55 protein-coding genes are annotated in these 45,322 nt (G+C 60.2%); 42 read left to right on the top strand and 13 right to left on the bottom strand.

What is annotated here, in order from left to right; translation table 11 throughout:
* The 7 genes from D1646_RS01895 to D1646_RS23610 form a co-directional block, all read left to right on the top strand.
* The coding region (locus D1646_RS01895; protein WP_160634805.1) for an S-layer homology domain-containing protein at positions 1-2,093 on the top strand (2,093 nt) is incomplete at its 5' end.
* A gap of 219 nt (positions 2,094-2,312) precedes the next feature.
* Entirely contained in the window at positions 2,313-2,690 is a 378-nt protein-coding gene (locus D1646_RS01890) for a GntR family transcriptional regulator (protein ID WP_160634804.1), read from the top strand.
* Positions 2,687-3,568 (top strand): ABC transporter ATP-binding protein, encoded by an 882-nt coding sequence (locus D1646_RS01885; RefSeq protein WP_160634803.1) that lies wholly within the window; start codon positions 2,687-2,689, stop codon positions 3,566-3,568. Before D1646_RS01890 ends, D1646_RS01885 begins: the two co-directional genes overlap by 4 nt.
* A gap of 13 nt (positions 3,569-3,581) precedes the next feature.
* Positions 3,582-4,271 carry a hypothetical protein gene (locus D1646_RS01880; protein ID WP_160634802.1) on the top strand — a complete coding sequence of 230 codons (690 nt, stop codon included), beginning with the start codon at positions 3,582-3,584 and terminating at the stop codon, positions 4,269-4,271.
* A 5-nt stretch (positions 4,272-4,276) separates the two neighbouring features.
* Positions 4,277-5,059 (top strand): hypothetical protein, encoded by a 783-nt coding sequence (locus D1646_RS01875; RefSeq protein WP_160634801.1) that lies wholly within the window; start codon positions 4,277-4,279, stop codon positions 5,057-5,059.
* 85 nt (positions 5,060-5,144) lie between these two features.
* Positions 5,145-7,103: a YgiQ family radical SAM protein gene (locus D1646_RS01870; RefSeq protein ID WP_160634800.1), complete on the top strand. Its 1,959-nt coding sequence runs from the start codon at positions 5,145-5,147 to the stop codon at positions 7,101-7,103.
* 139 nt (positions 7,104-7,242) lie between these two features.
* Positions 7,243-7,365: a hypothetical protein gene (locus D1646_RS23610; protein ID WP_279279905.1), complete on the top strand. Its 123-nt coding sequence runs from the start codon at positions 7,243-7,245 to the stop codon at positions 7,363-7,365.
* A 334-nt stretch (positions 7,366-7,699) separates the two neighbouring features.
* Here the strand turns inward: D1646_RS23610 and D1646_RS01865 are convergent, their stop codons facing one another.
* Positions 7,700-8,299, bottom strand: a complete 600-nt coding sequence (locus D1646_RS01865; RefSeq protein WP_160634799.1) for a helix-turn-helix transcriptional regulator — start codon at positions 8,297-8,299, stop codon at positions 7,700-7,702.
* Positions 8,300-8,418: 119 nt separating this feature from the next.
* Here D1646_RS01865 and D1646_RS01860 point away from each other — a divergent pair, with 119 nt between their 5' ends.
* The 10 genes from D1646_RS01860 to D1646_RS01815 all read left to right on the top strand — a co-directional run bounded on the left by D1646_RS01860 (position 8,419) and on the right by D1646_RS01815 (position 15,556).
* Entirely contained in the window at positions 8,419-8,661 is a 243-nt protein-coding gene (locus tag D1646_RS01860; protein ID WP_160634798.1) for a helix-turn-helix transcriptional regulator, read from the top strand.
* Positions 8,662-8,734: 73 nt separating this feature from the next.
* Entirely contained in the window at positions 8,735-10,543 is a 1,809-nt protein-coding gene (locus tag D1646_RS01855; protein ID WP_160634797.1) for a Mu transposase C-terminal domain-containing protein, read from the top strand.
* Between the two features lie 13 nt (positions 10,544-10,556).
* Positions 10,557-11,396: an AAA family ATPase gene (locus tag D1646_RS01850; protein WP_160634796.1), complete on the top strand. Its 840-nt coding sequence runs from the start codon at positions 10,557-10,559 to the stop codon at positions 11,394-11,396.
* A 239-nt stretch (positions 11,397-11,635) separates the two neighbouring features.
* Positions 11,636-11,932 carry a DUF6809 family protein gene (locus D1646_RS01845; RefSeq protein ID WP_160634795.1) on the top strand — a complete coding sequence of 99 codons (297 nt, stop codon included), beginning with the start codon at positions 11,636-11,638 and terminating at the stop codon, positions 11,930-11,932.
* 14 nt (positions 11,933-11,946) lie between these two features.
* Complete coding sequence (locus D1646_RS01840; protein WP_160634794.1) at positions 11,947-12,252, top strand: hypothetical protein; 306 nt, start codon at positions 11,947-11,949, stop codon at positions 12,250-12,252.
* Positions 12,253-12,513: 261 nt separating this feature from the next.
* Complete coding sequence (locus D1646_RS01835) at positions 12,514-12,807, top strand: Mor transcription activator family protein (RefSeq protein ID WP_325212698.1); 294 nt, start codon at positions 12,514-12,516, stop codon at positions 12,805-12,807.
* Between the two features lie 17 nt (positions 12,808-12,824).
* Entirely contained in the window at positions 12,825-13,742 is a 918-nt protein-coding gene (locus D1646_RS01830) for a Mu-like prophage major head subunit gpT family protein (protein ID WP_160634793.1), read from the top strand.
* An 11-nt stretch (positions 13,743-13,753) separates the two neighbouring features.
* Positions 13,754-14,689, top strand: a complete 936-nt coding sequence (locus tag D1646_RS01825; RefSeq protein WP_160634792.1) for a phage protease — start codon at positions 13,754-13,756, stop codon at positions 14,687-14,689.
* Complete coding sequence (locus D1646_RS01820) at positions 14,679-14,990, top strand: hypothetical protein (protein WP_160634791.1); 312 nt, start codon at positions 14,679-14,681, stop codon at positions 14,988-14,990. The genes D1646_RS01825 and D1646_RS01820 overlap by 11 nt, the downstream gene beginning before the upstream one ends.
* The gene (locus D1646_RS01815) at positions 14,990-15,556 is read left to right on the top strand and encodes a phage protein Gp27 family protein (RefSeq protein ID WP_160634790.1); all 567 of its coding nucleotides are present in this window, start codon (positions 14,990-14,992) and stop codon (positions 15,554-15,556) included. The genes D1646_RS01820 and D1646_RS01815 overlap by 1 nt, the downstream gene beginning before the upstream one ends.
* Before the next feature lie 224 nt (positions 15,557-15,780).
* On the opposite strand, the gene D1646_RS01810 is transcribed toward D1646_RS01815, so the two are convergent.
* Positions 15,781-16,242: a hypothetical protein gene (locus D1646_RS01810; RefSeq protein WP_160634789.1), complete on the bottom strand. Its 462-nt coding sequence runs from the start codon at positions 16,240-16,242 to the stop codon at positions 15,781-15,783.
* A 309-nt stretch (positions 16,243-16,551) separates the two neighbouring features.
* Between D1646_RS01810 and rimP the strand changes: the two genes are divergently transcribed.
* From rimP to infB, 5 genes are all read left to right on the top strand, one after another.
* Complete coding sequence (rimP, locus tag D1646_RS01805; RefSeq protein WP_160634788.1) at positions 16,552-17,007, top strand: ribosome maturation factor RimP; 456 nt, start codon at positions 16,552-16,554, stop codon at positions 17,005-17,007.
* A gap of 61 nt (positions 17,008-17,068) precedes the next feature.
* On the top strand, positions 17,069-18,364 hold the full coding sequence (gene nusA / locus D1646_RS01800) for a transcription termination factor NusA (RefSeq protein WP_347565109.1): 1,296 nt from the start codon (positions 17,069-17,071) through the stop codon (positions 18,362-18,364).
* 67 nt (positions 18,365-18,431) lie between these two features.
* Positions 18,432-18,710 carry a YlxR family protein gene (locus tag D1646_RS01795; RefSeq protein WP_160634787.1) on the top strand — a complete coding sequence of 93 codons (279 nt, stop codon included), beginning with the start codon at positions 18,432-18,434 and terminating at the stop codon, positions 18,708-18,710.
* Positions 18,700-19,281: a ribosomal L7Ae/L30e/S12e/Gadd45 family protein gene (locus D1646_RS01790; protein WP_160634786.1), complete on the top strand. Its 582-nt coding sequence runs from the start codon at positions 18,700-18,702 to the stop codon at positions 19,279-19,281. Before D1646_RS01795 ends, D1646_RS01790 begins: the two co-directional genes overlap by 11 nt.
* Positions 19,282-19,301: 20 nt before the next feature.
* Positions 19,302-21,668 (top strand): translation initiation factor IF-2, encoded by a 2,367-nt coding sequence (gene infB / locus D1646_RS01785; RefSeq protein ID WP_160634785.1) that lies wholly within the window; start codon positions 19,302-19,304, stop codon positions 21,666-21,668.
* Between the two features lie 187 nt (positions 21,669-21,855).
* Here the strand turns inward: infB and D1646_RS01780 are convergent, their stop codons facing one another.
* Complete coding sequence (locus tag D1646_RS01780) at positions 21,856-22,119, bottom strand: hypothetical protein (RefSeq protein WP_160634784.1); 264 nt, start codon at positions 22,117-22,119, stop codon at positions 21,856-21,858.
* 92 nt (positions 22,120-22,211) lie between these two features.
* Between D1646_RS01780 and D1646_RS01775 the strand changes: the two genes are divergently transcribed.
* The 11 genes from D1646_RS01775 to D1646_RS01725 are packed head-to-tail and all read left to right on the top strand — an operon-like array spanning position 22,212 to position 28,935.
* Positions 22,212-22,427, top strand: coding sequence for a helix-turn-helix transcriptional regulator (locus D1646_RS01775; RefSeq protein WP_160634783.1), 216 nt, complete (start codon positions 22,212-22,214; stop codon positions 22,425-22,427).
* A gap of 19 nt (positions 22,428-22,446) precedes the next feature.
* Complete coding sequence (locus D1646_RS01770) at positions 22,447-22,719, top strand: hypothetical protein (protein WP_160634782.1); 273 nt, start codon at positions 22,447-22,449, stop codon at positions 22,717-22,719.
* A complete protein-coding gene (locus D1646_RS01765; RefSeq protein WP_160634781.1) occupies positions 22,703-22,981 on the top strand; it encodes a DUF4160 domain-containing protein in 279 nt (92 codons plus the stop codon). The genes D1646_RS01770 and D1646_RS01765 overlap by 17 nt, the downstream gene beginning before the upstream one ends.
* A gap of 42 nt (positions 22,982-23,023) precedes the next feature.
* Positions 23,024-23,674, top strand: coding sequence for a hypothetical protein (locus tag D1646_RS01760; RefSeq protein WP_160634780.1), 651 nt, complete (start codon positions 23,024-23,026; stop codon positions 23,672-23,674).
* Between the two features lies 1 nt (position 23,675).
* Positions 23,676-24,083 (top strand): hypothetical protein, encoded by a 408-nt coding sequence (locus tag D1646_RS01755; protein WP_160634779.1) that lies wholly within the window; start codon positions 23,676-23,678, stop codon positions 24,081-24,083.
* A 13-nt stretch (positions 24,084-24,096) separates the two neighbouring features.
* On the top strand, positions 24,097-24,483 hold the full coding sequence (gene rbfA, locus D1646_RS01750; protein WP_160634778.1) for a 30S ribosome-binding factor RbfA: 387 nt from the start codon (positions 24,097-24,099) through the stop codon (positions 24,481-24,483).
* 12 nt (positions 24,484-24,495) lie between these two features.
* Positions 24,496-25,455, top strand: a complete 960-nt coding sequence (locus D1646_RS01745; protein ID WP_160634777.1) for a DHH family phosphoesterase — start codon at positions 24,496-24,498, stop codon at positions 25,453-25,455.
* The gene (gene truB / locus D1646_RS01740; RefSeq protein ID WP_160634776.1) at positions 25,448-26,320 is read left to right on the top strand and encodes a tRNA pseudouridine(55) synthase TruB; all 873 of its coding nucleotides are present in this window, start codon (positions 25,448-25,450) and stop codon (positions 26,318-26,320) included. Before D1646_RS01745 ends, truB begins: the two co-directional genes overlap by 8 nt.
* A 1-nt stretch (position 26,321) precedes the next feature.
* Positions 26,322-27,296: a metal ABC transporter substrate-binding protein gene (locus D1646_RS01735; RefSeq protein WP_160634775.1), complete on the top strand. Its 975-nt coding sequence runs from the start codon at positions 26,322-26,324 to the stop codon at positions 27,294-27,296.
* Complete coding sequence (locus D1646_RS01730; protein WP_160634774.1) at positions 27,293-28,096, top strand: metal ABC transporter ATP-binding protein; 804 nt, start codon at positions 27,293-27,295, stop codon at positions 28,094-28,096. Before D1646_RS01735 ends, D1646_RS01730 begins: the two co-directional genes overlap by 4 nt.
* The gene (locus tag D1646_RS01725) at positions 28,093-28,935 is read left to right on the top strand and encodes a metal ABC transporter permease (protein WP_160634773.1); all 843 of its coding nucleotides are present in this window, start codon (positions 28,093-28,095) and stop codon (positions 28,933-28,935) included. The genes D1646_RS01730 and D1646_RS01725 overlap by 4 nt, the downstream gene beginning before the upstream one ends.
* A 188-nt stretch (positions 28,936-29,123) precedes the next feature.
* Here D1646_RS01725 and D1646_RS01720 read toward each other — a convergent pair whose 3' ends face one another.
* The gene (locus D1646_RS01720) at positions 29,124-29,537 is read right to left on the bottom strand and encodes a hypothetical protein (RefSeq protein ID WP_160634772.1); all 414 of its coding nucleotides are present in this window, start codon (positions 29,535-29,537) and stop codon (positions 29,124-29,126) included.
* A gap of 208 nt (positions 29,538-29,745) precedes the next feature.
* Here D1646_RS01720 and D1646_RS01715 point away from each other — a divergent pair, with 208 nt between their 5' ends.
* From D1646_RS01715 to D1646_RS01705, 3 genes are read left to right on the top strand one after another with little or no spacing between them, the layout of a single operon-like run.
* Positions 29,746-30,195 (top strand): DUF1934 domain-containing protein, encoded by a 450-nt coding sequence (locus D1646_RS01715; RefSeq protein ID WP_160634771.1) that lies wholly within the window; start codon positions 29,746-29,748, stop codon positions 30,193-30,195.
* A gap of 56 nt (positions 30,196-30,251) precedes the next feature.
* Positions 30,252-32,051 carry an arginine--tRNA ligase gene (gene argS, locus D1646_RS01710; RefSeq protein WP_160634770.1) on the top strand — a complete coding sequence of 600 codons (1,800 nt, stop codon included), beginning with the start codon at positions 30,252-30,254 and terminating at the stop codon, positions 32,049-32,051.
* The gene (locus D1646_RS01705) at positions 32,052-32,681 is read left to right on the top strand and encodes a CoA pyrophosphatase (protein ID WP_160634769.1); all 630 of its coding nucleotides are present in this window, start codon (positions 32,052-32,054) and stop codon (positions 32,679-32,681) included. It begins immediately after the preceding gene.
* A 15-nt stretch (positions 32,682-32,696) separates the two neighbouring features.
* Here the strand turns inward: D1646_RS01705 and D1646_RS23605 are convergent, their stop codons facing one another.
* From D1646_RS23605 to D1646_RS01680, 6 genes are all read right to left on the bottom strand, one after another.
* Positions 32,697-32,831: a hypothetical protein gene (locus tag D1646_RS23605; protein ID WP_279279904.1), complete on the bottom strand. Its 135-nt coding sequence runs from the start codon at positions 32,829-32,831 to the stop codon at positions 32,697-32,699.
* A 108-nt stretch (positions 32,832-32,939) separates the two neighbouring features.
* Positions 32,940-33,158 (bottom strand): hypothetical protein, encoded by a 219-nt coding sequence (locus D1646_RS01700; protein WP_160634768.1) that lies wholly within the window; start codon positions 33,156-33,158, stop codon positions 32,940-32,942.
* A 1-nt stretch (position 33,159) separates the two neighbouring features.
* Positions 33,160-33,810 (bottom strand): ABC-2 transporter permease, encoded by a 651-nt coding sequence (locus D1646_RS01695; protein ID WP_160634767.1) that lies wholly within the window; start codon positions 33,808-33,810, stop codon positions 33,160-33,162.
* Between the two features lie 73 nt (positions 33,811-33,883).
* On the bottom strand, positions 33,884-34,534 hold the full coding sequence (locus D1646_RS01690; RefSeq protein ID WP_160634766.1) for an ABC-2 transporter permease: 651 nt from the start codon (positions 34,532-34,534) through the stop codon (positions 33,884-33,886).
* Entirely contained in the window at positions 34,531-35,391 is an 861-nt protein-coding gene (locus D1646_RS01685) for an ABC transporter ATP-binding protein (protein ID WP_160634765.1), read from the bottom strand. Before D1646_RS01685 ends, D1646_RS01690 begins: the two co-directional genes overlap by 4 nt.
* Positions 35,388-35,768, bottom strand: a complete 381-nt coding sequence (locus D1646_RS01680; protein ID WP_160634764.1) for a GntR family transcriptional regulator — start codon at positions 35,766-35,768, stop codon at positions 35,388-35,390. Before D1646_RS01680 ends, D1646_RS01685 begins: the two co-directional genes overlap by 4 nt.
* A gap of 364 nt (positions 35,769-36,132) precedes the next feature.
* Between D1646_RS01680 and D1646_RS01675 the strand changes: the two genes are divergently transcribed.
* On the top strand, positions 36,133-37,539 hold the full coding sequence (locus D1646_RS01675) for an MATE family efflux transporter (RefSeq protein WP_160634763.1): 1,407 nt from the start codon (positions 36,133-36,135) through the stop codon (positions 37,537-37,539).
* A gap of 60 nt (positions 37,540-37,599) precedes the next feature.
* Here the strand turns inward: D1646_RS01675 and D1646_RS01670 are convergent, their stop codons facing one another.
* From D1646_RS01670 to D1646_RS01660, 3 genes are read right to left on the bottom strand one after another with little or no spacing between them, the layout of a single operon-like run.
* The gene (locus tag D1646_RS01670; protein WP_160634762.1) at positions 37,600-39,468 is read right to left on the bottom strand and encodes an FtsX-like permease family protein; all 1,869 of its coding nucleotides are present in this window, start codon (positions 39,466-39,468) and stop codon (positions 37,600-37,602) included.
* The gene (locus D1646_RS01665) at positions 39,458-40,225 is read right to left on the bottom strand and encodes an ABC transporter ATP-binding protein (RefSeq protein WP_160634761.1); all 768 of its coding nucleotides are present in this window, start codon (positions 40,223-40,225) and stop codon (positions 39,458-39,460) included. Before D1646_RS01665 ends, D1646_RS01670 begins: the two co-directional genes overlap by 11 nt.
* A gap of 24 nt (positions 40,226-40,249) precedes the next feature.
* Complete coding sequence (locus tag D1646_RS01660) at positions 40,250-40,405, bottom strand: hypothetical protein (protein ID WP_160634760.1); 156 nt, start codon at positions 40,403-40,405, stop codon at positions 40,250-40,252.
* A 215-nt stretch (positions 40,406-40,620) separates the two neighbouring features.
* Here D1646_RS01660 and D1646_RS01655 point away from each other — a divergent pair, with 215 nt between their 5' ends.
* The 5 genes from D1646_RS01655 to D1646_RS01635 are packed head-to-tail and all read left to right on the top strand — an operon-like array spanning position 40,621 to position 45,303.
* Positions 40,621-41,244 (top strand): ABC transporter ATP-binding protein, encoded by a 624-nt coding sequence (locus tag D1646_RS01655; protein ID WP_160634759.1) that lies wholly within the window; start codon positions 40,621-40,623, stop codon positions 41,242-41,244.
* A gap of 26 nt (positions 41,245-41,270) precedes the next feature.
* Positions 41,271-42,353, top strand: a complete 1,083-nt coding sequence (locus D1646_RS01650; protein ID WP_160634758.1) for a zinc ribbon domain-containing protein — start codon at positions 41,271-41,273, stop codon at positions 42,351-42,353.
* Positions 42,331-42,918: a hypothetical protein gene (locus tag D1646_RS01645; protein WP_160634757.1), complete on the top strand. Its 588-nt coding sequence runs from the start codon at positions 42,331-42,333 to the stop codon at positions 42,916-42,918. The genes D1646_RS01650 and D1646_RS01645 overlap by 23 nt, the downstream gene beginning before the upstream one ends.
* 58 nt (positions 42,919-42,976) lie before the next feature.
* Entirely contained in the window at positions 42,977-44,167 is a 1,191-nt protein-coding gene (locus D1646_RS01640) for a hypothetical protein (protein ID WP_160634756.1), read from the top strand.
* Entirely contained in the window at positions 44,164-45,303 is a 1,140-nt protein-coding gene (locus tag D1646_RS01635; RefSeq protein WP_160634755.1) for a hypothetical protein, read from the top strand. Before D1646_RS01640 ends, D1646_RS01635 begins: the two co-directional genes overlap by 4 nt.
* Positions 45,304-45,322: the final 19 nt, after the last annotated feature.

Here is a 45,322-nt window from a genome sequence, read left to right as displayed (position 1 = left end):
TTCAGTACCAGGCCCAGGTCCATCCCCCCGAGCCCGCCGCCACCGAGGGCGCGCTGGTGATGGCCCGCCAGCTGGCCGGTGAATACGGCAAAAAGGTACTGGACAATGTGGACGTGGTGATGATCCCCCGGTTTAACTCCGACGGCTCCTACGAGTGGGTTCGGGTCAACACCCAGAACCGGGATATGGATATGAACCGGGACTACCACATTCTGAGCTGTCCGGAGACCCGCATGATCGTGAACACCTTCAATCTGTTCTACCCCGAGGTGGTCATCGACACCCACGAGCTGCAAAACCAGGCCCGGGGCAGCGATGCTGCGGACGACCTCCAGATGACCGGCAACGGCGGCGGCGGCCTGAATCCCCAGGCGCTGGCCGACCTGGCCATTGAGGAGCTGGAGTACGCCCTGAACAACGCCAAGGAGAAGTACGGCATCCGCGGCACCGCCTATCAGCAGTATCCCTACGACGTGTACACCACCATCGGCGCAGCCTACCCCGCAACCCGGGGCTCCATCGGCCACCTGATCGAGACCAAGGGCATCCACGCCGGCATGAGCATGTTCGAGCGCCGGGTCATGTCCCAGTGGGGCGCAGCCAGCGGCATTATCAGCTTTGCGGCGGAAAATTCTGGCCGTATTCTGAAGACCGTGGCCGAGGCCCGGGCCGAGATCGTCGCCAAGGGCGCTACCTTCGAGACCAACGATGTGATTATCCTGCGCCACCACGACGTGAAGGATGAGGAGGTCTTCTGGGAGGACTACCCGGTGTACGACATGGCCAGCGGCGTGCAGACCGGCACCACCGACTATACTTGGATCCGCCGCGCCGGCGTCGATACCTCCCGCCCCCGTCCCACCGCCTATGTCATCCCCGCCGATATCAGCGGTATTGACGACATTTTGAAGACGGTGGACGGACACCAGATCCAGTACTACAAGCTGGACAACGGCTCCTCCGTCAGCCTGAAGCAGTATGTCTATCAGGACATTACCAGCTCCAATCTGGGCGGAGAGAGGACCGTCACCTTTGCCAATGGCGCTTACGTGTTCCCCATGAATCAGACCGCGTCTACCCTGATGGGTCTGATGTTTGAGCCGGACGTCTACGACAACCGTGCCTACAAGTCCGACTTCATCCGCATGGGTTACATGGAGGCTACTGCTGGCCAGCCTCTGCCGCTGTACCGTTATGAGCATGATCTCGTCAACGGTAAAGTAAGCCTGACTGATCCCAGCAGCGGCTCCTCCTCCGGCAGCTCTTCCGGCGGCTCCTCCAGCAGCTCCGGCTCCAGCGGCTACAGCATTTCCGCGCCTGCCCGGGTTACCGGCGGCACCGTGAAAGTCCGGCCCTCCAGCGCCAATCAGGGAGTCAAGGTGACCATCACCGCTACCCCCAACGCCGGCTATGAGCTGGATCGGCTGACTGTTACCACCTCCAAGGGTGAGACGATTGCAGTCTCCAGCATCGGCAACAATCAGTATACCTTTACCATGCCCGCCTCCAGGGTTACTGTTGACGCCGTCTTCGTGCGTGCCGATACTCCCACAACGCCCAGTACCGGGATGAACTTTGTGGATGTGCCTGCCAACGCCTACTACTACAACGCCGTGAACTGGGCGCTGGCCAATGGCGTCACCGCCGGCACCGGAGCCAACACCTTTGGACCCGACTCCCAGTGTACCCGCGCCCAGATTATGACCTTCCTGTGGCGGGCCGCCGGGTCCCCCACCGTTACGGGCGCCAATCCCTTTACCGACGTGGCCAGCAATGCCTATTATGCCCAGGCTGTCCAGTGGGCGGTGGCCCAGGGGATCACCTCCGGCACCAGCGAAACCACCTTCAGCCCTGACGGTACCTGCACCCGCGCCCAGGCCGTGGCCCTGATCTATCGGGCCAAGGGCTCCCCCCAGGTCAGCGGCACCAACAGCTTCACCGATGTGGATGCCGGCGCTTACTACGCTGATGCCGTCCAGTGGGCGGTGAGCAATGGCGTGACCTCGGGTACCAGTGCGACGACCTTCGGGCCGGACTCCCAGTGTACCCGCGCTCAGATCGTTACGTTCCTCTATCAGGCGTTTGCCAACTAATCCCCCCGCCTCTCCGCCGGCATATGAAACAAACTGCGGCGGGAGACCCGCATAAGCGGCTGAAAGGGCCTGCTGTCTGTCAACTACAGACGGCAGGCCCTTCAGCGTTTCCTCCGGCAAACAAAGCTGAAATTTCCTCTTGACAGATGGGAGCATTGGTGCTATGGTTAGTTACGTAAGTAATGAACCGATAAACCAAAACGACCCGGAGGTGATTAAGTGCGCGGAACCCTGAACGACCAGTCCCTGATCTATTTGCAGATTGCCCGAATGCTGGAGGACGACATTCTCCGGGGGGTCTACCAGGAGGAGGACCAGGTGCCCTCCACCAACGAGCTGGCCCGGGGCTACAACATCAACCCGGCCACGGCGGCCAAGGGGCTGAATCTGCTGGCGGCGGATGGGATTTTGTACAAGCGGCGGGGCATTGGCATGTTTGTGGCGAAAGGAGCGGAAGAAGCGGTGAGGCGAAAGAGAAAGGCCGCCTTTTACAACGGATACGTGAAGCCCCTGGTGAAGGAGGGGGCCTCCCTGGACCTCACCGGGGCGGAGCTGCTGGACATGATAACCCAAGCGATGAAGGAGGAGAAGGCATGAGCGCTGGAATTTTAAAGGCACAGGGACTGTGTAAGTCCTACAAAAACAAGGAGGTCCTGCACAACCTGGACCTGGAGATCGAGCCGGGAAAAATCTACGGGCTGATTGGCCGCAACGGGGCGGGCAAGACGACTCTTCTGGGCATTCTCACCGCCCAGAATACCAAGAACAGCGGTCAGGTGACTTACGACGGCCAGGACGTGTGGGAGAATCAGAGGGCCCTCAATGATATCTGTTTCTCCCGGGAGATGCAGGCAACCCTGTTCTCCGGGCCCAACAATTTGAAGATCAAGCACTACCTGAGATCCGCCGCCATCTACTACCCCCACTGGGACCAGGCTTACGCGGACCGGCTGCTGGAGGAATTTAAGCTGGAGACCAAGAAGAAAATCTCCCAGCTTTCCAAGGGGCAGATGTCCATGGTGACCATCCTCATCGCCCTGGCCAGCCGCTCCCCCGTCACCATTCTGGACGAACCGGCGGCGGGGCTGGACGTGGTCATGCGGGAGCGCTTTTACCAGCTCCTCCTGGAGGATTTCGCCCAGACGGGCCGTACCTTCATTGTATCAACCCACATCATCGAGGAGGCCGCCTCCGTCTTTGAGCGGGTCATAATCCTGGACGAGGGCCGCATTATCGAGAACGCCCCCACCGAGGAGCTGGTGGACCAGTTCCGCTATGTGTCGGGCCGGGACGACGTGGTAGACCGGGCCTGCAGCGGCCTGCAAGTCCTGATGACCCACCAGATGGGCCGCCACAAGACGGTGGCCGTCCGGGGGGACGCGGTCAGGCTGGCGGCGGAGGAGGATGTGGACGTCTCCCCCATGAATCTGCAAAACGTCTTCGTAGCCCTGTGCGGCCACGGGGACGCCCAGTGAGGAGGGGAGCGCTATGGTAAAGTCCTTTCGCTTCCTGCTCGGCTTCGCCTGGGTCAACCTGGGGGCGGTCATCGGGTTTGCGGCCATTGTCATCGGGGGGTGCTATCTCACCGGTGTGCCCGGCAGTTCCCAGGTGCAAAATCTCTTTGTGTCCTACTACGCCATGTTTCCCACCCTGATTTTGCTGTGCCTGTTCCTCTACGCCTTCGCCCTGTGTACCAGTAATTTGAACATGGGGCTGTCCATGGGGGCCCGGCGGGGGGATTTCTTCTGGGCGCTCCAGGGGATTATAGTGTTCTACACCCTGGTGTGCTGGGTCCTGCAATGGCTGATGGCGGTCCTCCCCGAGGTGGCCAACTGGGCGGTGCCGGAGCGGTTCGGTGTGCTGTCCTTCCGCGACAGACCGTGGATATTTTTGCTGCTGTCCATGGCAGCCCTGGTGCTGGGCTGTCTGGGCGGTCTGCTGATGGTGAAGAACAAGATTTTGGGGACCATTGTGATCGTGATTTCTATGCTCATCCTGCTTGGGAGCACCATGTTCCTGCTCTTGGCCTCGGAGACCGGCATATTTGACTTCATGGACGGACCGAGGTGGGCCTGGCTGGACCTCCTGCCCCGGATCACGACCGGCGTGCTGGCGGTCTCCTTCGCCGGGGGAGAGCTGCTGATTTGGCACACCATCCAGCGCTATGTAGTGAGGTGAGAGCGATGCTAAAAAAGATTATTAAGCTGAACGCGGATGACCTGTGGCTCTATGCCGGGGTGGAGGGGGGACTGTTCCTTCTCATTGAGATCATCATCTGCGGGGTCATGTATTTTGCCAGGCCGGAGGACAGCGTCACCATCTCCACCTGTCTGATGCCCATTATCGCCGGCTTTGTATCGCTGATTGCCGGCATCAGCCACGTGGGGGTCACCTTCGACCAGGCTGTCGCCTTCGGACAGACCCGCCGCCGGGCTATGGGTCTGACCATCGCCCTGGAGTGCGTCGAGACCGCCTTCAGCATCGCCCTGGGCGCTGTGCTGGCTGTGCTGGAGCGGTTTGTCTGCCCGAATTTGTGGGCGTGGATGGCCGGAGCGGAGGGCTGGGTGACGGGGAGAGCCTGGGGCACCTGGGACGCGGCCCCCTCCCCCGACGGGACTCAGCTCCTCACAGGGCGGTTCTATGAAAACATGGCCGGGGAGCTCCTGCCCCTGCCGGAGAACACCTTGATTATCAATACCTTCACCTTGGACTGGTACTGGTGGCTGCTGGCCTTTGTCATCGGCGTAGGCGGCGGACTGATCGTTGGGGCGCTGATTCAGAGGTACGGCTCCAAAGGCGGCTGGATCATCTGGTGCATCTGCGTGCTCCCCATGCTGCTGACCCAGCTGCTGCCCATAGAGTCCTATGTGCTCACCGCCTGGTTCTGGCCCCTGATGGGTCTGCTCTTTGCGGCGGGAATTGTTTGGGCGCTGTGGTCCATGCTCCACTCGGTGGTGCGGACGTAGGCAGCCAGAGTCAAAAAAAGGGCGGCTGTGTTGACGAATTTGCCGAAGGCTGATATACTGCTCTCACAAGAAGGAGGGGAGCGCTATGGCCTTTGACCGCGATTTATTTCTCCCTGTGACCCGGGAGGACATGGTCCGCCGGGGGTGGGACAGCTACGATTTCCTGCTGATTACGGGGGACGCCTATGTGGATCACCCCTCCTTCGGCTGCGCCATCATCGGGCGGCTGCTGGAGGCGGAGGGCTACCGGGTCGCCGTGCTGGCCCAGCCGGACTGGCACAGCGCCGCCCCCTTCGCCGCCCTGGGCCGGCCCCGGCTGGGGGTCCTCATTGGGGCGGGCAATATCGACTCCATGGTGGCCCACTACACCGCCGCTAAAAAGCGCCGCCGGGACGACGCCTACTCCCCCGGACGGCGGGCCGGCCTGCGTCCGGACCATGCCTCCATCGTCTACTCCAACCGGGTCCGGGAGGCCTTTGGGGATATCCCTATCGTACTGGGTGGACTGGAGGCCTCCCTGCGCCGCTTTGCCCACTACGACTACTGGGAGGACAAGGTGCGCCGCTCCGTTCTCTTCGACGCCCAGGCGGACCTCCTCTCCTACGGCATGGGGGAGACAGCCACCCTGGAAATTGCCGCCCGACTGGCCTCTGGGACGCCGGTTTCGGAGCTCACCGACGTGCGGGGGACCTGCGTGGCCGTCCGAGACCCCGGCATGTGCGCCTATCCCCGGGTTGAGGTGCCCTCCTTTGAAGAGGTGTCCGCCTCCAGGACGGCCTACGCCCGGGCCAATATGGTGGAGTATCAGGAGCACGACGCCGTGTCGGGGCGGGCCATCCTCCAGCGGCACGGGGACCGCTTCCTCCTGGTCAATCCCCCCGCCCTCCCCCTGACCACAGCGGAGCTGGACCGGGTCGCCGAGCTGCCCTATGTCCGGGAGCCCCACCCCATGTACGACCCACTGGGGGGTGTGCCTGCCATCGAGGAGGTGCGCTTCTCGGTGACCCACAACCGGGGGTGTTTCGGGGCCTGCAATTTCTGCTCCCTGGCCTTCCACCAGGGGCGAACCATCTCCTGCCGCAGCCACGACAGCGTCATCCGGGAGGTGCGCGCCCTCACCGGGCACCCCGGCTTCAAGGGCTACATCCACGACGTGGGCGGGCCCTCCGCCACCTTCCGCCGCCCCTCCTGCCAGAAGCAGCTGAAAAGCGGCATGTGCCGGAACCGGTCCTGCCTGGCCCCGGAGCCCTGTCCCAATCTGGACGCCGACCACACCGACTATATGATGCTCCTGCGGAAGCTGCGGGAGATCCCCAAGGTGAAAAAGGTATTTATCCGCTCCGGTATCCGTTTCGACTACCTGATGAAGGACCCCAGCGGGGAGTTTTTTACCGACCTGGTCCAGCACCACATCTCCGGCCAGCTGAAGGTGGCCCCGGAGCACTGCGTGGCCCACACCCTGGACTATATGGGCAAGCCCCACATTGAGGTGTACGAGAAATTTCGGGAGAAATATGGGAAGCTGAACCGCCGCTACGGCAAGGACCAGTACCTGGTGCCCTATCTCATCTCCTCCCACCCGGGCTGTACCTTGGAGGACGCGGTTCAGCTGGCGGAGTGGCTGAACAAGCAGGGACATATGCCTGAACAGGTCCAGGATTTTTATCCGACCCCCGGCACCCTGGCCACCTGCATGTGGTATACCGGCCTGGACCCGCGCACTATGAAGCCGGTGTTTGTCCCCAGGACGCCCCACGACAAGGCCCTCCAGCGGGCGCTGATGCAGTGGCGCAAGCCCCAGAACCGCAAGCTGGTGCTGGAGGCTCTCCACAGGACAGGCCGGGAGGACCTGATTGGCTACGGCAAGCGCTGCCTGGTGAAGCCGGACAAGGGGATGGAGCCCTCCGGTGCGCCTGCGCCCCGAAGACGGACCGGACAGGAGCGGACGAAAAAGCCCCGCGCCGATACCCGCACCAGAGTGGAGAAAAAAGAGAGCCCCGTCCGCCCCGCAAAAAAGGCGGGTTGGGCGAAGAAAAAACGGTAAGATTTCACAAAATGTGCCCCCTGTGATACCATAAAAATGCCCGCCAGCCAGGCGGGACGGAAGGTGCGCTGTTACATAAGGCGGTTAGTCCACCGTTATTACCCCTTTAGCAAAATTGAAAGAGGGGGAGGTGGCGCAAATGTGGAAGAAACAGATGTGGAAAGCCATCTGTTTCCTGGCAGGTGTGGCGATACTCATGTACCTATCAACCAAAACAGTTGACCGCCCGGCCGGTCCCCGAGCGGTCAACTGTTTTGGTTGACTAAATCGATGGGCTGACCGTCTATTACGGAGCCCTTCTGCTTTTATTGTAGCCGGACGCGCAAAACGCTATTTTTCCCTTAGTTGCAAAAATGCCGAAAACCGTTGTGGCTGTAGGAGAAACGCCCAGTTTGACTAAGGGAAAAAGGACACGCAAAACGTAACTGAACACACGACTAAGGGAATCCTTCATAAAACACGAAAAACCCCGCAAGTGCCTGATATCACAGGGCTTGCGGGGTTTTATGCGTATTGATAAAGGGAATTGATTAAGGGAAAAAAGACGGGCAAAACGTAACTGGATAAAAATTTATATTAGCGAATAAATATTCGAGTTATAGTTTCATTTCTTCGCCGTACTTTTCGAGATAAACATTGACTGCATCTTTTACCGATTGATTGATGCGGTTTGTCGCTGCTGAGCAGGAATTTTTGAAGTCTACCCATCCCATTGCATCAGTTTTTGAGGGCAGTACGGTGTCAGCCGATACCATCATAGTCAAGTTTTCTAAATCATCTAAAATAGAGCAAAGTGCTCTCCGGTACGCTGTGGTCTCCTGCGAATCTAGCTTACGAGCACCCAAAGAGCCAACAAGATAACAAAATGCTTGTACCATACAGACAAGATCGTCTCCAGTGGCAGCAAGGAGCATCTTTTCAAAGGAAACTCTTAAAACATTATACTTTGTTATAGCTCCCTTATCCGTTGTTATATCCCATTCAGGCAAGGGGGTTCCAGTACCCTCTAACATCCATTCCTCATTGACTGAGAATTTTGCGCATAGGAACTTGAGTAAGCTCTTTGAAGGATTATCCCTTCCGTTTTCGATACCCGAGATGTGTGTTTGGGAAATACCTAACTCATAAGCAAACTGTTGCTGATTAAAGCCCAATTCTTTTCGAATATCCCTAAATCGCTCATTCACTGTTGACATGATACTCCTCCTATCGGAAACCGATAAATTTTTATTGACAATATCGGTATCCGCTACTATAATAGAAGCAGACAATTTATTATATCGGAAACCGCTAGGGATTTCAAGGGGGTGAAGTTATGTCGAGAACAACAAGCCTAAACAACAAGCCACCATTGGGAACCATGATAGGCAAACGCTTGAAAGAAATGAACAGACAGCAAAAGTGGTTGGCACAGGAGGCCCGGATATCAAAAACTTACTTATGCGCTATCATGAATGGCCGTGCTATCCCGACGTTGGCGGCGCTCAAACAGATTGCCAAGCCTCTGGGCCTTGACCCCTTCGATCTGGTTGCGGCCTTATTTGGAAAAGAATCTTAGAATTCTGAATCTGTCCAATAGAAATTTTCCTGTTTGCATAGCATGAACTTAGTTCGACAGGAGGTGATACCCTTTGACATGGCTAACAGTACCAGACGTGGCTGCTTTATGCAGAGTTACAGATAGCGCCGTCAAAAAAGCTGTGCAACAAAATAGATACCAATACCGCTATGTCAACGGCAAGGGCCGGGGTGGCAAACAACTGCGCATCGCCTTAGAATCACTTCCAGAGAGCGCACAGGCCCGATATCGCAGGGAAGTACCTCCTCCTGTGGATATCCTGCAATTTACAGGAAAACAGCGGGACGAAGCCAACGCCAAAGCGTGGGTTGTGGAGCAGTACCAGCAAAAGGGTCTATCTCCAGATGATTTTGTATCTTGGTTCAATTCCAATAACCCCACTGAGGACGCTATCACCAAAAGCAAGTTGTTCCGTTGGCAGAGAAAGTACCAAGAGAAAGATGTTGTGGCCTTGATCGACCAGCGCGGCGGGCACAACCGGGGAAAGGACACCATTCCCGAGGAAGCATGGGAGCTGTTCTATTCACTCTATATGACTCAGCAGAAGCGCGGTGTCAAACTCTGTTATGATGTTACCAGGATGGAATACCCGGATATCCCCTCCTGCAAGGCATTTGAGCGCAAGGTCAAAACCATTCCCTATTATGCGGTTCTGTACTACAGGGACGGCCCAAAAGCGTTCAATGACGCTCTTCCTTCCATGGAGCGCAGCAAGCTCGACATTGCATCAAATGATATCTGGTTCTCGGACCACCATCTTGTAGATGTGTTTGTTAAGAGCGCAGACGGAGCCAGGGCAATCCGGCCATGGCTGACGGTGTTCTTCGACGCACGCTCTAACCGTGTAGTATCGTTCCTGGTCCGGGACGCTGACCCTAACGCAACAGCTGTCAAGAAATGCTTCCGTCTGGGCGTGGAACAAAACGGAGTGCCTAACGAGGTTTATTTTGACAATGGTAAGGATTATCGGTCCAAAAGCTTCAGCAAGGACTATCCTATGTCTTTGGTAAACCAGCTTGGTATAGGTCAAATATACGCAACGCCCTACCATGGTCAGGCTAAAACTGTGGAGCGATTTTTCGGTACATTTACCAACCGTTTCAGCCGTCGGTTCGGCACTTATACGGGCTGCAACGCCAAAATCAGGCCTGAGTGTATGCAGATATCCAATAAAGAGATTGTGGCACAGGCCCCCACGCTGGATGAGTTTGTCAAGCTACTGACCGCCTACATAGCGGAGTACAACCAAGAAAAAAGCGATGGTATAGACATGGGCGGAAAGTGCCCAGACCAAGTATACGCTGAAAATCTGGCAGTAAAGCGGGTTGTCAGTGATCTGGATGCCCTACGCCTTCTCTGTGGCAACTCGGAGGAGCGCGTCGTCCACAAAAACGGGATTTCCATTAAGAACAACAACTATTACAACGATGCACTTCTTTACCATCAGGGCGAACGTGTCATTGTGGTCTATGACCCGGATAACATTGATAAAATAGCTGTTTTTGATATGGAAAATCGCGCTATCTGTATGGCAGAGGCTAAAATCCGCACCCCGTTCCGCCATACCAGCGAGGAGGACTACATCAGGGCTGCAAAAGAAAAGAAGAAAGCGCGGACTATGGTTCAGAAGTACAAGCCCACCCGTGATGTAGATATCCATGAAATCATTGCCAGAAATCAACTCATGGAGAAGGTGTTCAACGAATCCGGAGAGCCGGATATTGTAGAGCATATAACACCCCAGGCAGCTCGGAACACTGCTATCCTCAAAGCCACAGACCGCACCGAAACCGCCCGGCGCATTCGAGAGGAGGATAGTGTAAGCGCCACACTGTTAGATTTCTACCAAAAGCAAGCGTAAAGGAGGGAATGAAATGCTTGCCGAAACTAGAGCCGCCCTTGCCGATTTTATGGAACGGAGCGGCAAATCACAGCGGCAGATATCCCGCGAAACGGGGCTTTCCACGTCCGTTATCTCGCAGTTCCTAAATGGTTGCTACGCGGGGGACAATGAGGAAGTCGCCAAATCCATCAACCAGTATCTAACCGTCGGTAAAGAGCGTTTAAACACTGTTTCAAAGACGCCTTTCTACCCCGAGCTCTACAACACGCGGGAGGTTCTTTTCACCTGTCTCTATGCGCACCAGCACAACGATATCACCTTAGTGAGTGGTGACGCAGGAGCGGGGAAAACGACTGCCCTTCGCCACTACGCTGAAACGAATACCGGAGTTATCTTCATCACAGCCAACGCCTGTACTACGTCGGCCACCGCCGTACTGGGCCTGATCTGCCAGCAAGTGGGGCGTCAGGTTCCGGGCCGGAAAGCAGCACTTATGAATACTCTGGTGGAGCAGTTGGCCGGGACAAACCGCCTGATTATTATTGACGAGGCCGACCACCTGTCACTGGACGCACTCCAGGCCGTGCGCAATCTCAATGATCTGGCCGGGGTGGGTATCGTCCTATCCGGCAACGACAAAATCTACCGTCAGATGAAAGCCGGACGCCGCAGCTATGAGTTTGACCAGCTCCGTACCCGGATTGTCATCCGCAAAAAGATATATAACGATTACAAAATCGAGGAAATGGAAGCCATGTTCCCCGGTCTGAGTGAAAGCTGTATCGGCTATCTGCTGAAGCTGGCCCACGGCGAGAGCCTACGCACCGCCAAAAAGCTGTATAACGTGGCAGCGGAATTTGCCGCCGCTTAGGGGAGCACCCTTACGGTGAAGCACCTTCGTGATACCCACCGGCAGCTGTTAGGGGAGGTTTGCGCATGAATGCCCACACAACAGCGGACAGGATAAATGAGAAAAGGGCGGCTGCTACCGCAAATAACAGCCGCCCAGGCGCTGGGGAAACTTCCTCCTAGAAGTCCCCTACAGTATATCATCTGGTTCACAGTTTTTCAAGATAGGGCAAGCCCGATATTTGAAAGGAGTGTTTTTTGGTGGCAGAGTTTAACTTTGACAACCTGGATATCAGCAGAGTGAACAATGAGACCATCGCGGAGCTGGGCGAGGTCCTTTGGCAGTATACGTCGGTTCACTGCCAGGAGGACATAGACATTGCTGAAAAATACCGTGACAGCGTTGATGCCTTAGTGGATAGCCTCAATCCCAAACAGAAAAAATGGTTTGAGGCTTATCAGGAGATGGTTGCAGATGAACTGCGCTTAGCCGAGCAGCGGCGTTTCGTTTGCGGATACAAAATCGCTATGCGGATGATTCTGGAAGGCATGAAGTAAGGAGGAACCACGGAATGTTGAGTAAAAAAGTTTTGGACGCTTTACGGGAGCAGTTCCACGAGGAGTTCGGCGAGCTGAGTGAGAGGGACAGCTACATACAGCGCATGAAGGCTGACGCCTTCGCGCTGATCGGCAGCATGGCCCCCAACGATAGGCGATTGGAGGTTGAGGTCGATGATGCCATCAACGGGATCGTCTCGGCTTCGTCTCTGCTGGGCTTTTATATCGGGGTTCAGACCGGGGCCGATATGGAGCGGCATATCTCCGATTCCAAATTTCCGGAGCAGGTTTTGAAAGTGTTCCGGGAGCTCAAAGAATAATCTTGTTTCTACCCCCGTTATCACGCGTGATAACGGGGGTTTAAGCGCCTGTGTGTATATGTGACCATCTGCGGACAAAAGCCGTTTATGCACCCTCTAAACGGCGAATTGAACAGGTGGTGAATATTGCCTATGATAGGGTCTTGCTGTTGCATTTAAAGTTCGATTAGAAATAATTCCAAGAAGTGTTTCAACAGGACTTTTCGCAGAAATAGCGTTACTATTAAAAAGCAATTTATTTGCTGAAAGGCGGTGTATAGCGTGTTGGAGCCATGGACAAATGAACTTACATCTTCCATGCTGCCCGATGGGATTTGTAAAAGAATCGCTGAAGAAATCGGGGCGGACAATCTTCTAAAATTGGCTGTACTGGTTGGCGGTTCAACCTTCTATATGCCTCAAGCGGAAAGTATTCTGCGTCCGCTCAGAGACCAGAAAATCAAAGAGGCGTACAACGGTTACAACATTCCAGAACTTGCAGAAAGATATGGCATCACCCAGCGGCTTGTTCAGCAAATTGTACGGCAAAAACCGGCTTACCCCATATCTGAATAAACAGGAGGACAAATCAAATGATTATCAACAGTGGCACAATCCGAGAAGCGTTCCAGAGCTTCAACACAGTGTTCAACAAGGCGTTCCAGGAGATGGAGGCTCAGTACCCCCGCGTGGCTATGGAGGTTCCCAGTGAGACGCGGGACGAGAGCTACGCATGGTTGGGAGCAGTCCCCTCCATGCGGGAGTGGATCGGGGACAGGGAGATCAAGAGCCTGACCGCCTACGGCTACACCATCCGCAACAAGGACTTCGAGGCCACCGTGTCCGTCCCTCGCAACGATTTGGAGGATGACTGCATCGGCGTCTACAAACCCATGTTCCAGGATTTGGCCTACAGCGCCCGGAAGCACCCTGACAAGCTGGTGTTCGGTCTGTTTCCCCGTTCCTTTACTGAGCTGTGCTTCGACGGCAAGCCCTTCATCAGCGACAACCACACCCCCGCCGTTGAGGGGACGAAGGTCAAGCCTCAGAGCAACAAGGGGACGTACAAGCTTACGCCCGACAGCTACGGCGCGGCCCGTACACAGATGATGTGCCTGGTAAACGACCAGGGCGAGGTTATGAACATCGTCCCCGATCTGTTGGTGGTGGCTCCCCAGAAAGAAGCCATTGCCCGTACCATCCTCATGGTTGACGAAATTCACCAGGAGGTCAACATCTACAAGGGAACCGCCGAGTTGCTGGTAGTTCCGGAGCTGGCCGCTAACCCGGAGCAGTGGTTCCTGCTGTGCACCAAGCGCCCCGTCAAGCCCTTCATCTTCCAGAACCGCCGCAAGGCCCAGCTTGTTGCGAAAGACAGCCCCACCGACGATAACGTTTTTATGAAGAAGGAGTTTATCTATGGCGTGGATGCCCGCTGCAACGCCGGGTATGGCCTGTGGCAGCTGGCCTTTGGTTCCACCGGCGAGGCGGATATGCCCGCCAAGGCATAAGGGAGGGCGCTATGGATATCAATTACATCATCCTGAGCAATTCCCTTCCCTTTGAGGAAAACGGCTACAGTACCCAAACGCCCCACAAGCTGGTAAAGCTTCTCCCCCTGGGGCTGGTTCACAGCACAAAAGGGGATTTCCTGGTGGATAACGAATCCTTCCAGTCTATCCGCTGCAAGTTCACGGAGCGGCAGCTCCAAATCCCCATTGACTACGAGCACCAGACCTTGAAGGATATGCAGGCCCCGGCGGCGGGCTGGATCAAGGATATCGTACTGCGAAGCGACGGTATCTACGGCGCTGTGGACTGGACGGAACGGGCGGCGGAATATCTGAAAAACAGGGAGTACCGCTACCTGTCCCCGGTTGTCCTGACCCAAGGCAAGGAGCGGCGGGTGGTTGCGCTCCATTCCGCCGCCCTCACCAACACCCCCGCTATTGACGCTATGATGCCCATTGCCTGTAGCGAGAAGCCCAGCGAGGGCGAGAGCGGCGCGGATCAGGGCGAGGCGGACAGCAGCGGTAAGGGTATGGAAGCATTGGCGGAGCTGTTACAGCTTGACCCCAACACCGCCACCATGGAAGATATCTATCAGGCCGTCGCCACCTTGCTGGAAGGGCGGGAAGCGCTGAAACTTAAAGCGGACGCTTGCCAATTTGAGGTTACCATGATGAAGGTAGATAGCGCGGTGGATGAGGCGCTGAGAAGCGGAAAAGTAATGCCTTTCCAACGTGATTGGGCGTTCCAGTCCGCAATGAAGGACTTGGACGGCTTCACATCATGGTTTAAGGCTGCGCCCCAGGTCGTGCCCATGGGTGAGGTTTGCCCGGAGAGGCTTCCCCAGATGCCGCATCATCGTTCCAGGGCGCACGAGCTAAGGGGCTGTCTGCTGAGGATATCGCAAAGTATGGGAATCTCTAAGGGAGGGTTTGACCATGGATTTTGAGAAAATCGGCGGTCACAACGCCGCCGTCCGGGGGTATATCCTCCGTATGCTGGTAAAGGGCTATCACAACGCTTTGGCCGTCCGTCGCATCTCCAATAGCCTTGTCCGGGATGGGCTGGTGTCCGACCCGGATATTTGGGAACCGTTGAAGTACCTCTATGATATGGGCTTCATTGAGTTTACCAACAAGAAGATCACGCCCGACACCGCCTACAGGCAGGATGGCGTGGCGCGGTTGACCACGAAGGGCGTTCGGTTCATTGAGAACGGCGGTGACCCGGAATCGGGGATTGATCTGTGATGGGCAAGCCCAGGAAGCCGCGTTCGGACGCAAAGATATACCAGCTTCCCAAGTCTGTGCTGGACGGCGTCAATGAGCGGTTGGTAAACTACAACATGAGTTATGCGGATATCGTTGCATGGCTCGCGGGGCAGGGCTACAAAGTCAGCCAATCATCCTTATCTCGCTATGCCTTCAAAGTGTTCGAATCGGCGCAGCGTGTCGCCGATGACCTGGAAAAGACCAAGTACATCATTGACGTTATCGGTAGAAACCCCGACTTGGACACCACCGAGGCTACCAGCGCCATTCTTAAAAGCGGGCTGTTGCAGAAGATTTCATCCGCTGAGGAAGAATTCAACAATATGCCTATTGAAAAGGCGGGGCGGTTGTTCGTCCAGTTGGCCAAGGCTGAGGCTGACCGCAAAAGGACAGACTACGCTACCAAACGGAAAGCGGAACTTGCCTTTGACCAGATGGAGGCGGACTTGCTGGCCCAGGTTCGACAGTACCCGGATTTGGCCGCACAGTTGAGGGACGTGCTCAATCAGGCCCGTACCCGAATAGCCAATGCAGACCTTGAATAAAGCGCAGCAGCGACCCATCTCCATGAATGAAGGAGGTGGACCGCTGTGCATACTTATTCGATTTGTTTTCAGTTATTCCCATTTATACATCGTTTAATTGCAGATAAAACCGTGTCTTTCAAGATTCTTCAATTACGTTTTGCGTGTCTCCCCACATTTATTATACCAAAATATGCTCTGTTGTCAAGAAAACAGGACGGGCGCTAGGGCCCGTCCTGTTTGGGTTAATAGCGCACCGCGCTGGAGTCGGGTTCCCAGCTGGGGGTACCGGAGTAGTTGCCGGTTCCGGTGACATCCTGGGCGGCGTTGCCCACGCCCCGGCCAATATCGTCCAGCACATCCTCGGTGTTCCGGACGATATCCTGGGCCCCCCGGGTCAGATCCCGGGAGAGGGCGCTGCCGTTGCCGCCGTAGACCTGGCCGTTGGCGTCGGCGGTGTACTGGCCGTCGTTGAGATAGCTTCTGCCCGAGCTGGCAGTGGTGTTGTACCGCCGGCTCACCTGACCGGCGGAGGCGCTGGAGCCATTGCCGGAGGTGCTCCCGGAATTGGTTCCGGAGTTGACGCCGCTGTTGGTGCCGCTGTTATTGCCTGCGTTGGCGTCGTTGGGATTTCGGTCGGTGCCGCAGGCTGTCAGGGTCCCTGCCAGGGCGAAGGCCAGGGCAAGGGCCATGATACTCTTTTTCATCGCTGAGTCCTCCCAATTTTTTATTGTGCAAACTCATGCGGAGGTTCCATCCGCGCTCTAGTATGTGCCCGATTTTCGGCCGCCAATCCGGGAATGAGCGGAAAATTAACTTTTTCCACCAGCTTTGCCGGAGAAAGCCCTGGAAGTTTCCCGTTTTTTTGGAAAAAACTTTGGGATAACCCTTGCAATTTCATTTCAGGTATGGTATAGTATAACCAGAATGTAAGCTGGAATGGTAAGAGTGGGGTTGAGACTCCGCTCTTTTTAATTGAGAAAAAGATGCGAAACGCCGTTTTAGGAGGTTTGTCCATGGCAAAGGTGACCGATACCGTGGCCGCCCTGGCCCTGCCGGCAGTGGAGGGCGCGGGCTGTACCCTGTGGGATGTGGAATATGTGAAGGAGGCGGGCAGCTGGTTCCTCCGGGTGTATATCGACAAGGAGGGAGGCGTGTCCATCGATGACTGCGAGGCGGTATCCCGTCCCCTGTCCGACCTGCTGGACCAGGCCGACCCCATCGAGGGCAGCTATACCTTTGAGGTCTCCTCCGCCGGGGCGGACCGGGCGCTGAAAAAGCCGGAGCACTTCCAGCAGTTCCTGGGCCAGGAGGTGGAGGTGAAGCTCTACCGCCCCCGGGAGGGCCGGAAGGAGTTTGTGGGCGTCCTGAAATCCTACGAGGAGGGGGACGTGACCCTGGAGGCGGGGGGCGAAACGGTCTCCTTCGGAAAGCAGGAGATCGCCCTGGTCCGGCTCTACCCCAGATTTTGAGCAGACGGCGGCATGATTTTGTGATTACGACAGCGTATGCTGTTTCAGGAGGAAGAACACCGTGGCTAAGAGAGTGGTAAAGAAAAAAGCGAATCCCAACGAGATGGACGGCAAGGAGTTTTTCGAGGCCATCCATCAGATTGAGCAGGAGAAGGGTATCAAGCCCGGCTACATGATGGAGAAGGTGACCCAGGCTCTGCTGTCGGCCTACCGCCGGGACCACGAGGGCGTGGGGGAGAACCTGGTGATCGAGGCCAACGAGGAGGCGGGCATCGTCCGTCTGTTTCTGAAGAAAGAGGTGGTGGAGGAGGTAGACAACCCCTCCATGGAGATCAGTCTGGAGGAGGCCCGGGCCGCGCTGCCCCAGGCGGAGCTGGGGGATACGGTGCGCATGGAGATCAAGACCCGGGCCTTTGGCCGCATTGCCGCCCAGACCGCCCGGCAGGTCATCATCCAGGGCATCCGGGAGGCAGAGCAGGGGATGATCTACGACGAGTTTTCCACCAAGGAGCACGAGCTGCTCACCGGCACCATAACCCGCATCGACCCCCGAAACGGGGCGGTGTCCCTGCGGCTCCACGCCGGCGACCAGTTCACCGACGCCTATCTGGGGGCGGGGGAGCAGGTGAAGGGCGAGCGCTACGTGGAGGGTCAGAAGCTGAAGATCTACGTGGTGGAGGTGCGCAAGGCCACCAAGGGTCCCCAGGTGCTGATCTCCCGCACCCACCCCGGCCTGGTGAAGCGGCTGTTTGAGCTGGAGGTCCCCGAAATTTACGACGGCACGGTGGAGATCAAGTCGGTGGCCCGGGAGGCGGGCTCCCGTACCAAGCTGGCCGTCTGGGCCGCTGAGCCCAATATTGACCCCATCGGCGCCTGCGTCGGCCCCCGGGGACAGCGGGTCAACACCATTGTGGAGGAGCTGAAGGGGGAGAAGATCGATATCATCAAATGGTCGGAGGACCCTGCAGAGTATATTGCCGCCGCCCTGTCCCCCGCCGACGTTATCTCGGTGGAGGAGCTGCCCTCCAAGGGCGAGACCAAGAGCTGCCGGGTCGTGGTCCCGGATGACCAGCTGTCCCTGGCCATCGGCAAGGAGGGCCAGAACGCCCGGCTGGCCGCCAAGCTTACCGGCTATAAAATTGATATCAAGCCCGCGTCCGAGCCGCTGGAGCCCCTTGAGGAGCTGATCGCCCAGGCGGAGGTCGAAGCTGCCGAGGAGGCCCTGGCCGCCTATGAGGCCGGGGAGCTGGAGGAGCCCGCCCCGGAGGCTGAGGAGGCGCCGGAGGAGAGTGGCCTGGAGCAGGAGGAGGACCCGGAGGAGAGCGTCCTGAAGCACGAAGAGACCACAGAGGAGTAAAGTCCGCGGCAGCCGGCAGGAACGGCGTGCAGCGGAGCGGGATATTCCATGAAAGGGAGGGAGAGTTTTGCCCAAGAAGATACCCATGCGCCAATGCGTTGGCTGCCGGGAGATGAAAGAGAAGAGGTCTCTGTTCCGGGTCGTGAAGTCACCGGAGGGCCAGGTGTCCCTGGACTTCAAGGGCAAGCTGCCGGGCCGGGGGGCCTATATATGCCCTGATCCGGAGTGTCTGAAGCGGGCCCGGAAGAGCCGGGCGCTGGAGCGTGCCTTCTCCGCCCCCCTTCCCCCAGAGGTCTGGGAGGGGCTGGAGGAGCAGATCAAGGAGGTGGAGCCCAATGTCCAATGATCCCATTCTCCGTATGCTGGGGCTGGCCAAAAAGGCGGGGCGGCTGGAGATCGGAGAGGAGCCGGTGGGAGCCGCGTGCCGGGCCAGACAGGCCAGGCTGGTACTGCTGGCCTCCGATGCCGCCCCCAATACCCTCCGCCGGGCGGCCCACTTTGGCCAGGCAGGGGAGGTGCTCTGGCTGGAGACCCCCTTTTCCAAGGCGGAGATGGGCCTGTGTCTGGGCCGGTCCTCCTGTGCAATGGCGGCCCTCACCGACGCCGGATTTGCCGCCTCCCTGGTGGAGAAGCTGGCCGCCCGGGACCCGGCGCGCTACCAGAACGCCGCCCAGCAGCTGCGGGTCAAGGCCGACCGGGTCCTTCAGCGGCAGAAGGAGCAGCGCCAGCATGAGAAGAACCTCCGCCAGGGCAGGAGCCACCCCTGGGCCCCGCCCCCCAAAAAGGAGGAGGCCCCGCCGCCCCAGCGCGGCAAGCCCAGACAGCCCAAGGCCCATCGCCGTCCGGACCCCAAGGCTGAGCCAGAGCGCAGAACTCCCGGCGGACGCCGTCTTACCGGCAAGCTCCGTCACTCCTAAGAATCGAGGTGCATCCATCTATGATGATTAAATATCCCGTCCATAAGCTGGCCAAAGACTTTTCCAGAAAGGGCAAGGTGCTGCCGTCCAAGGAGATTATGGACATCCTGACCCAGTACGGCCACCCGCCCAAGAACCATATGCAGCCCCTCACCGATTTGGAGCTGTCCATTGTCTTCGAGTACCTGACCCAGCACAACCAGATCGACTCCATCGAGCAGGTCTATGCCGACGTGTACCACGACCCGGAGAGTAAGAAGGAGCCCGCCCCTAAGCAGGAGGCAAAGCCCGCCGCTCCCAGACAGGAGAAGAAGGAGCAGCCCGCGCCCCAGGGGAAGAGCGCCCCCCATCAGAGTCCGGCCCAGGGGAAGGCCGTCCAGCAGCCCACCAGCCGGGTCCCCACCAAGAAGGTGGTGGATACCCGGGGCGGCGGCGATATCAACCTGGCCAAGTACGACGAGCGGCTGGAGAACTTTACCGACCAGCGCCGCCAGGACGTGCGGGGCGGCAAGCAGAAGATCAAGCAGGGCCAGCGCTCCCGTCAGCAGGGCGGGCGGGGCCAGTCCTTTGGCAGCAAGCGCCGTCAGGAGGAGCAGGACCGTATGCGCCGCCTCCAGCTGGAGATCGCCAAGAAGGCCCCCACTAAGGTGCTCATCCCCGACGAGATCGGCGTGGGTGAGCTGGCCTCCCGGATGAAGAAGACGGGGGCCGAGGTGGTCAAGTGCCTGATTAAGAACGGCGTTATGGCCTCCCTCAGCGACATTATCGACTTCGACACCGCCGCTATTATCGCCGAGGAGATGGGCTGTAAGGTGGAGAAGGAGGTCATCGTCACCATCGAGGAGCGCCTCATCGACACCGCCGAGGACAGGGAGGAGGACCTGGCCGCCCGAGCTCCGGTGGTGGTGGTCATGGGCCACGTGGACCACGGCAAGACCTCTCTGCTGGACTATATCCGCAGCGCCAACGTGGTTTCCGGCGAGGCCGGCGGCATCACCCAGCACATCGGCGCCTATCAGGTGGACGTGAAGGGCAACACGGTCACCTTCCTGGACACCCCCGGCCACGAGGCTTTTACCGCCATGCGGGCCAGAGGCGCTATGATTACCGATATCGCCATCCTGGTGGTGGCCGCCGACGACGGCATTATGCCCCAGACGGTGGAGTCCATCAACCACGCCAAGGCGGCCAACATCCCCATTATCGTGGCCATTAACAAGATGGATAAGCCGGCGGCCAACCCCGACCGGATCATGCAGCAGCTCACCGAGTACGAGCTGGTCCCCGAGGAGTGGGGCGGCGAGACCATTGTGTGTCCCATCTCCGCCAAGACGGGCATGGGCATTGATAACCTGCTGGACATGGTGGTCCTCACCGCCGAGGTCCAGGAGCTGAAGGCCAACCCCAACCGTACCGCCCACGGCGCGGTGATCGAGGCCCGGCTGGACAAGGGACGGGGCCCCGTGGCAACCCTGCTGGTACAGAAGGGGACCCTGAAGCAGGGCGACGTGATTATTGCCGGCACCGCTGTGGGCCGCGTGCGGGCTATGACTGACGCCCGGGGCAAGAAGCTGACCCAGGCGGGTCCCTCGGTGCCGGTGGAGATCATCGGCATGGGCGAGGTCCCCGGCGCGGGGGACGACTTCCACGCCGTGGCCGACGAGCGTATGGCCCGTGAGCTGGTGGAGCAGCGCAAGCATGAGCAGAAGTCCGCCATCCACAGCTCCGTGGGCAAAGTGACCCTTGAAGACCTGTTCAGCCAGATCCAGGCCGGGGAGATGAAGAACCTGAACGTCATTGTCAAGGCGGACGTCCAGGGTTCCGCCGAGGCGGTGAAGGCCAGCCTGGAGAAACTGACCAACGAGGAGGTCCGGGTCCGGGTCATCCACTGCGCAGTGGGCGCCATCAGCGAGAGCGACGTGATGCTGGCGGGCACCTCCGGGGCCATCATCGTGGGCTTCAACGTCCGTCCGGACAACAACGCCAAGGACTCCGCCGCCCGTATGGGGGTTGATATGCGGATGTACCGGGTCATCTACGACGCCATCAACGAGATCGAGGCGGCCATGAAGGGAATGCTGGCCCCCAAATTCCGGGAGGTGGACCTGGGCCGGGCCGAGGTCCGGAATGTGTTCCGTATTACCGGCGTGGGCATGGTGGCCGGCTGCTACGTGCTGGACGGCAAAATGCAGCGGGGGGCCCAGATGCGGCTGCTGCGGGACAATATCGTCATTTACGATGGAGCCATTGCCTCCCTCCAGCGCTTCAAAGACAGCGTGAAAGAGGTGGCTTCCGGCTACGAGTGCGGCATTACCTTCGAAAAGTTCCAGGATATCAAGGAAAACGATATCATCGAGGCATATCTCATGGAGCAGATTGAGGTATAAGCTATGGCGATGACTGATAAACAGTTCAAGGGGTTTGTCTCTTTTGTAGTGGACGCCCTGCGCAATGTTCAGGCGGAGGAGGACCCGGCGAAGTAGCGGGCCAAGCTGGAACGAATTATGGAAAATCTGCAAAAAATGATTTGGGACTGAGCCAACGGGGCGGGCGTTTTCGCCCGCCCTGTTTTGCCTACGCCTCCAGCGCCTGAAAAAGCTCCTTCCTCAGTCCCAGCCCCAGCGCGTAGTAGGCGCGGACCTCATAGCCGGTGAAACGCATAAGCCGGGTGCAATATTGGTCGTACAGCTCATCGCCAGCCGCCTGCCGCACCTGTTCGGCAAGGTCGGTGTAGTCCTCCATGGCCTCCTGCCAGTTGGGCAGGGTCAGACAGAGACGGTGAGCGGCTTCGGTGATTTCATCGTTTCGCCATAGCAATTCAGTAAGCAGGTCTTGCATTTTCGTCACTCCTGATTCATAATATTTCCGCTTATTGCGTGTATTTATTATACCACGCAATGAGCGTGTGTCAAGAGGTAATGGGAGATTTTATGGAATTTTATGAGCGTATGCGCATTTTGCGAAAAGAAAAGGGCATGACTCAGAAAGAAATGGCCGCTGAGCTTGGTGTAGGATACCGGGCGTTGCAATGCTATGAATATAATGAACGTTTTCCCGATGTCCCCGGTTTGGTGGCTATAGCTGATTACTTCGATATCAGTTTGGACTACCTCATGGGCCGCTCCGATGTGCGGGAGCGGCGATAGGGACTGGGAGGGATTTGTTATGATGTACCCGTTTATGACTCTGGACGACGGAACCGAGATTGTTCACTCTGAGATGAGGGAAGACGGTCAGGTGAAGGTCTATTTGGAGCGCCCCGATGCAAAGGACGGCTTCCACCACGCCACCTGCTGGCTGCCCGGCTATGCCTGGGAGGATGTGTTTGGATTTTCCGACAGGGATATGGAGCGCTTTCAGGAGGTCGTCCGGTCTACAGCCCACCTGATCCTGGAATTTTCCCAGGAGGGAGGCTTTGACAATGCCGCAAGTTTTTAAAATTGGTGCCTATCTGGTCTATTTTTGGTCCAATGAGGGCGACCCGCTGGAGCCAGTCCATGTCCATGTCTGCCTGGGTATCCCCAGTGCGGGAGCAACAAAAATTTGGATTACACAGGCGCAAAAATGTTATCTCTGCAACAATAATTCTAAGATTCCAGACCGGACACTTCGGAACATCATTAAAATTATCGAGGCCCGGAGCAGTGAAATCATAGATAAGTGGATTGCTTATTTTGGACAAATCAGCTACTTCTGCTGAAAGTGTTCAGGAACGGCGGTAAGCGGAGTGAGGTGAGACGTCGTGTCAATCAAAAGCAAATACCTTTTGACTTTTCTGGTGGTTCTGGTCATCATAGTACCCGCCTGTCTGCTGGGCCGGGATGTGATCGCTCCGGCGGTCTACCAGTCCAAGGTGGACAGGCTGAATCTGGACACCTCCCCGGGCAGTATAGGCAGTCCGGCGGAGGAGGGAATCCCGGTGGTATCAACTCTGGCGGAGATGGAGGCAAATCCCCGTTTTGTGCTGAGAAATCTGGAATCTGAGCTCTGGGGCGCCAACCCGGGCGGGACCATCGGCGGGGTCTACTATTTCAAGGTCACGCTGGAGGACGGGACCGTACTGGCCGCCCGGTACAACACGGAGGCGATGGACCGTGCCTACAGCTATGAGGGCGCGGTGCGCACCGACTACGACCACGTGACAAAAATTTACCCCATCGGGACCCTGCGCCCCTGGCCCCAGGCGGCCCAAGGGGAGGCGGAGGGTGCGGACTGGCTCACCTACCGCGCCGGCTGGCTGGACGCCGAGGGGGATTTTGGCGTGGAGCTGCCCGATCTCCAGGCCATCCGGCGGGGCTGGACTGTCGGCCTGGGCATTGGAGCGCTGGTCTTTAGCATTGCGCTGTGCATGGTGGTGGAGGCCAAGCTGGAGCGGAAGGCGGGGCGGAGCTGAAATGAGCCGTGTCTATGTGCTGGCGGCGGACAAGGAGCTGCCCCTGTGGGATGCCCGGGAGGAGCGCACCAGGGAGAGCGGCGGCTTTTCCATCACGCTGACCCAGGGCTTCCAGGTGGAAAAGCTGGACTACTACCGCCGGGCGGTGGAGGAGCTGGGCTATCCCATGAAGCCCTTCCGCTACCAGCTCGCTCTGGAAAAAGAAGAAACCGATTTAAAGAATCTGCGGGCCTATCTGGAGGCAAACTGTTTTCCAGGGGAGACGCTGGAGCTGTGGAACGTCTGGCTGAGCGGCGACGTGAACAAAAAGTGCCCGCCCGGATTCCGGGGCCGGCTGGCGGACCTGGACATGGACGCGCTGGAGCAGTTTCTTTCCGTTGAGGAGCTGTGCTTTACCATTACGATTTAAGAGGAGGACCACAATGGCAGGCAATCGAATCGGACGCATCAACGAGGAGGTCCAGCGGGAGCTGGCCGCCCTCATTCCCACGGTGAAGGACCCCCGGGTCACGGGGATGATCTCGGTGACGGCGGTGGACGTGACTCAGGACCTGAAATATGCCAAGGTCTATATTTCGGTGTTGGACAAGGAGGACAGCAGCCAGGTGCTCAAGGGGCTGAAGTCGGCCGCCGGTTACCTGCGCCGGGAGCTGGGCCGGGCTCTGAACCTGCGCCACACCCCGGAGCTCACCTTTTTCCAGGACGACTCCATGGCCAAGGGGGCCAGGATTCTGGAGATGCTGCGGGACCCGGAGGTGGTCAAGCCCGCCAACCCGGCCAACGCAGATATCATTCTGGACGAGGATTGAGGAGGAGTACCCATGAATAAGAGCATTTCCACTGCCAGGGCCGCTGAAATTCTGACGGCCCGGGACGGTTTTCTGATCCTGACCCACATCCGTCCCGACGGCGACACCACCGGCTGTGCCGCCGGACTGTGCCGCGCCCTGCGCCAGATTGGGAAGACCGCCTATGTTTTGGAAAATCCCAGCATGACCAGCCTGTTCAGCAGCTATCTGGACGGCCTGACCGCGCCGGCGGGCTTTGAGCCGGACACCGTGGTGGCGGTGGACATGGCCGCCCGGAGTATGTTCCCGGACAACGCCAAGGGCTATTTGGAGCGGGTGGACCTGACCATTGACCACCACGAGTCTCAGGAGTTTTACGCCAAAGAGACCTGCGTGGACCCGGATCGGGCCGCCTGCGGGCAGATCATTTTGGAGGTGGTGAAGCACTTTGCCAAGCTGACCCCGGAGATTGGCCAAGCCCTCTATGTGGCCGTGTCCACCGACTGCGGCTGCTTTCAGTACAGCAACACCGACGGGGACGCCCACCGCGCCGCCGCTGAGCTGATTGACAGCGGCTTTGACCTCTACCCGGTGAACCGCCTGCACTTCCGCACCAAGAGCTTCAAGCGCCTCAAGCTGGAGAGCCTGCTGGTCCAGGGGCTGGAGCTGCGGGACGGGGGAGAGACCGCCCTGGCCTCTCTCACCAGGGAGATGATTGACAGTGTGGGGGCCAACGAGCGGGATATGGAGGATATTTCCGCCTTTGTAGGCCAGATTGAGGGGGTCAAAAACGGGGCAACCCTGAAGGAGACCACCGACGGCCACGTGAAGATCTCCCTGCGCACCGACCCGGGCAGTCTGAACGCCAGCCAGGTCTGCGCCCTTCTGGGGGGCGGCGGCCACGCCGCCGCCGCCGGGGCTATGGTGGAGGGGACCATGGAGCAGGTCCGGCAGAAGGTCATTGAGGCGATTGAGACGGTGCGCAATGGCTAACGGGATTCTTATCATCGACAAGCCCGCCGGCTGGACCTCCATGGACGTGTGCGCCAAATTGCGGGGGATCTTTCACGAAAAGCGGGTCGGTCACAGCGGCACGCTGGACCCCATGGCCACCGGCGTGCTGCCCGTGTTCATCGGCCGGGCAACCCGGGCGGTGGAGTTTGCGGACAAATCCGACAAGGAGTACATCGCAGGATTACAACTGGGCGTTGTCACCAATACCCAGGACACCTCCGGAGAGGTGCTGGAGGAGCGGCCCGTGGAGGTGACAGAGACGCGGCTGGCGGAAGCGCTGGAGCGGTTCCGGGGGGATATCCTCCAGGTGCCCCCCATGTACTCCGCCATCAAAATCAACGGCAAAAAGCTCTGCGAGCTGGCGCGGAAGGGCCGTGAAGTAGAACGCCCTGCCAGGCCGGTGACGATAAAGACCCTGGAGCTGCTGGGACAGCAAGAGGAAAACCTTTACACCATCCGAGTCCATTGCTCCAAGGGGACCTACGTGCGGACCCTGTGCCACGATATCGGGCAGGCCCTGGGCTGTGGGGGGTGTATGGCCTCCCTGCGCCGTACCATGGCCGCGGGATTTCCCCTGCATAGCGCCGTCACGCTGGAGCAGGTCCAGGCGGCGGAGGACCCGGCGTCCCTCCTTCTGCAGGTGGATTCCCTGTTCCAGGACCGGGAGAAGCTGGTCCTGTCCCCGGCGGCGGAGAAGAAGGTTCGCAACGGCATGACCGCCCTCCTCCACGGCCTGGCCCCGGGGGAGTACCGGGTCTACAGCGGCGGCGGGGAGTTCCTGGCGCTGTGCCTGGCCAAGGGGGGCAAGCTGACCACCATCAAGAGCTTTTTTGAGGTAAACTGACATGAGAAAACCCATCCTTGCCCTTCTGGCGGCGGTCCTCCTCCTGCCCCTCCCCGGCTGTGGCCCGGCGGCGGAGGAGGCCCGGTTGACAGTGGTCTGCACCACCTACCCCATCTACCTGTTTGCCGCCTCCCTGGCCCAGGGGATTGACGGTGTGGCGGTGGAGCGGCTGGACACCGGCAGTACCAGCTGTCTCCACGACTACACCCTGTCCATGGCGGACATGAAGAAAATAGAGAAGGCCAACATGATCGCCCTCAACGGCGCGGGGCTGGAGGAGTTTCTGGAGGACGCCCTAGCCAGCTCTGACGCCCAGGTGATTGACTGCTCCCAGGGGGTTGAGCTGCTGGAAAATCTGTCCCACCACCACGAGGAGGGGGAGGACCACGAGGGCCACGACCACGGCCACTGGGATCCCCACTACTGGATGGACCCGGAGAAGGCCCGGATCATGGCGGCCAATTTGCGGGACGCCCTGACAGAGATCGACCCGGACCATGGGGAGGAGTACGCAGCTAACGCCCGGCGCACCGACGGGATTCTGCTCTCCTGCCAGACCACCATAGAGAATTTGATGATGGAATTTCGGCCGCAGCTGGGGGAGTTTCCCGGGCTGATTACCTTCCACGATGGATTTCAGTATTTTGCGGAAGCCTGCGGCCTGCCTCTGCTGGCCTCCATCGAGGAGGAGGCGGGGAGCGAGGCCAGCGCCCACGAGATTGTGGAGATTACGCAGCTGGTGAAGGAGTACCAGATCCCGGTGATCTTTACCGAGGTCAACGGCTCCGACGCCACCGCCCGGGCCATCAGCCGTGAGACGGGCTGCCGGGTTGCCCAACTGTCCATGCTGATGGATGGGCCCATGGAGGCCGATGATGAGGATTTTGGCCTGATGGTCCACTATTTTGCCCTGTATCACAATGTTGAGACGGTTATCAACGGCTTTGCGGGGGAAGGGACGGTGCCCAAGGGATGAGAAAAATCAAACACGGCAAGCTGGCCGCCGGGTGCGCCGACTCCTGCTGTCTTAAGCTGGACGGGCTGTCCGTCAAGCTGGAGGGGGACAGCATTTTAGAGGACGTGTCCTTCCACCTCCACTGCGGGGAGATTGTGGCCCTTATCGGTCCCAACGGGGCGGGGAAGTCGACCCTCTTCCGCAGTATTCTGGGGCAGATGGGCTATCAGGGGAAAATCACCTTCTCCCCGGCGGGGGGACCGGCCATCCGGCTGTCGGATGGCGCCGCCATTGGAGGGGCCCGGCCTCTGGTGGGCTATGTGCCCCAGGCCCCCAGCTTTGACCGGGGGGACCCGGTGTCAGTGCTGGATTTCTTCACCGCCGCCACCGCCCGGTGGCCGGTGTGGCTGCCCATCCCCAGGAAGTACCGGGCGCGGGCCGCCGCCTGTCTGGAGCGGGTCCATGGGGCGGACCTGCTGGACCGGCCCATGGGGGGACTGTCCGGGGGACAGCTCCAGCGAGTCCTGCTGGCCCTGGCCCTGGAGCCGGTGCCCCACATCCTCATTTTGGATGAGCCCCTGTCCGGCGTGGACATTGAGGGGGAACACCAGCTGCTGGATATGCTGGACGAGCTGCGCACCCAGTACGACCTGTCCATCTTCCTGTCAACCCACGACTTCGCAACCCTGGGCCAGTTTGCCGACAAGGTGATCCTGCTGAACCGCCGGGTCCTCAAGTCCGGGCCGCCGGAGGAGGTGCTCTCCTCCTCGGAGTTTTTCGAGACCTTCCATCTGCACATGGGAAAGGGGGGAGGACAATGACCTTCTGGTACGCGCTGGTGGACCTGCTGCCCTTTGAATGGGCTCAGTCCGGGTCCATGTACTTTATGAAAAACGCCCTGCTGGCGGTGTTGGTCATCACGCCGCTGTTTGGCCTTCTATCTACTATGGTGGTCCACAGCCGTATGTCCTTCTTCTCCGACGCTCTGGGCCACTCCGCCTTTACCGGCATGGCCATTGGGGCCCTGTTCGGCTTTCATGAGCCCACCTGGGCGGCGGTGGTCTTCGCTATCCTCTTCGCCCTGCTCTTTAACCTGGTGAAGCGCCGATCCGCCCTGGCCAGCGATACGGTGATCGGGGTGTTCTCCTCCACCGCTGTGGCCCTGGGCATCTTCCTGTCCACCTTGAATGGCCGCTCCTTTACCCGGTTCAACGCCCTGCTGGTGGGAGATATCCTGTCGGTGGAGCCCGCCAAGGTGGGGGTCCTGGCTCTGATTCTGCTGGCGGTGGCGGCGCTGTGGCTGGCCTCCTTCAACCAGCTGATGCTCTCCGCTATCAGCCCCGCCCTGGCCGACAGCCGGGGGGTCCGGGTGTTCTGGCAGGAGACCGTCTTTTCAGTGGCCATCGCCGTGGTGGTCACCCTGTCCATGACCTGGGTGGGCCTGCTGGTCATCAACTCCCTGCTGGTCCTGCCCGCCGCCTCTGCCCGCAATGTGGCGCGAAATATGTGGCAGTACCACCTGTTCTCCCTGCTGGGGGCGGTACTGGCCGGGATTGCCGGACTGATGACCTCCTACCACGTGGGAGGGTCCGCCGGGGCCGCCATTACGATGTATTTGGCGTTGGGATTCGCCCTCACATTTTTGCTGCGGAAAAAATAGCACACCTGATCCTGCTTTCGCAGACATATTCCGTTTTCGTGTGGTTATCAAAAAAGGAAGTAACCGTCCCGGCTTTTCCAAGTTGGACGGTTACTTTTGTAGCATATAGCGGAGAGTCCACCACCTGGGGCGGCATCTTCCTTGCCTTTTCTGATATCCGCTTTTACCGCTCTGTCAAGGGCGGTTTTTCAGTCCCCAATATCCACCAGAATATTGTCGGTGCCGTGCTCCTCGAACTCGGCGATATAGGCGTCGATGCGGCTGGTGAGTTCGGCGTAATTATTCTCGTCGATGGGGGCGTCCTCCATATCCCGGCGGGCCAGGTCCTCGGCGAGAATTTCGAAGAACACGTTGTTCTCATACTCCACAATGGCCTCGTGGATGCCCCCCTCCACAAAGGCGCGGGAGGGGATCACCTCCCCCTGATACAGCTCTGCCAGCTGGGGCATACCCTCCAGGGCGGCCCGGCCGAAGAGAAGGCTCTCCACCTGGTCGTAGTCGGTGAAGCGCTGGTCGCCCCGGGTTGAGTTCAAGATCCAGTTTCCGATGTACACCATATCCAGCAGCCGCCGAAACTGCTTTTTGCTCAATTCCAAATTCATGGGGACTCCTCCTCCCAGGGATAAAATCACTCATATAGAATTATAGCCTCCATTTCCAATTTGTCAAATGGAGAAACACGGCAATTTTACTTGTTTTTTCAGATAAAATGACATACAATGAAGGAGACCCTTTACATAGTGCCCCAAACTGTGTATAATACCACCGTTCGTCCTGCGGCGGACCCAAAAATAAGCACAGGAGGACCCTATGGAAAAGGAAGTGGTTATCTCCATCAAGGGGATGCAGAAGTATGAGGGGACGCCCCCCGACGCCATGGAGCTGGTGACCAAGGGCAGTCTGACCCGGGTGGGGGAGAGCTACACCCTGTCCTACCAGGAGAGCGAGCTCACCGGTCTGGAGGGCACCCTGACCACCATTCAGGTGGACGGAGAACAGGTGACCCTGATGCGGATTGGGGAGTTCAACTCCCAGCTGGTGTTCCAGGAGGGACGCCGCCATCTGTCCATGTACAATACACCCTATGGCGCAATGGCCATTGGCGTGAATACCCGTCATCTGCTGGCCCAGCTGGACGACCGGGGGGGCAGCATTGAGGTGGATTACACCATTGAGGTGGACCACGCCCTGGCGGGCAGAAATGTCTTCCGGATCAACGTGCGGGAGGCGGAGGGCGACATGGACAGCCTGAAGCAGTGACAGCGGGGCGGCGTCTCCGGCGGCCCCAACCAAAACATAGAATGAAGGTGCGTAACATGAGCAACATGATTCAATCCGCCAAGGAGCAGGCCGCCGCTCTGACCCAGGCGGCCTACGAAAAAGCCGCCGCCGCAGGTATCCTGCCCGAGGGGGCGGAGGTGAGGGCCTCCATCGAGATTCCCAAGGACACCGCCCACGGGGACTACGCCTCCAACTTCGCTATGGCGGGGGCCAAGGCGCTGCATATGGCCCCCCGGCAGATCGCCCAGGCCATTGTGGACAACCTGGAGCTGGAGGGCAGCTATTTTCAGAAGGTGGAGATCGCCGGCCCCGGCTTCCTCAATTTTTCTTTGGGCCCCAAGTGGTACGGGGATGTGCTGGCCGCCATCGAGCGGGAGAGCCCTGACTACGGCTCCGGCAATGGGGGGGCGGGCCGGACGGTGATGGTGGAGTTCGTCTCCGCCAACCCCACCGGCCCCATGCACATGGGCAACGCCCGGGGGGGCGTGCTGGGGGACACCCTGGCCAATGTGCTGACCCGGGACGGCTGGAAGGTGTGGAAGGAGTTCTACGTCAACGACGCGGGCAACCAGATCAACAAGTTCGCCCGGTCCATCTACGCCCGGTGTATGCAGCTCACCCTGGGGGAGGACAACTACCCCTTCCCCGAGGACGGCTACCACGGGGAGGACATCAAGGAGCTGGCCCAAGGCTTTTTGGCACAGACGAATGTATGGCCGGGTTACCATGTGAAGGATTTGGAACAGGCCCGGCAGGGGGATATTGGTCTGGACGGGGAAGGGGTGCAGTCCTGGCTGGACGCAATGGCGAAGTACGGCCTGGAGCGCAACATCCCCAAGATGGAGTCCGACCTGAAGAAGTACGGCATTGAGTACGACCAGTGGTTTTTGGAGTCTTCCCTCCACGAGAGCGGCTTTGTGGCCGAGACGGTGGGACTGCTCACCGACAAGGGCTGGACCTACGAGAAGGACGGGGCTCTGTGGCTGAACACCACCGAGCTGCTGAAGAAAAAGTACCTGGCCGAGGGCAAGACCCAGGAGCAGGTGGACAAGCTGGACCTGAAAGACGACGTGCTCCGCCGGGCCAACGGCTTCTACACCTACTTCGCCGCCGATATCGCCTACCACCGCAACAAGCTGGAGGAGCGGAAGTTTGATTTGGCCATCAACATCTGGGGGGCGGACCACCACGGCCACGTGGCGCGGCTCCAGGCGGCGCTGGACGGACTGGGGCTGGACGGATCCCACCGGCTGGTGATTGTGCTCATGCAGCTGGTCAACCTGCTCCAGGACGGCAAGCCGGTGCGTATGTCCAAGCGGACGGGCAAGGCCATCGCCCTCCACGACCTGCTGGACGAGATCAGCGTGGACGCCGCCCGGTACTACTTCAACAATCGAGCCGCCTCCAGTCCCTTGGACTTCGACCTGGACCTGGCGGTGCGGCAGGACAGCGAGAATCCGGTGTACTATGTCCAGTACGCCCACGCCCGTATCTGTTCTCTGGTGGCCCGTATGGCGGAGAGCGGGGCGGCGGTGCGGGGCGCCGGGCAGGTGGATGCCTCTCTGCTCACCGCCCCCGAGGAGCTGGCCCTGATCAAGTCCCTGGCCCAGTACCCTGAGGAGCTCCACCTGGCCGCCCGGGACTACGACCCCAGCCGGATCAACCGGTATCTCACCGCCCTGTCCGGCGACTTCCACCGCTTCTATAACGCCTGCCGCTGTATGGTGGACGACCCCTGCCTCCAGGCGGCCCGGCTGAAGCTGGCTGACAGCGTCCGCGCCGTGCTGGAGAACGGCCTGAACCTGCTGGGGGTCTCCGCGCCGGAGAAGATGTAGATGGAATTTGACCTGACCAGCCTGGAGGGGAGGGTGAAGAACCGGCTCCCCGGGCTGATGGACGCCCGCCGGTCCTATGCGGTGCTGGTCCCCCTGGTGGAGCGGGAGGGGGAGTACTTCCTGCTCTATGAGGTGCGGGCCAGGACCCTGCGCCGCCAGCCGGGGGAGGTGTGTTTCCCCGGGGGGCGTATGGAGGCGGGGGAGACCCCGGAGACGTGCGCCCTGCGGGAGACCTTTGAGGAGTTGGGCATCTCCCCGGAACAGATCCGACTGCTGGGGCGGCTGGATTTTATCGCCCACCGGGCCAATTTCCTCATGCAGCCCGTCCTGGGGATTGTGGACGGCAGAGCGCTGACCCCCCATCTCAGCCCCAACCCCGCCGAGGTGGAGGAGTATTTCCTGGTCCCCCTGTCCCACCTGCTGGAGACGGAGCCCCTGGAGTACACCTATGAGCTGGTCCCGACCCCGGCGGAGGGCTTTCCCTATGAGCTCATCGGCATCCCCCGGGACTACCAGTGGCAGCACGGCCAGGAGAATGTCCCCGTCTACCCCTGGCAGGGCCGGGCCATCTGGGGCCTCACCGGCAGGATCACCCGGAATTTTATCCAAATATGTAAGACCCCCAGCTGAGCTGGGGGTCTTTGCTTATGCTTCTTCGGCGTCCGCCTTCTCCTTGAGCGCCTTAATGGCGTAGTCCAGGGCGGGGATGCTCTTGGCCGTGCAGTACTGCTTCATATTTTGAAGCTCTCGAATGGCCTCTTTCGCGGTCATATCTTTCATGGCGCTCACTCTCCTTTATGTTGTCATTTTACCACAACAGCAGGGGAAAGCACAAGACTTTTTTGTCTGTTTCACAATATTCCCCTGGCCGGCAGGGGGACCGCCAGCTTATTCCCGCCGCCCTCCGCCCGAGGGGGGACAGAGAGGGCACTCCCGGTCACAGGGGGCGCTCCGTTCCCGGGGCTTGTGACAGCAGGAGACGGTCAGGGCCAGCACCGCCAGGGTAAAAAGCCGCCTCCAGGGGCTGACGGCGAGGAGCAGGCGGAGGGTCCACCGGGCGATGGACCATAGACAGCTGGCCCAGAGGAAGAGCACGGCAGCGGTCATGTCAGTACTCCTTGCCAGCTGCGATGTGGAAGGAGACCAGGCAGGAGAGGGCCAGCAGCGCCAGTCCCCCCAGGGGGAGCAAAAGGGCATATCCAATGAGCTGGGCAGTGGTGAGGACATCCAGATTTTCCAGAATGGACAGGTCAAGAATGTTGGCCTTGAACAGCAGGACCAGGACGATGGTGGGGATGAAGATAATGGCGTAGAGGAAGGGACGGGCCCGCTCCGGACCCAGCTTGTAGCACAGCGGCAGAAGGAAGGAGGGGATCAGCAGGCCAATGGCGGCGGATACCATCAGCGTTACCACCATCTCCACCGGGTCCTCAGCGCGGAACAGGGTCAGCAGGGCGATGCTTGCCAGTCCCAGCGCTGTGGTCAGCAGGGACAGGGTCAGGACGAAGAGATAGCGGGCTCCCACCATCGCTCTGCATCCCATGGGCAGGGACATGGCGTACCGGTCCCACTTGGCCTGCTCGTCGTAGGCGAAGGCGGAGATGGGCAGTACCATCAGTGCCACTTGAATGAAGGTGATGATGAAGCCGTAGTTCAAAATGTCCAAGTAGGCCAGCACGGCATAGAGTGCCATAATCAGAAGGTAGGATTTCAGCGTCTTGCGCATGATTAAAAAATCTTTCCAAATTAAACCCGTCATTGTTTTCTCCTTTCTCCAGGGGAGCCTCATATGCCCCCATGGTCTGGGCGGTATGGAATGGATTTGGACCGGTTCAGTACTCCTTGGCAGCTGCGATGCGGCAGGAGACCAGATAGGACGCCAGCATTGCCGCCAGCCCGCCCAGCAGGAGCAGAGCCCCACGGCCCACCAGAGCGGCGGCGGACAGGGAGTCCAGGCTGTTGAGTACGGACAAATCCAGAATGCCGCTTGTGTACAGCAGCAGAATGGCGAAGAAGGGGATCAGCAGAATGGCGTAGAGAGCGATTCGGGCCCGTTCCGCCCCCGACTGATAGCTGATGGGGAGCAGGACACCGGAGACCAGCAGTCCCAGGGTTGAGGATGCCATCAGAAGCCCCAGGGCCTTGAGTATGTCCTCACCCTGAAAGCCCCACAGAGCGGCGGAGCCCGACAGCCCCAGGGCGAAGTTGCTTAGAGCGAGTATCAAAATGAAGAGGTATCGGGCCCTGACCACGGCTCTGCGGCCCATGGGCAGCGACATGGCGTACCGGTCCCATTTGGCCTGGCCGTCAAGGGCAAAGGCGGACAGGGGCATTACCATCAGCATAGTATTGAAATAAGTGATGATAAAGACGAAGTTCAGGATATCAAAATAGGCCAGTACGATATAGAACGGCATGATGACCGCTTGGATGATGAAGGTCGCGCGCATGACAAGAATGTCTTTGTAGAGCAGCCCGGTCATTGCGTTTCCCCCTTGCCCACAAAGAGCATGATGTCCTCCAGAGTTGTCCGCTCCACCAGCAGCATGGGGTATTTGCGGCTGAAGGCGGTCCGGTCCTTCACCAGGGCCTCGCAGCCGAAAGAGCCCCGGCGGGTCCGCAGCACGTCCCGGGGGTCGATGGTCTCCAGCTGGGCGGCGGTGCAGCCAACCCGGCCGTAGGAGTCCAGAATGTTGTCCTTAGTGTCGGACAGCACGACCCGGCCCTGGTGGATATAGGCGATGTAGTCGGCCACCTTCTCCAGGTCGGAGGTAATGTGGCTGGACATGAGGATGGCGTGGTCCTCGTCCTGGATGAAGCCTAGGAATTCGTCTAAAATCTCGTCCCGCACCACCGGGTCCAGACCGGCGGTGGCCTCGTCCAGAATCAACAGCTTGGGGCGGTGGGCCAGGGCGGCGGACAGAGACAGCTTCATCTTCATCCCCCGGGAGAACTCCTTAATCAGCTTCTTCTCCGGCAGGTGGAATTTGTCCAAATAGTCCCGGAACAGCTTCTGATCCCAGTTGTGATAGGCGGGGGCCAGAATCTTGCCCACGTCCCGGGGACGGAGGGTATCGTGGAAGAAGCACTCGTCCAGCACAATGCCCACATCCTGCTTGGCCAGCCGCTCCTCCCTGATGTTGTCGTGGCCCAGCAGGGTGATCTCCCCCGCGTCCCGGTGGATCAGGTTGAGAATGCACTTGATGGTGGTGGTCTTGCCCGCCCCATTCTCGCCAATCATTCCCAGAATAGAGCCACCGGGGAGGCTCAGGTCAATATTTTGCAGGGAAAAATCCCCGTAGGACTTGCACAGTCCCTTAATTTCAATGCAATTTGTCATATTTCTTCTCCTTTATACAGAATGTCCAGTATCTCGTGGAGCTCCTCCAGAGGGAACGCGCCCTTCCGCGCCTCCTCCACCGCCTGAGACAGCTTCTCCTCGACCTTGCGCAGCTGGGCTTCTCGCAGCAGCTCCCGATTCTGAGGGGCCACAAAGCAGCCCTTCCCCGGGACGTTCTCCAAAAAGCCATCCCGCTCCAGCTCCTCGTAGGCCCGCTTGGTGGTGATGACCGAGATACGCAGCTCCTTGGCCAGCAGCCGCATGGAGGGCAGAGCGTCCCCCGCCGACAGCGTGCCGGACATGATCTGCTCCTTTACCTGGTCGGTGATCTGCTCGTAGATGGGCTTTCCGCTGGCGTTACTCAATATAATATCCATTTAGCCTGCCTTTCAACAGCGGCGGGAGACCTTAAACTGCCGGCCGCGCGCTGGTCCAGCGCTGGGGCCTCCCGGCTGTCATTTTGAGTTTACTGTATATATACTATATGAACAGTATAACACTTTCTGGCTCCTTGTCAAGGGGATTATAAAAATTTTTATGGCGTGCTGCATCAAGGGGACCCGGCGGCCCCATGAGAGCGCATACGCTCCTCTAGCCCTCTTTTGTATTTTGATGAAAAATTTGCAGGATGCGGGGGATAAAACCGTCAAAAAACCGCTAGCCAGACGGGAGTTGGGCGGCTATAATAATCCGGTATTTCCCCCGGGTGAACGGGGATCATTTTTGGGAAAGAGGGATGGTATGACCAAAGATCTCACCACCGGCAGCCCCATGCGGCTGATTCTCGGCTTTGCCCTGCCGACGCTGTTTGGAATGCTGTTTCAGCAGCTGTATAACCTGGTGGACACCATGATTGTGGGCAAGCTGCTGGGTTCGGCGGCCCTGGCGGCAGTGGGCTCCACCGGCTCCATCAATTTTTTTGTTATTGGCTTCTGCATGGGGGTGTGCAACGGCTTTGCCATTCCGGTGGCCCAGCGTATGGGGGCAAACGAGCCCTCCAAAATGCGCCGCTACGCTGCCAACGCCGCCTGGCTGTCGGTGATGTTCGCGCTGGTCCTCACCACCGCCACCGGCCTGCTGTGCCGGAATATACTCACCATCATGCGCACGCCGGAGGACATCTTTGACAACGCCTGCGCCTACATCTTCGTCATCTTCATGGGCATCCCCGCCACCTTCCTCTATAATCTGCTGGCCGGGATCATCCGCTCCCTGGGTGACAGCAAGACCCCGGTCTACTTCCTGGCCCTGTCCTCCATGCTGAACATCGCTCTGGACTTCGCCCTGATTTTGGGCTTCCACGCCGGAGTTGCAGGGGCGGCCATTGCCACCGTTGCCTCCCAGGGGATATCCGGCGCCGCCTGTCTGGTGTATATGTGGAAAAAATTCCCCATTCTGCACATGACCCGGGAGGAGCGGCGGCTTGACCTCCACACCTGCGGAGTGCTGTGCGCCATGGGCATCCCCATGGGCCTGCAATACTCTATCACCGCCATTGGATCCATTGTCCTCCAGTCCTCGGTGAACGCCCTGGGTAGCCTCTATGTGGCGGCGGTGGCGGCAGGAGCCAAGGTCTACCAGCTGCTGGCCTGTCCCTTCGACGCTATGGGCGCCACCATGGCCACCTACTGCGGGCAGAATGTGGGGGCCTGCAAGCTGGACCGGCTGGGTCAGGGCATCCGCTCCTGCGCGCTGCTGGGGCTGGGCTACTCGGTGATTGGCCTGTGCGCCATGCTCCGCTTTGCCCCCCAGTGCGCCCTCCTCTTCCTGGACTCCAGCGAGGCGGACATTGCCCTGCTGACCCAGCTGACTGGCCAGTACATCCTGATTCAGTCCGCCTTCTTCTTCCCTCTGTCCCTGGTGAACATCGTCCGCTTCTCCATCCAGGGCATGGGCTTCAGTCCCTTCGCCATTCTGGCCGGCGTACTGGAGATGGCCGCCCGCACCGGGGTTGGGCTGCTGCTGGTGCCCGTGTTCGGCTATACCGCCGCCTGCTTCGCCTCCCCCGCCGCCTGGGTCTGCGCCGACCTGTTCCTCATTCCCGCCAGCGGGGCCTGCATCGCCAAGCTGCGCCGCCTCTACCCCAACACCCCGGACGAGCGGCCCGCCGCCGCCCCGGTGCCTCTCAATGCGGGGGCCCACCGCTGACAGCAAAAAAATCCATTGCCCGGAAGTCCAGGCAATGGATTTTTTATATTGATAGGGGCGTTATGCGTTCTTCGCCATACGCCGGCAGGCCATAGAGGTGGCCAGGAAATATCCCCCGTAGACCACCAGAATCAGCCCGGCGGTAATCAGGGAGCTGGCGGCGCTGTCCACCTTGCCCACGGAGAAGATGATGTCGTTGGCTGCCTTCATGCCCACCACCGAATGGACCAGGGCCAGGGCCAGGGGCAGGAAGAAGGCCAGGGCCACCTGCTGGGTTGCTGAGCGAGACACCTGCCGCTCCTCCGCCCCCAGGCGGCGCAGGATGGCGTAGCGCCCGGTGTTGTCGGCGGCCTGGCTCAGCTGCTGGAGGGCCAGCACGGCGGTGGCAGCCAGCAGGAAGGTGAAGCCCAGGTACAGCCCCAGGAAGAGAGCCAGGAACTTGTTGCCCATCATGTCGCCGTAGATGGACAGCCGGGTCTCGACTCGAATGGCCACCTGCTGGTTCAGCGGCCGGACAATGGCAAGGAGCTGCTCCTCCGTCTCCAGCTTCTCCTCCCCGGCGTAGTCGGCGGACCAGACCTGGCGGCGGGGCTCCAGCTGCTGAACCATCTCGTCAGGCACGATAAGATAGGACAGAGCCAGATTTCCTGTGATGAGAGGCGGCTGTTTTTGCCGGTCTCCCTCCTCCAGCAGCACGGGCAGGGGATCGGTGCAGGCGCTCCTGCCCTGCCGGGCCATAAGGGCGTTGTAGTCGGAGACCCGGATGACGGAGAGGGCCCCCAGGTCCCAGTCAATCCCGGTCACTTCCGTGTCGTTGTAATACAGCATGGTGTCATAGCTCCAGGCCAGCCTTTCGCCGGGGTCGAAGCCCCCCTCCCGGAGGGCCGCGTCGAAGTTCACCGTCTGCGTATCCCCCGACTGGTTCTGAACGGTGATATCGAAGGGGGCCTCCCCGTCGGTCATGGAGGAGAGGGTTGAGTTGAGGCCCAGGGAGCTGGCGGTGATGCCGATGGCCAGCAGTAGGAGGATACACACCACCGTCTGGGCCAGGTAGGTGGTGTGGACCTTGCTGATCCACTGGCGCAGGGTAAAGACGTTCAGGTTCTTGAAATATACCCCGGGGTTGCTCTGGACAAACTTCATCACAAAGCCGGACAGGGAGCGGAAAATGAGCAGCGTGCCCAGAGTGCCCAGCCCCAGCATGGGGAAGCACAGGAAGGGTACCGCTACCGCCAGAGCCATACCGAAGAACAGCAGAATGGCGTAGGCGGCCAGCAGGCACACAATCCCCAGCACAAACTGGATTACCGCCACCGACAGGGGCCGGGGCTTGAGAATCTCGTTCTTCCGCTCCCCGTGAATCAGGTCGATGAGCCTGGACTTGGACACCTGGATTCCGCTGAGGGCCATAACCAGCAGGAAGATGACCCCGAAGTAGAGCACCGTCTTGCCCGCCGCCCGGGGGGAGAAGTTCAGCGCCAGCATCCCGGACAGGTCCATCTCAAACATGGACAGGGTGAGGGCGGACATTCCGAAGCTGGCCAGCACTCCCAGAACCAGCCCGGCCAGAAGGGAGATGAGCCCGATGAGTCCCGTCTCCAGGAAGAGCAGCCGGGACACCTGCCCCTGGGACAGCCCCAAAATCAGGTAGGTGCCCAGCTCCCGCTTGCGCCGGCGCAGAAGGAAGCGGTTGGCGTACAGAATCAGGCAGGCCAGCACCACCGCCACCACCACCGAGAATACATCCATGAGGATCATAATGGCGTCCACAATGGGGTTGCCGTTTTTGGCCAGGTAGATCATGGCCCCCTGGCCGTCCAGGGAGTTGAAGGTGTAGAACAGGCACACGCCAAAGGTGAGGGTCAGCAGATAGACGCCGTAGTCCCGAAAGGAGCGGACCACGTTGCGCACGGCCAGCTTAGAGAACATCGGCCATCCCTCCTCCCATCTCGGTGACAACCCGGATGATTTTTTGGAAAAACACCTTCCGGTCATCCCCGCCCCGGTTCAGCTCCAGGAACAGCTTTCCGTCCCGGAGGAAGACGACCCGGCGGCAGCAGCTGGCGGTAAAGGCGTCGTGGGTCACCATGAGGATGGTGGTGCCCAGCTCCCGGTTCAGCGCCTCCAGCCGGCCCAGCAGCAGGGAGGAGGCTTTGGAGTCCAGGGCGCCAGTGGGCTCGTCGGCCAACACTAGGGCGGGGCGGGTCACCATGGCCCTTGCGGCGGCGCACCGCTGCTGCTGGCCCCCCGACATCTGGTAGGGGTACTTCTCCAGACAGTCGGCGATGCCCAGGAAGTCCGCCATCTCCCGGACCCGCTTGTCGATTTTATGGGCGGGGGCCTTCACAATGGACAGGGACAGGGCGATGTTCTCGTAGGCGGTGAGGGTGTCCAGCAGGTTGCAGTCCTGGAAGATGAAGCCCAGCCGCTCCCGGCGGAATTTGGCCAGCTCCTTGCCCTTGAGGCGGGTCAGCTCTTTGCCGTCGATGACAATGGAGCCGGAGGTCGGCCGGTCGATGGTGGATACGCAGTTCAATAAGGTGGTCTTCCCCGAGCCGGAGGGGCCCATGACCCCCACGAACTCCCCCGCCTCCAGGGAGAGGGATACCCCGTCCAGCGCCCGGGTCAGGGAGCCGCCCTTGCCGTAGACCCGATGCAGGTCCGTTACCGTTAAAATGTCAGACATAATCATTCTCCTTTGACATAGTGTTTATCTTGCCGGGACCAGAGCGGAAAAGGGGGCCGGCTGGACCAGCGTCCCGGGGGCCGCGCTCTGACGAATGGCTGACTCCTGCCGGTAGGCCGCCAGCAGGGCCAGCAGCAGGGCCAGTATGCACAATCCGGTTTTGATCTTCTGTGTCATCATGAATCCGCTCCTCTCGCTTAACTGTATTAGAGCATATCATACAGTTGCGCAAAATGCTTTAAAGGAACCCTGAGGATTTTATTAAAGATTTATTAAGGTTTCCTTTCAGGACTCGGAGACAAGAACATGGGGCGGCTGACGCCGCTTTTGCGGGGGGCCTTGATTTTTTAGGGGAGATATGAGATACTAGAAAAAACGGAGGGGAGGCAGGGGCTGTGCTGGAGGTACGGGGCCTTTGTAAGAGCTACGGCGGGCGTCAGGTGCTCTCGCCGGTGAGCTTTGTGCTGCCGCCGGGGCAGTGCCTGGGGCTGGCGGGGCACAACGGCTCCGGAAAATCGACCCTGCTCCGTCTGATTGCTCAGATCGAGCGGGCGGACGGGGGCAGTGTGCTCTTTGAGGGCCGCAGTGTGCTGGGGGACCGGGCCTTTCTGCGCAGTCGTCTGGGTTATGTGCCCCAGCGGGCGGAGCTGGCCCAGGACCTGACGGTGGGGCAGCAGCTGAAGCTGTGGCAGAGCGCCTGCGGCCTGTCGGGGCCCCTGCCGGGCGACGTGCTGGAGCTGCTGGGTCTGGGGCCGCTGATGAAGAAGCCCATCCGGGCCCTGTCCGGAGGGATGGCCCAGCGGCTGAGCATTGGGCTGGGGCTGCTGTCCAGGCCGGATATCCTGCTCATGGATGAGGCCACCTCCGGCCTGGACCGGGACTACATCCCCAAGCTGCTGGACTGGCTGGAGTCCTTTGTGGCCGGAGGGGGCAGTCTGATTTGGTGCAGCCACAATTCCCAGGAGCTGGACCGGCTGTGCGGGGCGGTGCTGACCCTGGAGAATGGGCGGCTGATTTGAATTGGAATTGACGGGAGGAATGAGATATGATTTGTAAAAACTGCGGAAATGAGATCCGGGACGACGTCAAGTTCTGTCCCCACTGCGGCGCGGTGAACGGAGAGAAGGCCGCTCAGCCCGCCTACACCGGCCCGGAGGCCCCTGTCCCCAAGGCGGGCAGAGGGAAGGGGCTGCTCATCGGCGGGGTGATTGCCGCTGTGGCGGTGATTGCCCTGATCGCGGTCTTTGTCACAGGCAGGCTGTCCTCCAGCCCCAAGGACCAGCTGGGAAAGGCCATTGAACAGACCGTGGCCGCCTATGAGACCGCCAGCGACAGCATGGGGATGCCCGACCTGAGCCGGCTGGTTGAGGCGCGCTCCATCAGCCAGCGGTTTTCCCTGCGGCTCAACAGCATCAACAGCGCCCTGGCAGGCTTTGACACCTCCGCCCTCAGCGGCCTGGGCCTGCGCATGAGCACCGACCTGGACGCCAAGGACCGGAAGCTGGGCTTTGAGCTGGGGGCCTTCTGGGGGGAGGAGGATATTGTGTCCCTCCAGGTGCTGGCAGATGATGATAAAATGTATTTTTCCTCGCCGGAATTTACCGAGGGTACCGCCTACGGCATGAGCACCGAGACCCTGGGGGACGATTTGGAGCGGATTACCGGCGATGACTCTGCTGCCGGCGTCAGCTTTAACCTCTTTGACCTGGTGGACATTGTGGCCCCCGAGGGGAGGAACCAGGAGCTGGAGCGGCAGATGAAGGCGGCCAACCAGGCCCTCTGGGAGGCGGTCCAGGTGGAGCAGGGGGGCACGGAGACTGTGCTCCTCCGCGGGAATGAGGTCAAGACGGAGGTCTACCAAGTGGTCATCCCCCAGGAGGCTCTGGAGGACTACGGGGAGGTCTGGATCGAGATCTACACCTCCGTCAACTATGTGGAGCTCTATGAGGAGATGCTCCAGGCCGCCGGTCTCCCCCAGGAGGAGATTGACAGCGTGATGGACGAGATTGGGGATCTGGACCTCTACAGCGACCTGTTTGACTCCCTGACGCGGCTGGTGGAGGAGCTGGGCGACGTGAAGCTCACCGTCTGTGTGGGGGATGGCTATGTGTCCGCTGTTAAGGTATGAGGATACCCTTTTTGACGCCTCTGTGAAGGCGGAACTGTACCTGGGCGGCGGCGAGGAGTACGTGGACGACCTGCGGCTGGAGCTGGATGTGGATGGCCAGCAGGTGACCCTGGACTCCACCGGCGACCACGGCGGCAAAAGGGGCGTCTTCACCGACCAGACTACCATCAAGGGTCCCTTCCCTTCCATCACCTCCGACTACAGCTACGACCCCAAGAGCACTGCCAATAATCTCCAGTGGGAGCTGGGGATGGACGGCATGGGCTCTCTGGTCATGGCGGGCCAGCTTACCGCCGGGAAGGACTCTCTGGACCTGGCGCTGGATAATATCTCGGTGCGGATGATGGGACTGGAGATCTGTTCCCTGGGGCTGGACTACTTTGTGGGGCCCTGCCAGGGGATCGACCTGTCCACAGCCGCTCCCAAGCTGGTGGGGGAGATGGAGAGCATGGAGCTGATGGTGCTGATGGTCCAGGTGCAGGCCAATGCCCAGCACTGGCTGGAGACCACAGAGCAGATGTTTGCCCGTCGCCTGCCCGCTGAGCTGTACAGCACCATGTTCTGATGCCGCGATTGCCCCCTCTCCTTTGGCGGGGAGGGGGCGGATAAAAGGGGTCCGACGGATGAAGGAATTTGGATATTTGGGAATGTTTGTGAAACTGACCTGGGGCAGGCTCTGCCAACAGCGGTGGCTGCTGGCGGGGCTTGTCCTTTTGTGGCTGCTGCTGCCCCTGGGGGTGGGCCAGGCGGCACAGGTCCTGCTGACCCAGGGCGTTGCATTTTCCGGCGTGACCCTGGCGGTGACCGCCCCGGAGGGGGACGGGACTCCCCGGCTGCTGGAGCAGTACATGGGGGAGATGGAGGACGTGGCCCAGTACTGCCGCTTTGCCGCCATGGAGGAGGGGGCGGCCCTGGAGGCGCTGGAGCGGGGGGAGGTGACGGCGGTGCTGTCCCTGCCGGAGCACTTCATTCAGGGGGTGATGTGGGGGGAGAACCCGGACCTGCGCCTGATTGTGCGGGGGGACCGGCCCCTGGAATCCCTGCTGCTGCTGTGGGTCGGGCAGAGCGCCTGTGATATCCTCTCCGCCTTTCAGAGCGGGGTGTACGCCGTGCTGGAGCTGTACGGCCAGACCCCGCCCCCGGGACTGAGCCGGGACCAGGCCATGGTGGAGATCAATCTGAAGTACATCCGCCTGGCCCTGAGCCGGGGGGACCTGTTCCAGATGGAGACGGTGTCCGCAACCCAGGCCCTCCCCATCCCCCTCCACTACGGCCTGGCCCTGCTGTCCGCCTTCGCCCTGGCCGCCGCCCCCCTGTTCGTGCCCATCTACAGCGGGAACTGGCTGGCCTTCCAGCGGCGGCTGCGGTGCGTGGGCCGGGGCGCCGCCGCCGGATACTGGGGGGGCGTCTTGGCGGGGGGACTGGCCCTGCTGCTCCTCCTGGTCCCCGCCCTGGGGGCGCTGGGCTGTCTCTCCCCGGAGGGACTGGGGGCGGCCCTGGGGATGGCGGTGTGGTGCTCTCTGTTCGGCGGGACCTGCTGTCTGGCGACCTGGAGCGCCGCCTCCTGCGGGGTTGCGGCCTTCACTCTGGCCCTGGCCGCCCTGGCGCTGGCCGGTGGAATCGTCCCGCCCGCCCTGCTGCCCGGCGGTATGCAGGCGCTGAGGGGGCTGTCTCCGGTGAGCTGGCTGATGGAGCTGGCCGCCGGACAGAATTCCCTCTCCACCTGGGGCCGCCTGGGGGTCAGCGGAGGGGGAATGGCGGCCCTCTCCCTGCTGCTGTACCGAAAACGGATGGACGAGGGGGAGACCCTATGAGCTTTTGGATTGATTTTTGGCGGACCAGCCTCTGGGACCAGTGGAGAGACCCCCGGCGCTGGGGGCTGCTCCTGCTGCTGCCCCTGCTCACCTTCGGGACCGCCCGGCTGGCCCCCGCCCAGGAGGTGTCCGCCCCGGTGCAGGTGGGTGTGGTGCTGCCGGAGAAGGGGGGCGGAGACTTTTGGCGGCTTCTGGAGGCGCGCAGCGGTCTGGTGGTGGTCTTCCACAAGGCCGGTCTGGACCAGGCCCGGCGGCAGGTGGCGGCGGGGCGGTGGGACTGCGCCCTGGTCCTGCCAGAGGACTTTTCCCGGCGGCTGGAGGACCTGCAACTGGAGGGGCTGTTGACCCTGCTCATCGCCCCCGGTTCCGCCGTCTACCCCCTGGTGCGGGAGACGGCGGCGGCCTGCGTGGTCCAGTGCGTCTCCCCAGGGATGGCGGCGGAATATCTGCTGGACAGCGGCATTTTAACCGAGGGGGAGCTGGCCCGGGCCTCCTCCCGGCTGGAGGAGGTGCTGCCGGAGGGGGAGCGGGTCCTGGTGTCTATGGAGACGGCGGACGGCAGACCTCTGGACCCTCTGGCCTTGGCGGACCGGGGGGTGTCCCAGCTGCTGACAGGTCTGACCGCCATTCTGCTGGCGGTGTGGAGCCTCCTGACTGCCATGGATCTGGGCCGCTGGCGGGAGAGCCCCTTTGCCCAGCGGCTGATCCCTCTGCGGGGGGCCTTTGGGCTGATGGCAGCCAGGCTGGGGGCGGCCCTGCTGCCGGCGCTGGTGCTGGGCGGCCTGGCTCTGCTGCCCTCGGAGAACCCCCTGGGGGCGGCGCTGGCCCTGGTCCCCTACCTGTTGTTTTTGGGGAGTCTGGCGCTGGCGCTGGCCCGGTGCCGCCCCGCCTGGAACGCCCTGCCAGTGCTCATGCCCTTTGTGCCGGTGCTGGGACTGCTTCTGTCGCCGGTGCTGCTGGACCTGTCCCTGCTCTTCCCCGGCCTGTCCCCCCTCATCCGCTGGTGGCCGGTGACCCTCTACCTGCGGGCCAGCGGGGGCTCCTGGGGGGATGGGCTGGCCCTGGCGGCGGGCGGGGCGGCAATCCTGGCCCTGATCTTCCTCATAGAAAACAAAAAATCGCCCACAGCGGAATAATCTTCCGTTATGGGCGATT

It is taken from the genome of Pseudoflavonifractor sp. 60 (assembly GCF_009911645.1).
GTDB lineage: Bacteria > Bacillota > Clostridia > Oscillospirales > Oscillospiraceae > Lawsonibacter.
This window is presented reverse-complemented; position numbering and strand designations above follow the sequence as displayed.

Excerpts from the sequence above, each read along its gene's own strand:
- rbfA (WP_160634778.1), top strand. The coding sequence starts at position 24,097 with ATGGCAGGCAATCGAATCGGACGCATCAACGAGGAGGTCCAGCGGGAG.
- D1646_RS01770 (WP_160634782.1), top strand. The coding sequence starts at position 22,447 with ATGATGTACCCGTTTATGACTCTGGACGACGGAACCGAGATTGTTCAC.
- D1646_RS01790 (WP_160634786.1), top strand. The coding sequence starts at position 18,700 with ATGTCCAATGATCCCATTCTCCGTATGCTGGGGCTGGCCAAAAAGGCG.
- D1646_RS01765 (WP_160634781.1), top strand. The coding sequence starts at position 22,703 with ATGCCGCAAGTTTTTAAAATTGGTGCCTATCTGGTCTATTTTTGGTCC.
- argS (WP_160634770.1), top strand. The coding sequence starts at position 30,252 with ATGAGCAACATGATTCAATCCGCCAAGGAGCAGGCCGCCGCTCTGACC.
- D1646_RS01725 (WP_160634773.1), top strand. The coding sequence starts at position 28,093 with ATGACCTTCTGGTACGCGCTGGTGGACCTGCTGCCCTTTGAATGGGCT.
- D1646_RS01840 (WP_160634794.1), top strand. The coding sequence starts at position 11,947 with ATGTTGAGTAAAAAAGTTTTGGACGCTTTACGGGAGCAGTTCCACGAG.
- D1646_RS01680 (WP_160634764.1), bottom strand. The coding sequence starts at position 35,768 with ATGGATATTATATTGAGTAACGCCAGCGGAAAGCCCATCTACGAGCAG.
- D1646_RS01755 (WP_160634779.1), top strand. The coding sequence starts at position 23,676 with ATGAGCCGTGTCTATGTGCTGGCGGCGGACAAGGAGCTGCCCCTGTGG.
- D1646_RS23610 (WP_279279905.1), top strand. The coding sequence starts at position 7,243 with ATGTGGAAGAAACAGATGTGGAAAGCCATCTGTTTCCTGGCAGGTGTG.
- D1646_RS01695 (WP_160634767.1), bottom strand. The coding sequence starts at position 33,810 with ATGACGGGTTTAATTTGGAAAGATTTTTTAATCATGCGCAAGACGCTG.
- D1646_RS01830 (WP_160634793.1), top strand. The coding sequence starts at position 12,825 with ATGATTATCAACAGTGGCACAATCCGAGAAGCGTTCCAGAGCTTCAAC.
- D1646_RS01825 (WP_160634792.1), top strand. The coding sequence starts at position 13,754 with ATGGATATCAATTACATCATCCTGAGCAATTCCCTTCCCTTTGAGGAA.
- D1646_RS01685 (WP_160634765.1), bottom strand. The coding sequence starts at position 35,391 with ATGACAAATTGCATTGAAATTAAGGGACTGTGCAAGTCCTACGGGGAT.
- D1646_RS01675 (WP_160634763.1), top strand. The coding sequence starts at position 36,133 with ATGACCAAAGATCTCACCACCGGCAGCCCCATGCGGCTGATTCTCGGC.
- infB (WP_160634785.1), top strand. The coding sequence starts at position 19,302 with ATGATGATTAAATATCCCGTCCATAAGCTGGCCAAAGACTTTTCCAGA.
- D1646_RS01660 (WP_160634760.1), bottom strand. The coding sequence starts at position 40,405 with ATGATGACACAGAAGATCAAAACCGGATTGTGCATACTGGCCCTGCTG.
- D1646_RS01735 (WP_160634775.1), top strand. The coding sequence starts at position 26,322 with ATGAGAAAACCCATCCTTGCCCTTCTGGCGGCGGTCCTCCTCCTGCCC.
- D1646_RS01690 (WP_160634766.1), bottom strand. The coding sequence starts at position 34,534 with ATGACCGGGCTGCTCTACAAAGACATTCTTGTCATGCGCGCGACCTTC.
- D1646_RS01640 (WP_160634756.1), top strand. The coding sequence starts at position 42,977 with ATGAAGGAATTTGGATATTTGGGAATGTTTGTGAAACTGACCTGGGGC.
- D1646_RS01865 (WP_160634799.1), bottom strand. The coding sequence starts at position 8,299 with ATGTCAACAGTGAATGAGCGATTTAGGGATATTCGAAAAGAATTGGGC.
- D1646_RS01745 (WP_160634777.1), top strand. The coding sequence starts at position 24,496 with ATGAATAAGAGCATTTCCACTGCCAGGGCCGCTGAAATTCTGACGGCC.
- D1646_RS01645 (WP_160634757.1), top strand. The coding sequence starts at position 42,331 with ATGTGTCCGCTGTTAAGGTATGAGGATACCCTTTTTGACGCCTCTGTG.
- D1646_RS01635 (WP_160634755.1), top strand. The coding sequence starts at position 44,164 with ATGAGCTTTTGGATTGATTTTTGGCGGACCAGCCTCTGGGACCAGTGG.
- D1646_RS01780 (WP_160634784.1), bottom strand. The coding sequence starts at position 22,119 with ATGCAAGACCTGCTTACTGAATTGCTATGGCGAAACGATGAAATCACC.
- D1646_RS01730 (WP_160634774.1), top strand. The coding sequence starts at position 27,293 with ATGAGAAAAATCAAACACGGCAAGCTGGCCGCCGGGTGCGCCGACTCC.
- rimP (WP_160634788.1), top strand. The coding sequence starts at position 16,552 with ATGGCAAAGGTGACCGATACCGTGGCCGCCCTGGCCCTGCCGGCAGTG.
- D1646_RS23605 (WP_279279904.1), bottom strand. The coding sequence starts at position 32,831 with ATGAAAGATATGACCGCGAAAGAGGCCATTCGAGAGCTTCAAAATATG.
- D1646_RS01870 (WP_160634800.1), top strand. The coding sequence starts at position 5,145 with ATGGCCTTTGACCGCGATTTATTTCTCCCTGTGACCCGGGAGGACATG.
- D1646_RS01880 (WP_160634802.1), top strand. The coding sequence starts at position 3,582 with ATGGTAAAGTCCTTTCGCTTCCTGCTCGGCTTCGCCTGGGTCAACCTG.
- D1646_RS01700 (WP_160634768.1), bottom strand. The coding sequence starts at position 33,158 with ATGACCGCTGCCGTGCTCTTCCTCTGGGCCAGCTGTCTATGGTCCATC.
- D1646_RS01875 (WP_160634801.1), top strand. The coding sequence starts at position 4,277 with ATGCTAAAAAAGATTATTAAGCTGAACGCGGATGACCTGTGGCTCTAT.
- D1646_RS01720 (WP_160634772.1), bottom strand. The coding sequence starts at position 29,537 with ATGAATTTGGAATTGAGCAAAAAGCAGTTTCGGCGGCTGCTGGATATG.
- D1646_RS01810 (WP_160634789.1), bottom strand. The coding sequence starts at position 16,242 with ATGAAAAAGAGTATCATGGCCCTTGCCCTGGCCTTCGCCCTGGCAGGG.
- D1646_RS01775 (WP_160634783.1), top strand. The coding sequence starts at position 22,212 with ATGGAATTTTATGAGCGTATGCGCATTTTGCGAAAAGAAAAGGGCATG.
- D1646_RS01850 (WP_160634796.1), top strand. The coding sequence starts at position 10,557 with ATGCTTGCCGAAACTAGAGCCGCCCTTGCCGATTTTATGGAACGGAGC.
- D1646_RS01820 (WP_160634791.1), top strand. The coding sequence starts at position 14,679 with ATGGATTTTGAGAAAATCGGCGGTCACAACGCCGCCGTCCGGGGGTAT.
- D1646_RS01715 (WP_160634771.1), top strand. The coding sequence starts at position 29,746 with ATGGAAAAGGAAGTGGTTATCTCCATCAAGGGGATGCAGAAGTATGAG.
- D1646_RS01860 (WP_160634798.1), top strand. The coding sequence starts at position 8,419 with ATGTCGAGAACAACAAGCCTAAACAACAAGCCACCATTGGGAACCATG.
- D1646_RS01665 (WP_160634761.1), bottom strand. The coding sequence starts at position 40,225 with ATGTCTGACATTTTAACGGTAACGGACCTGCATCGGGTCTACGGCAAG.
- D1646_RS01670 (WP_160634762.1), bottom strand. The coding sequence starts at position 39,468 with ATGTTCTCTAAGCTGGCCGTGCGCAACGTGGTCCGCTCCTTTCGGGAC.
- D1646_RS01705 (WP_160634769.1), top strand. The coding sequence starts at position 32,052 with ATGGAATTTGACCTGACCAGCCTGGAGGGGAGGGTGAAGAACCGGCTC.
- truB (WP_160634776.1), top strand. The coding sequence starts at position 25,448 with ATGGCTAACGGGATTCTTATCATCGACAAGCCCGCCGGCTGGACCTCC.
- D1646_RS01650 (WP_160634758.1), top strand. The coding sequence starts at position 41,271 with ATGATTTGTAAAAACTGCGGAAATGAGATCCGGGACGACGTCAAGTTC.
- D1646_RS01885 (WP_160634803.1), top strand. The coding sequence starts at position 2,687 with ATGAGCGCTGGAATTTTAAAGGCACAGGGACTGTGTAAGTCCTACAAA.
- D1646_RS01815 (WP_160634790.1), top strand. The coding sequence starts at position 14,990 with ATGGGCAAGCCCAGGAAGCCGCGTTCGGACGCAAAGATATACCAGCTT.